The following is a 53,856-nucleotide window of genomic DNA, read 5'->3' on the forward strand; positions in this document are numbered from 1 at the left end:
CGTTGAAATCTTGCGTCTGGGAATGCAGTTCTTGCTCTTTGGAAGTGAGATGCTGCTCTTGCGTCTGCAGGTTTTGAGCTAGGGATTGAAGGTCTTGGCCTTGAGTCTGAAGCGCTTGCTCGAGATCGAGAAGTTCCTGCTCCCGTGCGTTGAGATCTTGCGTTTGGGAATGCAGTTCTTGCTCTTTGGAAGTGAGATGCCGCTCTTTCGTCTGCAGGTTTTGAGCTAGGGATTGAAGGTCTTGCCCTTGAGTCTGAAGCTCTTGTTCGAGATCGAGAAGCTCCTGCTCCCGTGAGTTGAGGTCTTGCGTCTGGGAATGCAGTTCTTGCTCTTTGGAAGTGAGATGCTGCTCTTTCGTTTGCAGGTTTTGAGCTAGGGATTGAAGTTCTTGGCCTTGAGTCTGAAGTTCTTGTTCGAGATCGAGAAGTTCCTGCTCCCGTGAGTTGAGGTCTTGCGTTTGAGAATGGAGCACTAGCTCTTTGGACTGGAGCTGTTGTTCTTTCGTTTGCAGGTTATGAGCTAGGGATTGAAGGTCTTGCCCTTGAGTCTGAAGCTCTTGCTCGAGATCGAGAAGTTCCTGCTCCCGTGAGTTGAGATCTTGCGTTTGGGAATGCAGTTCTTGCTCTTTGGATGAGAGATGCTGCTCTTTCGTCTGCAGGTTATGAGCTAGGGATTGAAGGTCTTGGCCTTGAGTCTGAAGCTCTTGCTCGAGATCGAGAAGTTCTTGTTCCCGTGCGTTGAGGTCTTGCGTTTGAGAATGCAACACGAGCTCTTTGGACTGGAGCTGTTGTTCTTTCGTCTCGAGGTTATGAGCTAGGGATTGAAGGTCTTGCCCTTGAGTTTGAAGCACTTGTTCGAGAACGTGAAGATCCTGTTCTCGTGCATGGAGGTCTTGTGCCTGAGAGTGCATTTCTAATCTTTGCGCTTGTAACGCTTGTTCAAGCCCGACAAGTTCCTGATGCCGTGCTTGAAGTGCCTGTGTCTGAGATTGCAGTTCCAGCTCCTTAGCCTCGAGCTTTTGGTCGGTAACAAGGAGCTCTTGCTCAAGTCCGACAAGTTCCTGCTGCCGTGCTTGAAGTTCTTGTATCTGAGAATGCAGCTCCAGCTCCTTAGCCTCGAGCCTTTGATTTGTAACAAGCAGATCTTGTTCTTTCGTCTGCAGTTTATCCGCTAGGGATTGAAGTTCTTGGCTTTGCCCCTGAAGCTCTTGCTTAAGACTGAGTAGTTCCTGCTCCCGTGCTTGAAGTTCTTGTGTCTGAGAATGCAGTTCCAGTCCCTTCGTCTGGAGCTCTTGATTAAGAGTGAGTTGCTCTTGTTCTTGCGTCTGCAAGTGATCCGCTTGAGAATGCAGTTCTAACCATTGCGTCTGAAGCTCTTGTTCATGATCGAGAAGTTTCTGCTCCCGTTTTTGTAGGTGTTGCGTCTGAGAATGCAGCTCTTGCCCCTTCGATAGGAGGTCTTGTTCGAGAGAGAGTAGATCCTGCTCTTTCGTCTGAAGGCTACTCGCTAGGGAATGCAGTTCCTGCCCTTGCCCCAGCAACTCTTGCTCAAGATCGTGAAGTTCCTGCTCCTGTGCCGTGAGACTATGCTCAAATGCGTGGAGGTTTTGCTCCCTCACCTGTAGTTCCTGCTTTCGTTGCTCCCAATTTGCGTTTGCTTCTGTAAACTGCTTTAGGTCAGAGAGTGTCTGCTCTTCCCGTGCCCGTGCGTCCTCCAACTGCTGATTCAATGACTCCAGTTTGGATAGTTGCTCGTGCTGTCTCATCTGCGCACTTTCAAACTCTTCATTTACATGATCCAAAGCTTGTTTCCATGTGAGCTGTTGCTGCTCCAGATGTTCTATCATGTCTAAATGCTGTTGGCGTTCATGCAGGATCTCCTCGATTTGACTCAGATGCTGCTGATCTTGCTCGTGTAACGTTTTTTGCCATTGTGCCTCTTTTTGTTCGTAACTTTGTACTCGCCGTTGGAGCAATTCTATGTGCTCGCGTAAGTGTGATTCCTGCGCTTGATGTTTGGACATGATTTCTTCAAGCCGTGGACCTTTTCGCTGCTCTCTGATCTCGGTTTGCAAGCTGTCGATCGAACTCTTTAGTTTTGCTTCTGTTTCCTGGTGGTCGGTTATGGCATTTTCCCGTTGTTTCAGGAGATGCTCGTAGTAGTCGAGCTTGCTTTTCATTTCTTGAAGCATGTCTTGTGAATCATTCAAGCGCTGCTTCCATTCTGCCCCTTTGCTGTCCAAATCGTGGAGGTTCTGGTTCAATTGTTCAAGCTGCTCTCTGTATGTTTCATTTTTTTGGGATGTTTCCTCTATCTGCTTCTGTAGGTACCACACTTCTTGCATGAGTTGGTTTGCTTTTTCTTCGTAGTAGTGTGCTTGTTTTTTTAGCAGGAGGAGCTTCTCATTTTCTCTCGACTTGTTCGCATTGGAGATTCTCCTTTTGTACACAGTGTTGTCCTCCTTTTTCCGTCTGGCTTTCCCATATAGACATATGTACGGGGTGGGAATTGGTGCCTGTATTGTAGTGACGGGTTTCTATATAGAAAAAACGGGAGAAGTGCTAGTCTTCTCCCGCCTGATTGGAAACGAATATTTATTTCTTACGGAGTGGTAATGACAATATCCCCAAACGTGATGCAATCGGCAACCAGTAATTGTTCGTCTGGAACGATTGTAATTGTGGCACTGAAGACGAGGACGCCAGAAGAGTCGGTGAGTGTCAGGATGATAACGTCTGGCAGGTTGAGTCCTGTTTCGGCGAGTGTCAGAGAGTAGGTCACCGTTTCTTGTGCGCCTGTTGCTGTGAATGTCCGTACACCAGTACCTGTTACGACCAGACCTGTCACAATTGGCAGGATAGGCAGTACGCTAATGCATGTCGGAGAACTGATAGTCGTTGGCGAGAAGCTGAAGCTTTGATCGCCAAGGACATCAGGCAGGAGAGCATCAAAGAAGTTAAAGGTAAACGAGCTGCTGGATGGATCGCAACTTGGGCAGATATCCGCGATGAGCTGGATCGTACCGACGGCAATGGCGAGCGGGATACCAATCGATACGGAGACGTTTGGTACCAACGCGTTGACGGACGCCTGGCAATCGCAGTTGCGTACTGGGAAGATTGGTGGGCATTGTGGTGGGAATGTGATCGGCGGGCAACGGAAAGATGGCGTTGGCGATGGAATTGGAATGTTGTTTGGACGTGGAGAGCAGAATTTCGCCAATACTTCTAGTTTGACTTCTGCTTCTACCTGGATTTCTACGCAGACAATGACGTCGAGTTGAACCATGCCACCGAGGAGAACAGTACCGGTTGGTGAGCACTCGAAAGCACTGATTCGGCACAAGATATTGTCCTCATCAAGCGGTTCAGGCAGGCAGAGTACGACTTCCTGATCGAATTGCACTGTCGTTGTGAATTCGCAGAGAGGTGTTCCGTCTGCGAAGACGCGAACGAGCACAGTGGCTCCGAACACGAAGCGAACGACACCGACCCGAACAGTGGTCCCATTGACTACAATGTTCTCGCGGCGAATACTGACGACTCTGCAAGTAGGACCAGGAGAAACTGGCTCAACGCAGGAGATCGTGATATCTTGCCCTGCACGAATAGCAGCGTCTACCAGAGCTTGACAATCGTCGGGAAGGGCAATCTTGTTTCGGTAGCTGTTCGCTAATACTACCCAGTCATACACCTTATTGACGCGAATGCACTCTTCCTGCAGGTTGTTCGATATAGGAGGAGTTGCTGTAGGCGTCGGTGTAGGGAGCTGGCGACCCATAATGGGCTTCACGTGATGTTTCACCGTAAGAATCCTTCCTTTCCTAGGGAGTTTGCTTTGCAGTTACATACTATGTGGGCAACCGGAGTTTGGCATGTTGAGCATGCGCCTATTTTTTAGGTCACTATCTTGTCAGAATGGAATTTGAAATTTTTGAAAGAACCAATTGTCGTCGAATTTTCTTTGGGCAGTGTATCGAACACGCTGAGCGGCAGCCCCGCAAGTCAGCACGTCATCCGCAATTTCACTCGCATTTGCGTAGAGTACAAGTTTTTTCGCTGCCTCAATCCGCTGCTCGTTAAAATGGCTGTACGCCATGCGAAGCATATTGTAATAAATGTGCTCATGTGCAATTGTGTAAGGGTGAACTTGCCTGAACAAATGCAAAATTTTTACGGATGGCTGGACCAGACACGTATATCCAAAGAGCCACATTTTGATGGAAAACTCGATATCTTCAAATCCCCATATGCGAAAACCACGGTCAAAACCCCCGACTTTCATAAAAGCCTCTCTGGTGACCAAGAAGCATCCCCCTGGCAATATCGCAACCGGTGACGGACCTGTTGGCTTTGGATACCAGCTGATCTCAAGCTTTTGATTCAGATTTTGCCCATAACCAATTTTATGTGGCTCCGTCATGGAGGCAATTCCCGGAGCAACTCCATCTGCTTTTTTTGTAAGGATGAGCTCCATCATGCGATCGATCCAAAAGTTTTCAAAAGACAGATGGGCATCGCAAAAAATGAAGTAGTTGCCGCGTGCGTGATTCACGCCCAAGTTTCGTGCAGCAGCAGCACCAATGCCTTCTGTTGTGATTAATTTTATTTTTTCATTTTGCCCGTGGCCTTGTAGAAAGTGACAACCGTTATCAGTTGAGGCATCATCGACTACGATCACTTCATATGGATACGTGGTTCTTGTATTCAAAAGGGAAGTGATGGTAGAACGCACATTGTCCCCCTCATTTTTTACAGGAATGATAATGGAGATTAGGGGCATTTGTGAGGTGGGCATATGACCACTCCTTTCTGTAGCATCGTATGCGCAAAGCGCTTCTTCGGAACAGTCATCGCCAAAAATGTTCACTTTGGACACTAGGCATTCATACAATATCGCGGACTGAAGGAAAGTGCGTGAGGAGAGATGGGAATGGATGTTGAGGTATATTACAGTGGTCAACGTGGCGGGACCATGCCGTACGCTGCTCTGCCAGCGTTTCGTTTATTTTGCAAGAAAAATGGCTTTCAATTGAAGTGGGATTCGACGAATAAAAGAGTTGACCTGGATTCGGGGTTGAAAGGAAAAGTTTGCGTTCTTTTTACAGGCATATCTTCTTCAGGAGGGACCGCCTACGAGTGGGAGGTATTGGGGAACGTTCAAAAATTTCTTTCTGATAGCGGGATGGAGGTTGTCTTAAGCCAAAACAATCCGTCTCTGGCGAAAAATACGGATGTCGCCATACGTTTCAGCTTGAAGGAAATGCGAGTCCTGGAAAAACCGAGACTGATTTTCTTTCAGTCGGAGGATGATAAGCGGCAAGATCTGGTCAAGTGTCTACGTACAGAAATGCAGCAGTCAGGAATCCCGTGTCACTATAAAGTAACCAAAAATCAAAAGCAACCATCGATCGTTCACATCCAGTTGCAGCTGCCGCTTTATACGGAAGTGAGCATGCGTAAGATCTATGCGGAAAAAATTGCGCTACACTTAGCGTCAGGGGTTTTGGAGTATTTCCAAAATGGATTACACATTCAACCAATGGCGTTTTTACCTCCCAATATTTTAAAGCTGTTTTATTCCACGATGCTCTTTACCTCTGATAAGGAAAGTCAGCAGGGAGCAGATGAAAAGCCATTGGCAGAGGAACCAATCACGATTCAGGAAAGTGAACAGCCGAGTGCTGAGGCCAGCGACTCAAATAGTGACTCAAATAGTGAAGTAAACAGCGAATCAAACAGCGAGTCAGACAGTGAACGGGAAGAACTGATGATCTTGGCAGAAGAAGAACTCCTGGAACAGGTAGTGACCATTCATCCGGTCGAAGAAGTGCCTGAACTGGTTGAATTGCGTACAACGGCAGAAGTGTATTTTGATTACACGTTGATTCACTCTGAATCAGTTGAGAAGCCGTACCTGTTGATTGGGACGCTTCAGGTGAAAAATACGGGGAACGTTGAACTGGACAATCCAATCGTTTGCCTGCGTGTCTCGCCTGTCGATTCGATCAAAATGGGAGGGCAGGTATTGCCACCGAAGCTCGTGGAGACGATGGCCGTGCAAGGTACATCGGGCTTAAAAGGATGGAGATACTTGGAAGACGATTGGTTTGCCCAAGCGATGGAGAGAGGGGAATACTGGATAGCGCCGATCCAACCTGTAACCATTGCGCCGGAATCGACGGAATCCTTCCAAAACTTTCAGATTTCATTTATGAAACAAGAAGCGGGGAAGGGAATCGTCGTTGAGGGTGTCGTGCTGTGCAACGATCAGACGGTACACTTTTCGGCAAATAACCGGATTGCTGTGTCTTTCTAATATGGAAGAAAAGCCACCATTTCAGTAGAAATGATGGCTTTTCCGTTCCGCGCCTCTATTTTTTCAAGAACATTTGCACGAATGTTTTCCCGTGCGGACCGCCATTCACGACAGCAATGGCTACGTAGTCGTATGTCGGACTCATGATATTGGCTTTGTGCCCGGAGGAATTCATGAACATTTGATGAGCGCTGCTTACAGAGTAGTTTTGCGCAATATTTTCAGCAGCAGCTATATAGCGAATACCAAAAGTGTCCATCATTTGAAACGGTGAGCCGTAAGTGGGAGAGGTGTGGCTAAAGTAGGCTTTGTTCACCATCTCTTGAGCTTTTACACGTGCAACGTTCACCAACTGCATGTCCACTTGATATGGTGCGAGACCACGGCTGGTGCGCTCTTGATTCACGAGTTGAACCATTTCTTTTTCCTCAGCCGTCAAACCAGCGGGAAGAGGAACTTGTGTGCCGGCACCAGGGTTTTGTGGTTGCTCAGGCTTGCTCGGTGTTACGGGAGTCGTTGGATTTGTTGGGACGGTCGGCTTCGTATCGGGTTTAGGCTGTACTGGATTGTTCTTGTATTGTGTTTTTATGGCTGTAAAGGTTTTGGCGTCAGCTTCACCGGTCAAAGTTTGCTTATTACGTGACTGGAATAGCATGACGGCAAAGCGCGTAGATTCATCGTAATAACCCGAAGCAGTTACTTTGTATCCGATTCCAGCGAGCATTGTTTGCAATTCCTTCACGCTTTCCCCACTAGCACCCAATTTCAGCGTAACGTAATTATTGGATTCTGTGGGTTCAGTAGGCTTGGACGGTGTGCTCGGCGTAATCGGCTTCTCTTGATTGCGTGCTTGGTACACGCTCTTCAGTTTATCGTAAGTGGTTTTGTTTACAATCCCGGTTTGCGCCAGCTTGTATTTTTTCTGAAATGCTTTGACGTTAGAAGCCGTGTAGCTGTTGTATGTCTTGTCCACTACCAGCTTGTAGTCGTAATGAAGTGCATCGAGCATCTTTTCCACTTCAAGCACGCGCGAGTTTTTCATCCCTTTTTTCAAAGAGGTAAAGCTTGTTTTCGCAAATGCAGGTTGTCCGATCATAGTAACGAGGACGGACAGGGAAAGGATCGTTGCCATTTTCTTTATGTTGCGATTCATCTCATCACGCCTTTCTATGATTTGTCGCACCACAATGGTACTAAATGTGGAACAAATGAGAAAAGCACAAAATATTGGAAAGAGGTGGAGGTGGAATGTTTGACCTCTCTTGGATCGACCTAATCATCCTCGTGCTGGCAAGCTTTCGTCTCACGCATTTGATTGTTTTTGATGAGATCACGTCTTTTCTGCGAACCCCATTTTATCAGGTGTTATATGTACCCGATGAGTCGGGGCAAATGGTTCGGGACTTTCAATTTAAAGGCGGGAGGGTGCGCCAATGGATAGGCAGATTGTTGAGCTGCCATTGGTGCGTGGGAATTTGGGTGGGCGCTTTGATCGTTGGGTTGTATATGTATGTGCCAGCCGCCTATCCGTTGTTGCTCCTGCTTGCCATAGCCGGAGCGGCGGCTGTCATTGAGACAAAGCTGTATTCGAGTTGAAAGGTTAGCTCCTCGAAAAAATTTTGTATACGATCACTTCGTCATACGAAAGAGGAATGATCTCTTCGGCCATGTATCCTCCTACGATTCTTTGCTGGACTTGAGGAGTGCTCGGTACACCGATACTGGAAGACGCGATGTCCACACGAACCGTCTTGGCATTCGGATCGAGTGGAATTTCGAGGGCAAAGGTGGGCTTATCAACGGTATAACTTTTTACATTTACGCCATTCACGAGCGCAGTCAAAACAATGGGCTTCGGCAATTTTACGGGGGAGCCAGGGACTTTGCCCTTTACTAACAACATTTGAGCCGGTGCAGAAGGATCTGATTCAACAATCGCGCGCAGGACAGGAGGCGCCCACAAGTCCATCCCCCGATTCATGCTTGTGATTCTGGTTGTATTGGATGGAAAGGACTTGTAGAGCCTCAACAGGTCGAGTACACCCATGCCTTTGTATTGTGGAACGTACGATATCCAATGGCTGGGTATGGACGAATAATTTTTTGCAAGAGATCGTAAGACTTCAGGTACGCCGACGGAATGCCATTGGGTAGCTGATTTGCACGCTGTGTGGATTCGAGCGTTTCCTAAATAGTGAGGCAGATAACCGATGGGGTAAAATTTGGCGATGCGCATCCACAGGTCATAATCCATGCAAAATTGCAATTTTTCATCTACGCCCCCCATGTGCCTGAAGACGTGGGCTCTGATGAAAGCGGATGGCTGGCAAATCACACAGCTCTGATACAACTTCTTGGAATCAGCCTGTTCTGACGGATAGGTGGTGGATACTTGACCGTACTCGTTCATCACATGGCAATTGCCGTGAAGCATTCCCCAGGCGGGGTTACTCGCAAAAGCGTGAACAGCCTTCATAATGGCGCCAGGTACATAGGTGTCGTCTGAATTCAGCCAGCCGATGATTTCCCCTCTTGCCAATGCCAAGCCTTTGTTAAGCGCATGAGACTGTCCGCGATCCGGTTCGGAAATAAAACGGAAGCGCGGATCTTTTTGTGCATATTCTTGCAAGATGGAGAGGGTATCGTCAGTCGAGCCTCCATCTACCACGATATGCTCAAGGTTTACATAGTCCTGAGTCAATATGCTATTTATGGTCTCACGAATAAACCGGCCTTGGTTGTAAGAGGGGGTAATGATACTCACTAATGGTTGCTGTGAGTGGGACACGAGATTCACTCCCATCTTTCCATCATAAAAAATGCATGCACTACCATCAGACTATGAAAGAATGGAAAATCGGGTACACAAGCATCGTTGATCTTGTGCACCCGATTTCAATTTACCCGGAGATTACAGGTAGTCCGGAACGATCCCTGGATTTCGGAAGATACGAAGCAATTCCGCGTGGCAGTTAGGGTCGATCTCTTTGCCAGAAATGGCTCTTGCCACGAGGCTGATGCGACCCGCATCGTAATTGTTGATTCTGCCGGAAGGGATGGTCCGAACCGATTCAGGAATGATTTCAAACAGTGTGCCTCGGAGCATCTCCTCGATGCAAAGGACGGACGGCAGCCACCAAGTGGTATCGTCCTTATAAATCCGGTTCATTTGTCCAGGAGCTCCGTTGTAGACCATGATCGATTGGGTTGTATCCAAAATACAGGCAGTTTCCAACAAGAGGTGCCCACCTGGTTTAATCACGCTCCGGCATTGTGACAATGTCCACATCGGATCGCGCAGATGATAGAGCAGACCAAGATGCTGGACGACATCAAATTGATTGTGCCGAATTTGATGTGGGAACGGCAGGGGTTCAATAAAATCGTCCATCAGCAATACTTGCAGCCCTTCCCATAATTTATATGGGCTGGTATTGTACAGCGGCAAAACTTTGCTTTGTAGGATGTTCTTGCAAAACTCAAAATTCAAATAGAGCGGCTGCATACAGTCCGTAGCCACGACAAGACTTGCCCCTCTTTGCTCCGCTTCAAACGCCCACATTCCGTCAAAACTAGCGAGATCAAGGACGCGTTTCCCCGAATATTGGATGTATTCTCTGGATTGTCTCGTCATATTCCATATACCTTCCAGAAGCGTAATCCCGGGTGTGACAATACCGGGTCGCAGCGCGATCTTATGGTACCATCGCCGTTTGCTGATCTCATCGAGAATTTCCTGATCTGTCCAAAATCTTCCCATCGACATGTCCCCCTTCATTGCAGAGTGCTTGCCCTATACGATATGTTCGGACCGTGCTGGGGGAAATGATATAAATGCATTAATTTCGTCCTATTCAGGTCTAAAGTTGCTTGCCAACATGCATGATTTTGGAAAAAAGGCATATGCCCGTTTCTCGTTGTCTGTCACGTACATAAAGTATGGGGAGAAAAAGGAGGCGGAAAAAGTATGGCCTTGCCTATCGTGATCATCCATCGCGGGGACGATGATTATCTCACATACAGCTTGCAGCAAGCAAAAAGAAGCAATCCCCATTCGCCCGTCTATCTGATAGGGAATGGGGGAAACAGAAGGTATGCTATGAACGGCATCATTCACGAGATAATAGACGATTACATGCCTGCCGCTATCGAAATGACGAGAGTCTATAAACATATTCATTTCATGCCCTATGAATACAACCTATTTTGTTTTCAAAGATGGTTTATTTTGTTGGCGTTTATGAAAAAGCATCAGATTCCAAAATGCTGTTATATCGATACGGATGTCATGCTGTTTACCGACGTAAACCATCCGCGCTTTGACAACTTTATGATGGAATTCGTATGGACCAATTTCTTAGATAGGCAGAAGCTAGAACAATTTTGCGAGTTCATGACGTCTCAGTTTGCCAATCCGATTACATTCGCGAAAGTCGTTCATTACACGATGCAGAGAAAGGAACATGTCAGATTCAATCAACCTTTAATTACAGATATGGTGCTGGCCTTGCTATTTCTTTCGCAATTTAAGGATTACCAAATGACGAACGGCTTGTTTCATGATGGCTTTTTTGACGGCAATATTCAGCAGTCTGCTTCGGTGGAGAACTTGTATGGCTTTAAGAAAATTTACTCGATAAATGGTGTCCTGTGCTGCAAGGATAAGGCAACGAGTCAATTTGTCCCGTTGTTTTCTCTTCATTTTCAAGGATACACGAAGCACCATATGAAGTTTTTTACGGCTCCCTATCTCCCCCAAGCAGGTTCTTACATTTTCGATTATATTTCCAATCGATGGATTCAGTTTTTATAGGCTTCTATCATCCCTCGTGTTATTTGACCATTTTCATTGGATCATAGAGCATCGACTGCGACAAACGCATAAGATGGTGCATACAACACGATAAACGGATAGAGGTGGCCTGGGTGAAACTGATATTACTATCGGGTGGTTCAGGGAAAAGGCTGTGGCCGCTCTCCAATGATGTCAGGTCCAAACAGTTCTTGAAGTTGATAGGCAATGCACATGCCCAACCAGAGGCGATGGTTCAACGAGTGTGGAGGCAGCTAGCCTTCCGCAATTGGTCGGAGCCTGTTTATATTTCAACAGGCCGTTCGCATGTTGACTTGCTTCAAAGCCAACTTGGAGAAGGCGTTCCTTTGATCGTGGAGCCGGAAAAAAGGGATACCTTCCCTGCCATTGCTTTAGCGGTGACCTATTTGTACTCTGCTTTGACAATGGACCCGGATGAAGTCATTGCCATCATGCCTGTCGATCCATTCGTTGAGGATCGCTTCATGGACAGGATCAAGGAGCTGGAGAACGTCATACTCAGATCAGGTGCGAATCTCGCATTAATCGGAGTGAAGCCTACGTACCCATCTACGAAATACGGTTACATTGTTCCAAAGCTGGAATCAGAGTCGGGTCAGGGTGAAAGGCCTCATGCCTATCAAAAAGTAAAAAGCTTCAAAGAAAAGCCGACTCTTGAGCAAGCGCAGGATTTAGTAGAAAAGAAGGCTCTATGGAATTGTGGAATTTTTGCTTTTCGATTGGGTTATCTGATTCGCGAATTGGAGCAAAAAGGATTGCCTACTGAATACAACCGCATGCTTGAGCAATATAGCCAAATGCCTGCCATCAGCTTTGACTATGAGATTGTAGAAAAGGCAGAGAAAGTAGTCGTTCTCCCGTATGACGGAGCCTGGAAGGACTTAGGGACGTGGAATACGCTCACAGAAGAAATGAGCGGGAATGCAATCGGTAAGGTTTTGATCGATGAGAGTTGCACGAATACACACGTTATCAACGAATTGGACATACCTATCGTGTCCATCGGTTTATCGGATATGATCGTGGCGGCCAGTCCTGATGGCATCCTCGTTTCTTCTAAGGAACAAAGCCATATGGTCAAAAATTTGGCTTTGAATTGGACAAAGCGCCCAATGTATGAAGAGCGGCGCTGGGGATGGTATCAGGTTATGCATTTACAGAAGAATGAAGACGACGTGGAAGTATTAACGAAAAGAATCCATGTATACGCCGGGAAAAATTTGAGCTATCAGTACCATCACCATCGTAGCGAAGTATGGATCATCGTAGAGGGCTGCGGCGAGTTCATTTTGGATGATCAGCTGAGCCAGGTTGGACCAGGTGACGTATTGCAAATCCCGGTAGGAGCCAAACATGCAATCAAAGCTACGACCGAGCTGGAATTCATCGAAGTACAGATGGGAAGTCAGCTGGTGGAAGAAGATATCGTTCGACTCGGAATGACGTGGTCAGCGATCCTGGAGCAGTTAGGGAAGCACGGTGATCACGATGATTGATCCAGCGTTTTGGCGAGACAAAAAAGTGTTGATCACAGGTCATACGGGGTTCAAAGGGTCATGGCTGTGCTTATGGCTGCATCATTTAGGGGCGAAGGTAACAGGGTATGCGCTGTCGCCGCCGACGAATCCGAGTATTTTTCAGTGTGCCCAAATCAGCTCATTGGTTGATTCGATCATTGATGATGTCAGATCGAAGGAAAGTGTTCAAAAAGCGATCAACCAAGCAAACCCAGATATCATCATTCACATGGCCGCTCAGCCGCTGGTGCGTCTATCGTATCAATATCCGGCGGAAACCTACGAAATCAATGTCATGGGTACGGTGAATGTACTCGAAGCGGCGAGAGTGGCTGTGCAGAACGGTATGAAAATCAAAGCAATCATCAATGTTACGACGGATAAGGTTTATGAAAACCGGGAGTGGGTGTGGGGATACCGTGAGCAAGATGTGTTGGGCGGCTATGACCCGTATTCCAACAGTAAAGCATGTTCGGAGCAAGTGACTGCCTCCTATCGCAATGCTTTCTTTCACCCCGATCGTGATCACCAGCATGGCGTAGCCATTGCTTCAGCGCGAGCAGGCAATGTAATCGGCGGCGGCGATTGGGCTCTTGATCGCTTGATACCGGATTGCCTGAGTGCCTTGATAAAGGGAGAAAAAATCACCATCCGAAATCCAAAAGCGATTCGGCCGTGGCAGCACGTCCTTGAGCCATTGAAGGGGTATTTAATGCTCGCAGAAAAAATGTGGGGAAATGGCAAGGATTACGCCCAGAGCTGGAATTTTGGTCCGAATGAGGAAGATGCCAAATCGGTAGAGTGGATCGTCCAGCAGTTGTGTGAGCGCTGGGGAGCTGGTGCCTGCTTTGAAGCAGAGCGAACAGATCCACAGTGGCACGAAGCCCAATATTTAAAGCTGGACTGTTCCAAAGCCAAAAGTGTAATAGGCTGGAAGCCCACCTGGTCACTCGAGCAGACCTTGGACAGTATCATTTTTTGGCATAAGGCTTATCAGCAAAAGCAAGACGTAAGGGAAATCTGTTTGGCCCAAATCGCAGCGTATACAGATAGGACCCAATGAAGAACAGAGGAAGGAGGGCAACCAATGAAAGTCGTCATCCTAGCAGGAGGGTATGGCACGCGCATTGGAGAAGAAACGCATCTTCGTCCGAAGCCGCTCATTGAGATCGGTGATTGGCCCATCATTTGTCATATCATGTCCATTTATTCCAAGTACGGTTTCCATGATTTCATCATCTGTCTCGGATACAAAGGCTACATGATCAAGGAGTACTTCGCGCACTACTTCCTTCACCATTCTGATGTGACGTTTGATTTTCGTAACGACAATCAGGTCACTTTTCACAACCATAATGCTGCGCCGTGGCGAGTCACATTGATTGATACGGGGAAAGACACAGGGACAGGTGGAAGGGTGAAGCGGATACAGAAGTATGTGGGAGAAGAAACATTCATGCTGACGTATGGAGATGGCTTATCCGACATTGATATTGAACAGTTGGTAAAATTTCATCGCACGCATAAAAAACTCGCAACGATCACTACGACTCAACCGCCAGGCCGATTCGGAGCATTGGATATTGTCAATGGGAACACCGTAAGAGGATTCCAAGAGAAGCCAAAGGGGGACGGCGGCTGGATCAATGCTGGTTTTTTTGTCATGGAGCCGGGCGTACTTGACTATATTGCGGGTGATGAGACGGTATTGGAAAAAGAGCCGCTGGAGAGCTTGGCCAAGGCGAATCAACTGATGGCTTTCAAGCATACCGGTTTTTGGCATCCAATGGATACGCTCAGAGATAAAAACTACTTGGAAGAACTGTGGAAATCCGGAAAAGCAGCATGGGCAACCAGCCGAATATGAAGGAGGAAGCAGGAGTGGGTGGATTAAACGAGAACAGTGAAGAGGTTTTTTCTCCAATCGGATACGGGGACATAACGATCGATTGTGGGGCAAATCACGGGCTCATTTCTCAAAAAATGGCGGATAAAGGCGCCCTCGTCTTTGCGTTTGAACCGAATCCATACGTATTTGAGGAATTGAAAAAAAGGGTGGGATCCTATCCCAATGTCATATGTATAAATAAAGCGGTTTGGCATAAAAACGACAAGCTACGCTTGCATTTGCATGATCTTTACCATACGGATCCGGCAGGGTCTGCTTATGCCTCTTCTCTTCTGACTAATCATCCAGTTACGAATCCCGAAAAGTATGTAGAGGTAGAGGTGATCGATTTGACACAGTTTATCCAAATGCTCAATCGTCCGATCAAATTGATCAAAATGGATATCGAGGGGGCAGAATTTGAACTGTTGGAAAAAATCGTGGAGCAAAATTTACACCTGCAAATAGAAAAAATCGTCGTAGAAAATCATGAATGGCTGATCGAAGACTTGAAAACGAAAGCCGATCACTTTCGGAGGGTCATGCAAGAAAAACGAATTCACAACATCGACTTGAACTGGGTATAAAGCAGGTGAAGGGGAGCGATCCCAAATGAAGATACTTGTGACCGGCGCGACAGGCTTTCTCGGAAGCCAGCTCGTAAAAGCGCTGCGATTGGACGGACATACCGTCATCATTTTGAAAAGGAGCACTTCCGATTGCTCGCGCATCCAGGACATATTACCTGATTTGATTACCTATGATACGGATTGCGGTCAATGGGAAGCTCCTTTTCTGGAGCAGGAGAGAATCGATGCGATCATCCATACGGCAACCTGTTATGGACGCAACAACGAGAGCAATGCCACGATGGTAGATGCCAATGTAACCTTTCCGCTGAAACTACTGGATGTGGCTATGCGCTTTGGCACCCCTGTTTTTCTGAATACAGATACGTTTTCCAGTGCGCCCGTCCGATTATCCAAGCATCTACAACCATACAATTTGACGAAGCGTCAGTTTCGAGAATGGGGAAAATGCCTAGCAGATACATCTTCCCTGCCATTCATAAACGTCAGGCTGGAGCATCTGTATGGTCCTTTTGACAATAGGAATAAATTTGTCTCGACTGTCATCAAAAGCTGTCTCGAAAATCAGACCGAACTAAGGCTAACAGAAGGAAAGCAAGCAAGGGACTTTATTTATGTGGATGATGTTGTTTCTGCCTTTCGTGTGCTGTTGGCGCATGCTGCCCGTCTACCCGCAGGCTTTACGGAATACCAGGTAGGGACAGGTACTGCTACTTCGATCCGCGAGTTTGTAGAACTGGTTCATCAGATAACCAAATCAAGCACGGTTCTGAAGTTCGGCTCGATTGCTTATACAGATATGGAAATCATGCATTCACAAGCGGATAATCGACCGCTTCAAGCATTAGGGTGGAATCATCATGTAAAGCTGGAGGATGGATTGAGAAAGGTAATGGCCGATTTCAACTAGCAGCGAAACAAAAAACATGGCGAGCCTGCAGCCATGTTTTTTCGTGTGCCCTTAATCGAGGAAGGTCTTGTTCGTGCAGAACAGATCAGCGTGGAAAGGTTTCATTTCGTCTAGTAAATGGTTGTAGTTCTTCACCTTCACCACCGTATTGTCCCGCTTAAACATATAGATATGGGAAAACAATTTCTCCAGCAGTGTGTATAGCACGAGTGGATGTCTCCCGAAGTTTTCCTTGATGCTCTCTGGGTTGAATTCAATGATCACATCCGGGTCCCACTGCTTAAGCGTTCGCATGGCACTTTCCAAGACGATGACCTCCGAGCCTTCCACGTCAATTTTAATGAGGTCGAGACGCGATATCATATTCTGCTCTACCCAGTCATCCAGCCTGACACATGATATGAATTGGGTGGATTTCTCCACGTCTTCTGGCTCATGCGGGATATAAGACCATCCGCCTCCACGCGGGTCGTCTTTAAAATGGATGTTCCCGTTCCGGTCTGCTATTCCGAGCTGGAGTGGCTCGACATTGGTGATGTGATTCTCGGACAGGTTTCGCAGGAGATAAGGATAATTGACATCGGAGGGTTCGAATGCGTACACCTTGCCTTGGGGCGCAAGATAGCTCAGAGCGAGTGAGATCGGACCGATGTTCGCACCGATGTCTAGGCAAACATGGTCAGGTTGTACGATTTTTTTCAGAGGAAGGATAACGTAGTCTTCATAGTATCCATTGTAATACTCCATAAAGTACAGGACGCTTTGATCAGAGCCGTCCCCATAGACGGTAAAGGTTTGATTGTCAAACGGTAGGTGAAAGTCAACTTTCTTCATCGAATTCGTTGCTCCTTCAAGTGGATTGTAGATCATGATGATGTCATTTCCTACGACGAATAAGAGGTCGGGACGAATAGAATGAACGAATTCTCGTAGTTCTTGGATAGTGGGATAATCGTTCAACAATGGATTGGGACCAATAAAGCAACGAGCATCATCAATCAAAATGACGTGATTTTGAACATAATGCTGCAGAATGGCAGCCAGCTCATGCAAGATGGGGGTGTCTAGGTCTCCTTTGGCTGCCTCAGTTGAGCGGGGGATGTAATGACCGTCCAGCCAAAACAGGCAAGGTGATGTAACAGAGTGCATCAGGTTGGTCAATACTACTCCGCTGTCACCGTGGAGGATATGGATGTGGCTGTCGCCTGAAAATCTCTCTTTTGCCGCTATAAACAAGGCTTCATCCAGCTCGATGGAAACGAGCAAATCAAAATGGTTTTTCATCGCTTGCAACATGTCGCCCTTAAATGTACCTGTCTCGATCAAGGTGCGTATGCCTATCGTTTTTGCTATATGTTTGATCTTCGACTTTTTCAAATCGGTTGTCGGTGCTTCCAATATCCAAAAATCCCAAGTCTCTTGTTCTGTTAATGGAAACGGGATTCGGCGCTCCTTCCTCCACGTCTCCCGAATTTGCTGCATGCGTGACATACAAAGATGACCTCCTTTCAATTGACATTAGCGTGCGACGGAAGAAAAGACAGCCAGCGTTTCGCGCGCGCATTTCTCCCACGAAAAGTGCTTGGCTTGATGGATGCCTTTGGCAACCAGCTCTGCTCTTGCGTCAGGTGACAAATAAAGATGGGCGATTTTCACCGCGATATCGTCGGAAATATTCGGATCGAAGGTGAGAGCAGCGTCACCTACCACTTCAGGAATGCTCCCTGCATTGGAGCAAACGATTGGAATGTTGGACTTCATGGCCTCTACTAGCGGTATGCCAAAGCCTTCGAAAAGGGAAGGGAAGCAAAGGAACTGGGCATTCCGATACAAGTAAGGCATCTCTTCCTGTGGTACGTAGTGGAGCCATTTGACTTGGTTCCACAGCTGGTTATTCGTGATGTAATTCATGACGTTCTGATGAGCCTCTTGAGCAAAACCAGTGAAAACCATGGGAATCCGTATATTGTGTTTATCTCGCAAAGTGACGAGTGCTTTGAATACATTCAGGTGATTTTTATGATGCCATGTATTCGCAGGGAAAAAGCCGTAGCCACTGGGCAGCGTATACTTTTGTATGACCTGTTGATTGAGTGCCTCATTATGCGGCAAGGAAAATTCCCGCGAAGCATCCAGGTGGATCGCATGTACTTTGTGCGGAGGAAGCTCGAATTTTTGGAGGATCGTTTGTTTGGAAAACTCCGAGAGAGTCAGTACGGCACTGCAACGCTGTGCAGACGATTGGTAGTTGTCTTTTCGCCAGCGCAAGGAATGAGCATCGAAAAACTCCGGGTAATACTCATGCTGGATATCAGGAATGTTGATAACAGAAGGGATTGTGACATCGGTTGGATTCAAGACAAGCAACGGACAAAACCACAAGTTCAACTGCAAGGAGTTAATCCAGAAATGAAGCATCGCGTGTGCATTTCCGTGGTCGGGGATCATGAATTTGCGCACATTCTTTTGCGCCTCAAAGGTATGGAAATTGTGTGACGATAAAAAAAGAAACCACTGATGGCCGTCCCCAGCATTCATCGAGTAGGCCAGCAAGTTCCTGACATACTGTTCCATCCCGCCGATTTTGCCAGGAATCACTGACATCAGATTGATTCCGACTCTCATGTAGGAATCCTCCCTTGTACGTGAGGATGTGCCATGTACCAAGCGATCGTTTTTTCCAAGCCAGCGAGTAAGGAAGTTTGTGCCACGAAACCGAACCGTTCTTTTGCTTTGGTCACATCCAGCAGGCGGCGCGGTTGTCCGTCAGGCTTGGTTTTATCCCACTCGATCTCTCCTTGGAAGCCGCTTAGCTGCCTGATGATTTCGGCTAAATTTTTTATGGAAATTTCGTGGCCGGAGCCGATATTGACCGGTTCCGATTGATCATAGCGCTGTGTAGCAGCAATAATCGCCTGTGCCGCATCTTCGACATAGATGAACTCTCTCGTCACGCTCCCTGATCCCCAGAGCACGATCTTCTTTTCACCATTTCGTATAGCGTCCACGCATTTTCGAATGATGGCAGGGATGACGTGAGAGGTTTCCAAATCGAAGTTGTCGCCTGGACCGTACAAATTGACAGGGAGCAAATAAATGGAATTGAACCCGTATTGCTCGCGATAAGCTTGCGATTGTACCAGCATCATTTTCTTGGCTAAGCCATAGGGAGCATTGGTTTCTTCAGGGTAACCATTCCATATATTTTCTTCCTGGAACGGTATAGGAGCATGCTTCGGATAGGAGCAAATGGTTCCGATGGCTACGAATTTTTCGACACCGAATAACCGGGATTGCTCTATAAGCTGGGTCCCCATGATCAAATTATCGTAAAAGTATTTTCCGGGATTTTTTTGATTCGCGCCGATTCCGCCGACGACGGCAGCCAAGTGAAGAATGATATCGGGACGGAAATCTTGCAACATCTTGTTCACATCATGTTCTTTGCGAAGATCGTATTCATGGCTTCTAGGGATGAAGATGTCCGTACAGTCCAATTTGCGCAATTGATGAACGACGTGGCTTCCTAGAAATCCTGATCCACCAGTAACCACAATCCGTTTTTTCGCCAGATTCAATTCGTGTCAACCTGCCTTTCTCGTCCGTATTCATGTTCGAGGCGATGGGACTCTGCGATTTACCCATTGTTCGATTTGGGCCTTGCCTTTGGTGAATTCCTGATAAAATTGGTACTCCTCATAGGAAAGCGGGAGGACTTCTTCTAGGTGGTAGCTGATAGATCGTTTGACTTTAGGATTGTTGGGGTGGCTCTGAAGGATCTGCTGGCTGCAAAAAATACTCACTTCACATCGCTGTCCCTCTGAGGTAATGGGAATCACGACTTGAAAACGCTCGTGGGTAACTTGGAATTTGTGTACGAGTTTCCCATTCCTCATGACATGGAAATGCAGGAGAGGGGCGGTATTATGGTTGCTTCCTTTGATAAGCAAAGCGTGCATCGGTCCATGGCTGGCTTCGATGGTCATTCGCAGGTTTTGGGGAGCCCATGCGTCTGAGTAGCGGTTGGATGCAATGATTTGGGGAGAGGGTCCGAACGCATGATACGCTTTGAGCTTGTGGAGAAACCAAAATGCTCCTTGATTGTAATGCTTCTGCGTATAGTGATAGAGCCATTCATTCGAGATGGTGCCATGATGCTTCACGCTTGTTTTCAAAATTTCGGAAAAGCCTGGCTCCAATTCATAAACGTACGTTTTACACGCGCTGTACAAGCGGGAATTGGCCAAAAACTCTGGTATCGTCCCAATCGGATAATGCAGGGAGATCCGGTTCCACAGATCGTAATCCATGCACCAGTCATGCTCCTCATTTACACCGCCAACTGCTTCAAAGGCATGCTTGCGCAAGAACGCAGCGGGTTGGCAAATGAGGTTGAAATTGAACAATTTTTTTCGGTCAAACTCTACCCAAATGTACGGATACTTTACTTTGTCATTTTCATCAATGTGGAGCCCTTTTCCGTAAACCACTCCCCATTCGGGATGCTGCTGCAAGGCTGCGACGGCCTTTCGAATCGCCCCGGGAAAATACGTATCATCTGAATTAAGCCAACCGATGATCTCTCCACGGGCCATTTGTAATCCTTTATTGATGGCATGGGATTGGCCGCGATCTGGTTCGGAAACGTAGCGGAAGCGGTCTTGCAGATGGCTATACTGCTGCAAGATGCCCACTGTACCGTCCGTTGAGGCGCCATCAACCACGATAAGCTCAATATGGGGATAGTCTTGCGTCAGTACGCTATCAATTGTTCGTTTGATGAATTTTGCTTGGTTGTATGAAGGGGTGATAACACTCACGAGAGGAAGGGATTGCATGGACATAGAGGTTCCTCCTGATTTTTTCTAAACATCCACTCGGCGTTTTCAAGAGCTGTTATGTTGGCGTAGCACAGAGCGCCAGTAATTCAATAAATCTTCCATCGTTTGCTGGAAAGAGATTTCGGGCTCCCACCCAGTCTTTTTTCGAAACAGCGAGGAATCGCCCAATACGATGTCTACATCGGAGGGTCTTAGTCGATCAGTGTCGACATGTATTTCCACCTGCACATCTGTCAGCGCCAGCAACGTCTTCAACATGTCCTCGATGGTATAGCGAGTACCAGCGGATATGTTATATACATCTCCTGGTTCGCCACGAGTAAGCGCCAACCAGTACGCCCTGACAATATCACGGACATCTGTGAAGTCTCGAATCGCACTGAGATTCCCGACGTTTACTTTTGGTTCTTGCAGGCCTAGCTCAATCTGGGCTATTTGTTTGGCAAAATTGGAGGTGACATAGCTTTCGCCTCTTCTGGGCCCTGTATGATGGAACGTACGGGTACGGATGATCGCCAGACCGTAACTGTGATGATATTGATACCCGAGATAATCCTGGGCAATTTTACTGACTGCGTATGGATTGAGGGGACGGAGGGGATTGGTCTCCTTGATAGGGATTTCCTCCGGATAGACCAAACCATATTCCTCACTGGAGCAAGCGATTTGAATCTTGCACGGAACAGCATGGTTGCGTACCGCCTCGAACAAATTTAACTGTGGGACAATATTGTTCACCATCGTATCTGCAGGAGACGACACCGAGGTGGGGACGAAGCTTTGGGCAGCTAGGTGAAAAAGGAGATCAGGCTTTATTCTCTGGATGAGTTCATTTACAGATTGGGGATCTTTTAATTCACAGTTTTCCATATGCACGCGGTCCATCAGGTGCCCCAGTTGCTCTTTTTTGGTAAGGGACCGGAATGTGCCGTAAACATCCACATCCCCCCGCGACAGTAGATATTCAGCCAAGTGACTGCCGGCAAATCCCGTTACTCCGGTAATCAATGCCTTCATGAGTCGAATCCCCCCTGTCCATGATGCTCATAGCGAAGGATGAACAGCTTAACATATTATGAATATGGAAAAACGTGAAAAATGGCACGGCGCACAGCTCGTTTCCAAAGGGAATTTTATTGGGATTAGGGTTCGGCTCGCACCCATTTGCAGGTCGGATAGTCGAAATACATGTAATCATCTGTATTCGGGATGTCTTGTGAGCGAAAATAGGGGATATATTCTTTTGCATGTCCTTGAAAATGCAAGGAATGAGCTGGGAGGTAGTTATTCGTCTCTGTTATTTTGCAAAAGAGCATGCCGTCCTTTTGATAGATCTGTTTCTTCGTTTCCAAGCTGTTTGCTTGCGGACAGGATGGGGCAAACGGACAATTGAGATTATGATCGAAAAAGCCGTTTGCAACCAAGCCGTACGTAGCGCCACGGCGAAGTGCGTAATTGTGAAAAAGAGTAAACAATACCATATCTGAAATAGGAACATCACCGATTTCTTTTGCAAATTGAAGCAAGTTCTCATAGTGAAGAGGATCGCGGAAAAATTTGGTGGTGTATTCGCAGAATTGATCGAGTTTATCCAAGTCGCACACTGTTGTCCAGGTAAACTCGAATGTGAAATCGTGGAAATCATTTTCGTTTTGCTTGCTGATGTCGGTGTAGAGCATCACGTCAGAGTCCAGGTAGCAGCAACGATCGATACCCTGACTCCTCATAAAATCGCGTAGAATAAACCAGCGTTGGAAGCAGAACAGATTGTATTCGTAGGAGGTGGGGGAGGAGTGCTTGTAAACAAAAGAGTAAGCTTGGGCGCTTTTGAAATACTTACTCAACAGGTAGTGCTCTATATTATCGGTACTAAGTTGCTTGGTTTCTGGCTTTCCAATAAGAATGACACGAGAGGAAGGATTGCTGTATTTCGCCTGTTGCACGCATAATCCTACATGCTCTTCAGCCGTTCTGTGAATAAACACGATGGGCAAACTCAAGATACACATCTCCTCTGTCTTACAAAATGTCTGATAGGCTCCTATTGGTAAACTTTCTCCTAATATATGTCCCGAGGAGGGCCTTGAAACGGCAGGCGCCTCTTACGTGGAACATTTTGTATGAGAGACGTGCAAATAGCCTGTTTTGCAGCCTGTTCATTGAATGACCAATCGTATCCGCAAAAAGATAAATAAGATACGTAAAGAGGGATGTTGTGAATGGAGGCATGGCAAGAATGGATGTGTTAAACCAATATGAAAAACGAGTGTATTCCCAAAATGGAGAAGACGGCATCATTGAAGAAATATTTTCGCGAATCGGAGCTACGAATCGCTATTGTGTAGAATTCGGAGTTGGAGATGGCTCGGAATGCATGATAAAAAAACTCGTCACGCAGCATGGATGGAGCGGATTGGCGATGGAAGGCGATCTGAACAGTTGCAATAAAATGTCTGCTGATTATGCTGCCTATCCCCAGGTCATCATCAAGAATGAGTTGATCACGAAAGAAAATATTTCTCGGTTATTCGAAGAAAATGGTGTTCCAAAGGAATTTGATCTGCTCTCCATCGACATTGACGGCAATGATTACTGGGTATGGCAAGCTCTTTCTATTTACACACCGCGGCTTGTTGTTATTGAGTACAATGCTGCTTTTCCACCCCCACAAAAAATGGTGATTGCCTATCAGCCTGATTTTAAATGGGGTGGCACTACCTACTATGGTGCCAGCTTGAGTTCCTTGGCCATTTTGGGAACCAGGTTGGGGTATGCCTTGGTGGGGACAGATTCAAAGGGCGTCAACGCTTTTTTTGTAAGACGGGACTTGCTTCTCCAATCAGGTTTTCCTGAACGAACACCAGAACAAGCTTATCATCCTCCTCGGTACGGAACAGTCGCGGGCGGACATCCTCATCAATCCGGTCCGTACTTGGAAATCTAGTCGTTACTAGAATTCGAGCATCTGCAAGACAGCTTGTTTCAAGGTGAAAAGCCTTTCTTGGCTATCCTGCTTACTCGTTCCTTTCACCCCTAAATAAATTTTGATTTTGGGCTCCGTACCTGAGGGTCTGACACAAAACCACGAATGATCGTGGAAAAAGTATTTGATCGTATCTGAGGCAGGCAAGGTGAGCGGTGTGGATGTACGTGTTTGGCAATCTGTGCGGATTCCGCTGGCATAATCTTCGATGGCTATGACGGGGTGGGAGGCGATTTGGGAAGGTGGCTGACTGCGCAGGGAAGACATCGTTGCCGATATTTTTTGCATGCCATCTCCTCCTTTGCATGTGAAAGAAATCAGCTCTTCCGCATAATAACCGTAACGGATGAATAAGTCATTCAGTGTATGATCGAGGCTTCTGTGCTGTGATTTGTAATACGCGCACATGTCAGCAAGCAACAAAGCAGTTTGTACGGCATCCTTATCCCGGACAAAATCGCCGATTAAGTATCCGTAGCTTTCTTCGTAACCAAATTGGAAGACGTACGCGCCACTATTTTCGTAGGCTTCGATTTTTTCGCCAATATATTTGAAGCCTGTCAAAGTATCTTCTGTCGATACACCGAAGTCTGTCGCAATGGCTCTGCCCATTTCAGAGGTGACGATTGTTTTCAATACAATGCCGTTAGAGGGGAGCTCCCCCTTTTTTTGTTTGGTTTCCAGCAGGTAATGAAGAAGCAAGGCTCCCAGCTGATTCCCTGTCAGGACGCTGTAGTCTTCTGCCTGGTTTTTGACGAGCACACCGAGGCGATCTCCATCAGGGTCCGTCCCCATGATCACGTCGGCATCCACCTGATTGGCGTATGAAATCGCTAATCGAAAGGATTCAGGCTCTTCGGGATTAGGCGAGGTTACAGTCGAAAAGTTAGGATCGGGGACAGCTTGCTCTTTAACGACACTCACTTGTTTATACCCGAACAATTTCAATCCACGTGTGATCGAGTCATGCGTCGTTCCGTGCAGGGGAGTAAAGACGATCTTCACTTGCTCCCGGATCGCAGGAGATAAGTCTGGGTGGACGCGCAATTGCTTTACTTTTTCCAAATACGCATGCAAGAGAGAATCGTCAATGTAGTGGAGAAGTCCATTTTTGTACAGCTCTTGTTCATCGGCTGGGGTGATTTCGAGTTCATTTCCGGCTGCAACGATATGTTCCATCAGTCGTTCGGCTGTCGCGAGCGTAATTTGCCCCCCGTCTGCGCCATAAATTTTGTAGCCGTTATATTCGGGAGGATTGTGGCTTGCTGTAATGACAATGCCAGCACACGCGCAAAAGTGGCGGACAGCAAAGGAAAGCAGAGGGGTAGGAGTCAGTTGATTGAATATACATGTAGTAATCCCATACTGACCGAGAACTTTGGCGGTTTCTGTGGCAAACAATTGTGAGTGTTTCCGTGAGTCATAGGCAATGACGACTTTTTTGACGGACAGATCCGGGTATGTTTCGAGCAAATAAAGAGCTAGCCCTGCGCTCGCTTTGCGAATCGTGTATAAGTTGATGCGGTTTATTCCGGGCTCCATGACCCCGCGCATGCCTCCGGTTCCAAATGCAATCGGGGCAGAGAAGCAATCCGCAAGCTGCTTTTCATCAGTGTGCATGGCGGTTAACTGCTGACGAAGCTCTGGATCGAGGGATTCACACTCGTTCCAGCGTGTATAGTGTGCGTGCCAGTTTGCATTCATGTAGAGTTCACTCCCGTGTGTAGAGTACGACATCATTTACTAGGGTATTAACGAAATGGTGAGGGAGTGAGTGGATGTGATTAAGACTGGAGGATGTGAGTCTAACATGAAGGTGGATTGGCTGATAGTCGGAGCTGGATTTACGGGTGCTACACTCGCAGAGCGGATTGCCAACGGGCTTGATCAAAAAGTGTTGGTGGTAGAGGGGCGCAATCATATCGGAGGAAATGCCTATGATTGCTATGATGAGCAGGGGATACTGATTCACAAATACGGTTCGCACACCTTTCATACGAATTCCAAGCTGGTCTGGGACTATTTGTCGCGTTTTACGCAGTGGCGACCGTACTTCCATGAGGTGCGTGCCTATGTCGATGGCATAAAAATACCATTGCCTTTCAATCTGAATGCATTGTCTGCTTTGTTTTCCCCGCAATATGCGCAGAAACTGGAGAGCTTACTGATCCGTCAATATGGATTCGGGGCGAAGATTCCGATTCTGAAGCTACGGGATAGTGCTCATGAAGAGCTAGGTTTTTTGGCTGATTACATTTATCAAAAAGTATTTCATCGGTATACGATTAAGCAATGGGATTTGAAGCCGGAGGAGCTGGATCAGTCTGTTTCCGCAAGGGTTCCTGTGTATGTCAGCAGGGACAATCGGTATTTTCAGGACACGTATCAAGGAATTCCGTTGCATGGCTTTACGACAATGTTTCAACGCATGCTCGACCATCCGAATATAAAGGTGCTTCTCAATACGGACTATCAAGAAATTGCGGATGAAATCAGGTATAAACGTATGATTTACACAGGCCCGATCGATTCCTTTTTTGGCTATAAGCATGGACAGTTGCCTTATCGAAGCCTGCGCTTTCATTTTGAGACGCATCAAAAGGAGTGGTACCAAGAAGTGGGGACTGTCAATTACCCCAATGAGTATGATTTCACCAGAATCCTCGAACAAAAGCACCTCACAGGTCAAGTCGTTCCTCACACAACCATATCCTTCGTCTATCCACAGCCGTATTCACCTGGCGAAAACGAGCCTTATTATCCAATTCCTCGCAAGGAAAACAGCCAACGGTACAGCCTCTATAAACAAGAGGCGGAGCAAATACGCGATCAGGTGCTTTTTGCCGGGAGACTCGCGGACTATCAATACTACAACATGGATCAAGCAGTGGCGCGGGCATTGACCTTGTTTAAGCAGATTGTCACAGAATAGTTAGGAAGGCTTTTCTTTCGGAATGAGCTCGTTCACATAGATCCATCCCTCGGGTGTGTACACAAAGGCAGGCTCGTACTCGTCACCCCACAGTTTCAAGATTTTCGTAAGGATGTACTTTCTTGCTTTTGTCCATTGCGGCCAGTTTTTTGTGTGGGAATTGTTGCTCTCGTGAATCAAATAATGATAGAGGTTCGCATCGACCCAGTGAACATCACCTGTTCCGATCAATTTTAATAACATGTACTTGTCATGAGAAAACCTTCCCTGCATTGGATCATCACATTCAAATCCACCGACATCACGAACCGCCTGTGTCCGATAAAAACGAGGCCAAACCATCGGAGCTTCCAAGTAATCATACTTATCTTCATAGATCGGAGGCCGCATGATTTCGGACAGTTCTCGCGTGTCACCCATTTCCTTCCAAAAAACGGTGTTGGAGAACACGACGTTCGTGGTTTCTGGCTGGCGTTCCATTTCATCCAACAAAATTTCTAAGGTCTTTTCGTCGAACCAGTCATCCGAATCAAGTGAGACAAAGTAGGGCGTGTTAATTCGTTCAAGAGCAGCCGCCATTGTTTTGCCGATCCCTGAATTTTCAGGGAGTAGCACGTAGTGAATGCGGGGATCATCGAGGTACTTTTCTACGATTGTCTGTGTGTGGTCAGTAGAGGCATCGTCTACAATGAGGAGCTTCCATTCCTTGTGCGTTTGGTTCAACACACTTTCGATGGCTGTCGGAAGATACTTTTCCCGATTATAGGTTGGAATCACGACAGTAATGAGCGACATGGCGGTCGAACCCCCTCTTTTGATCATTTTAAAATATCTGTCACCTGCCTACCTCCTTATTGATCATTGACAACGGTTTGCTTTCATTAGTTTATTACGGACTTTTATTCTTGACCCTCACCCTGACAACTGAACGTATGAACATGGTCCGGCATAAGCTTAAGAGATGCTCAAGGGTACTTACCGGAATGATATTACGGCACAGCCTGAAGAAGGGGAGTAGTAGCGGATGAAAACAGCTTTCCTTACAGGAATCACAGGTCAGGACGGCGCTTACCTGGCAAAATTTTTGCTTGAGAAGGGGTACCATGTGGTAGGACTGGTACCACGCCGTAGCACGGTGGACAGGTGGCGGCTGGAGTATTTGAACATCGCAGATCACGTAGAGTACAAGGATGGCGATCTATTGGATGTGTCGTCGTTGACGCGTGCACTGAAGGCATGTAAACCAGCGGAAGTGTATCATTTAGGAGCGCAGAGCTTTGTCGGTTCGTCGTGGGAGCAGCCTATTTTGACCGCGCAAGTAACTGGAATGGGTGTCCTGCATGTACTGGAGGCGATTCGGGAAACGGACCCCGCAATCAAAATGTATCAGGCTTCATCAAGTGAGCTGTACGGATTAATCCAGGAGCCACAGCAATCGGAGCAAACGCCTTTTTACCCAAGAAGCCCATATGCAGTCTCCAAGCTGTTTGGCTACTGGATGACCAAAAACTATCGGGAAAGCTTTCAGATGTTTAGCACAAACGGCATTTTATTCAATCATGAATCACCTTTGCGGGGGCTGGAATTTGTAACGAGGAAAGTGACACATGCTGTAGCGAGAATTGCCGCGAACAAGCAAAAGGAACTGCGGATGGGGAATATTCAGGCGAAGCGGGATTGGGGCTTTGCCGGAGATTTCGTGGAAGCGATGTGGCTGATGCTCCAGCAGGATAAACCGGATGACTATGTCATTGCGACAGGCAAAACTTCGACGGTGGAAGAGATGTGCAAAATCGCCTTCGATTATGTTGGGTTGAACTACCTGGATTACGTCGTGATCGACCCGGAATTGTATCGGCCAGCAGAAGTGGACATTTTGTTGGGCAATCCGGAAAAAGCGAAAAGAGAGCTCGATTGGACACCGAAAACAAAGCTGGAAGAGTTGATTCACATGATGGTCGAAGCGGATATGCAGCGGGTGGCAAAAGCATAGGGCATCAAAAGGTCTATGACCAAGTGACGAGGCGTCCTGCCTATGGGACGTCTTTTTCTATTCTCTCGCCTATGTCGCATCTACAGTCAACACATATATATAGGAATGGGCAATGATGTGTGTATAACCATGCTTGGAAAGGAATGGTGGGCAATGCCTACACAGAACGTTGGTTTTACTGGCGCCATTCAAACCTTTGTCGTTCCTCCAACGGTTACCTCGTTGACGATCCGGGCGGTAGGTGCCCGAGGCGGTGACGGACTCACAACTGGAGGGCGGGGGGCGTATATTCAGGGCGACTTTCCTGTGACACCAGGTGAGGTATTGTCTATCCTCGTAGGCGGAGCAGGTGGTGGCGATGACTTAACGGCAGGTGGTGGAGGCGGCGGATCATTTGTTTGGCGCACGACGAGTCCCGTTACTGCCGCCAACATTCTGATTGCAGCAGGTGGTGGAGGTGGCGGTACCCAAGGCTCCACAGGCCGCAATGCGAATGAGTCCAGTATATCAGGTCAAGCTGGTAATGAGGCATTAGGTGGCGCAGGGGGAGTGAATGGCCTCGGAGGTGGAGGGGGCAGCGGATTACTAGGGGGTGGAGGTGCTGGAGGAGCTGGTATCGTTGGAAACGGTGCCAACGGCTCCACAGGTGCTGTTGGAGGAACGGCTATTAATGCTGGGGGTGCCGGGGGAGGTACTGGGGGTTTTGGCGGCGGCGGGGCAGGGAGCGCAGGTGGCGGCGGCGGTGGAGGATACAGCGGCGGTGGGGGTGGAGGTGGTACAAACCTTGTGGAATCATTCGGAGGAGGTGGAGGCGGAGGTTCCTTTAATGCCGGACTCAATCAGAAAAACGTTTCCGGTGTGGGAACAGGCGATGGTATCGTAGTCATCACGTTTGCGGCTGTTACACTCAATTTTACGGGCGAGCTTCAGACTTTCGTCGTCCCTCCTTGTGTTACTTCTATGACGATACAGGCAGTAGGGGCGAGAGGCGGAGGTTCACTTGATTTTGGCAGAGGAGCGTTCATCCAGGGGGATTTTTCTGTCACGCCGGGTGAAGTATTGACCGTTTTGGTTGGTGGAATGGGAAATAGTCAGAGTGGCGGTGGCGGTACATTTGTATGGCGGACTATAAACCCGGTGACAGCCGCCAATCTGCTCGTAGCAGCGGGTGGCGGAGGCGGGGAAGCCAATTTACTGCCTGGAAGGGATGCAGCTTTAACCACAAGCGGAACGGCAGGAGCGCCTGGTGGAGCTGGAGGGATCAATGGGTTAGGTGGTGGTGCGGGAGCGCCAGACGATGGAGGAGGCGGTGGAGCAGGCATTGTTGGAAATGGTTCTTCCTCCCCAGGTGGAGGCGGAGGTGGAACCGCGATCAATGCCGGTGGCGCGGGTGGAGCTCCTGATGGTGGAGGCGGAACTGGCGGTTTTGGAGGAGGCGGCGGAGGCGGAGCTAGTGGCGGTGGAGGTGGTGGAGGCTTTAGTGGTGGCGGAGGCGGAAACGGATTAGATCCCTTGTTTCCTCTAGTCGCTGGGCTCGGTGGCGGAGGTGGCTCATTCAACGGGGGGAGCAATCAGCTTAACTTGACGAGGATTGGGCTTGGCAATGGTCAGGTCATCATCAGTTTTCCTTTCGTCGAACCCCCGACCATCACATGTCCCCCTGATATCAGCACCGGTACGGATCCAGGTGTGGATTTCGGCATGGTAACGTACACGGTAACAGCGACAAGTCCTAGCTGCGGTATCGTCTCGATTTCCTGCAGTCCGTCCGGCGTCGTTCACAATTTCCCGTCTTTACCTGTAGCGGAAGTGGTTGAGACCATGGCGTTTCCGCAGGGAATGACAGTGGTGACGTGCACGGCAACGGATGCGGCTGGAAATACGAGCTCCTGTTCGTTTACTGTTACAGTTACGAACGTATTTCCAACTGCCACGCCTCCGATCCCGAACAATTTGGAGGCTAGATGCATCATGGTTCAAGAGGTATACGACTGGGTAGTCTCTACGAATCGGGAACGGAGCAAGGTATCCATCCCAGATGAATTCCTTCCGTTGGTTGATGAAGCCATACAATCTGGTCAGGACATCTCTATTCAATGCATAGAGCCTGTCGTCCCTCCGCCATTTCCGCTCTTTCAACGCTCACACACGGAATGTGTCTCCGATTTTTCTTGCAGGATCGTCAACGTTCGAAGAGTGCAGATGACAATCAATCAAACGACTTTTCTGGCAGGTATGGTACAGTTTGTTTTTCAGGCAACTGTCCTACTCCGCGTCTTTGCGAACGGTGTCTTTTTGTTCGAATTCCCGGTTGTCGTTTCGTTCGACGATGAAGTGATTCTATGCTTGCCTGAGCCTTTGGACGAAAACAATATCACCTGTCGGATCACAGGTATTGAGTGCACGCCGAATGCACACTTTCTACTTGGCGGAAGGGTCGAATTGGAAGTGATCATCTGCAAGGAGATTCAGGTACATGCGGAAGTCAAAATGGAGGTGCTGGGGAAATTTTGTTCCCCGCGTCCAAATAACATCCCTGCTCCTACTCCTACGCCCTTTTTTCGTTGCCCTTCTTTCGTATTTCCTCGGCAATGCCAATCGATTTTCCCGAGTCAGGATTAGGGGGGACAAAGTAGGATCACAACACGAGCCAAGGGGACGTTTCATAGGGGACGTCTCTTTTTTCGTAGCGTGCAAAGCTTTCTGCTAAACGCGGTGGCTCATAGGCTTATGGCAGTGTTCTGGTCGTACTCCGTTTTGAAATAAAAACGGAAATGTCACCCTGTTACTTTTTAAGGTGAACCTATTCCTGATAACGAGTTAGCCTGTTCTTTTTCCATTCTAGGGAAAGGGTTGCTCTTTTTCTCTAGAAAATAGCTAAACTCCACCTGTTGCGTATTTGTTTCAGTTATTGGCACACTATTTGCATAGTTAGAAAAGTGCAAACATTCAAACTTCCGCACGCAAAGGAGACTTGCTATGAACGTCGTTGCCAACGTATACCGGGGAGAACAGGTAGAGAGCTCACATCTCGGACATATCGCAGTCGTTGATTCGCAGGGGACATTGCTCTATTCGTACGGTGATCCCCATCGCCTTACATATGCACGCTCCAGTATGAAGCCGTTGCAGACGATTCCAGTAATCGAGACGGGGACGGCAGATCGGTATGGTTTTGAGCCGGCTGATCTTTCGCTCTGTTGTGCTTCTCATAGTGGAGAGCCACGCCATCGCGCACGTGCGCTCTCTATGCTTACGCGAGCAGGTCAGCCAGAAGCGACATTGCAATGCGGGACACATGTGCCACGTCATGAGGAGAGCTACAAACAGCTGATTCGAGAGGGCAAGCCGCTTACACCTGTATTCTCGAATTGCTCCGGTAAGCACTCCGGCATGATTGCCACCGCGACACATATGGGGGAGGACGTGACTACCTATCATTTGCCTACGCATCCAGTGCAACAGCGGATTCTTGATGTAGTCGAAGACATAACAGGCTACCCCAAAGACAAAATCAACCTCGGGACAGATGGATGTGGGGTTCCCGTCCATCAATTGCCGCTCGCCCATTACGCGTGGGCATTCGCCAAGCTGGCAAGACCAGAGGTGATCGAAAATACCGAGCGACGAAAAGCCGTTCAGCGAATTACGGATGCCATGACCGCTCATCCGGAAATGGTCGGAGGCGAGAATCGATATTGCACAGACCTCATGACAGCCTTTGGTGGTCGTATCGTAGGGAAGGCAGGCGCCGAGTCCGTGTACTGCCTGGGCGATAGAGAAACAGGATGGGGCATTGCCATCAAAATTGAGGATGGAGGACCACGGGCGATCAATCCGGTCGTCAATGAAGTGCTTCGTCAACTGGGAATCGGCATGGACGGTCCTTTGGAAACGCTCGCGGAATATACAAACCCGCCCATTACAAACATGAGTGGTAACGTTGTTGGACGGATCGAGACATCCTTTAGTCTCACCAAGACAGATTTTTCTTTACGTGTATAAATGGCATTCCCAGCAGTGCCGTTTATTCATAAAGCAACAAAGGCTAATTGTTGTTCAAAAAGAAAAGGGGGTCACATGCAATGAACATGCGAAAAGGATGGAAGCTGCTTAGTACCGCTGCACTTGTCACTGTTCTTGCCATTACCGGTTGTAGTCAGTCTGCAACGCCACCAGCAGGGGGAGGTACAGCAGGTCAAGCGTCCACAGATACAGGTGGACAAGCCAATGTCGCTGGAAAACTCAAGCTCAATCTGAAGACGGAACCACCTTCGCTCGATCCACCAAAAGGCTTTGACAGTACTTCAAACGAAGTGTTGAATGCCACAATGGAAGGCTTGGTTCGACTGGACAAGGATCACAAGCCGCAAGCAGCCATGGCCGAGAAATGGGCAGTGAGTGAGGATGGGAAAACGTATACCTTTACACTGCGCGATAGCAAATGGTCGAATGGTGAACCAGTGACAGCGCAGGATTTCGAGTTTGCGTTTAAACGCATTGTCGATCCGAACAATGCATTCCCGTCTGCTTTCCTCGCCTATTACATCGATGGAGCAGAAGCGTTCAACAAAGGAACAGGAAATGCAGACGGCGTACAGGTAAAAGCCGTAGACGAGAAGACGTTTGAGGTGAAGCTGAAGGCGCCAACAGGTTACTTCCTCCATATTCTGACGCAGCCGACCTTCTTCCCGGTGAATAAAAAAGTCGTGGAGAGCAATCCAAAATGGGCGGAAGGCGCTGCAAGCATCGTGACGAATGGACCGTTTAAAATGGAAGATTGGGTTCATGACCAATCAGTGAAGCTGGTGAAAAACGACGGCTACTGGGACCGTGATTCGATCAAATATGCGGGAATCGAGTTTGTTATGGTCAACGATGAAAATACGCAATTCCAAATGTACAAAACAGGTCAGCTCGACATGATCCAGACCGTTCCCAATGATATGAAGAAACAGTTGATCGATTCTGGGGAAGCAAAGGTAGAAACGGAAGCATCCATCTACTACTACCGCATGAACACCACAATGCCTCCATTCACTAACGCCAACATTCGGAAAGCATTTGCGCTGGCCATCGATCGCAAGACCTTGATCGACAATGTCGTGCAAGGGAAACAGACACCTGCCATGGCTCACGTACCATTAGGCTTCCCAGAGCCAGACGGAGCGGATTTCCGCACAAAGGGCGGGGATTTCTTCAAGGATAACGATGTAGAGCAAGCAAAAGCACTGCTGAAAAAAGGGATGGAGGAAGAAGGGTGGACGACCCTCCCGCCTGTCACCATGACGTATAACACCAGTGATGCGCACAAGGCCATCGCGCAAGTTTTGCAGGAAATGTACAAGAAAAATCTCGGGGTAGATGTGAAGCTGGAAAACAAAGAGTGGAAAGTATTCCTGGCTGAACAGCGTGCCCGCAGTCTTCAATTCTCCCGCTCGACGATCCCTGCTGACTACGGAGACCCGGTCAATTACCTAGAGCTGTTCGTGACTGACCATCCTGGAAACCGTGTCAACTACAGCAACAAAGAGTATGACGCACTGGTAGAGAAGATTCGCAACACTGCCGACGAAACAGAGCGCTTCAAGCTCATGCATGACGCGGAGAAAATTTTCATGGATGATATGCCACTCGTACCTATCTATTTCGGGACAAAAGTATTTATGGAGCAGCCAAACATAAAAGGCATCGTTCGCCATCCAGTTGGTACGATTGACTACAAATGGGTAGAAATCGGCAATAAGTAATAAGTAAAATAAGCGAAGACAAGAGCGAATATTCGAAACGTTCTTGTCTTCACTTTACATCTTGGAGCGGCTGATATGGACAAAAAATCGATCATATTTATTGCAAGAATGGATGAGTTTCTACAGTCCGTCGTTAGTCAGTATCATGAATTGGGGATCGGCGATGATATCCATGTCGAGGCGATGCGAGTCGACCAGCTTCCGTTACGCCCGATCACGCCTGGTGCTCTCGTCATTGTATCCACCAAAAGCATTGTCCCACTTGTACAAACGTATGTGCCAAAAGAATCCAGCATCATCATTGCCAAGCGAATGCTGCCATACCATAATTTGCGCGGCATGCTGGAAATTCCGAAAGGCGTGAAAGTGCTTCTCGTCAGTGACACCAAAGAGACTGCTGAAGAAAATGTGGAATTGCTGCGTGCCTCTGGGATGGATTTTGAACTGTATCCCTACTATCCAGGTGCTGACTATCCACCTGACATCGAGATTGCTGTAACGCCAGGAGAGGCAGAGCATGTCCCCCCGCATATTCGCAAAGTTGTCGATATCGGGTATCGGATCATCGATTTATCTACGTGGCTTGCCATCTACTCTCATTTTAAAAACGGCAATTTTCAAAAGGTGACCGCACGCGCCATGCAATCGTTGGTCGATATCACCAAAGAGCTGAACAACGAAATTCAGCATGCGCATCTGTTGAGTAAATATTTGGAGGCCATCGTCAATCGGATCGAGGACGCGGTGATTGCCATGGATGAAAAAGAAAACATCCGTTTTGTCAATCAAAAAGCAATCGATACGTTGCAGTTGGAAGGGAATGAAGTCGTCGGTGAGCGGGCGTCCAATTGCTTGCCTGCGAATTTTTATCAGTTGATCCGGCAGTGTGAAGAGAACAAAGATGTTTTGGTAGATTGGGCGAACAAAACCTACTTTTTCCGCAAAATGCACATCGTCATGGAAGGAAGCTTTCTCGGGAGTCTGCTTTTGTTTCGTCAGGCTGCAGAAATTGAAAAGCTGGAGCACGATTATCGCATGCGCCTTTACAACAAAGGATTGGTAGCCAAGTACCAATTTGATGATTTCTATGGGGAGAGCGTGCCTGTACAAAAAGTGATTCAGATTGCCCGCAAAATCGCAAGAAGCAACTCCACCGTGCTGTTGTTGGGAGAGACAGGGACAGGGAAGGAATTGCTCGCCCAGGCTATCCACAACGCTTCGCCACGCAGAAGAGAGCCGTTTGTCGGGGTCAACTTCGCTGCCATATCGGAATCTCTTTTGGAAAGCGAGCTGTTCGGCTATGAAGAAGGGGCTTTTACCGGAGCGCGCAAAGGTGGACATATCGGCTGGTTTGAATTGGCCCACAAAGGGACCATTTTTCTTGATGAGATCGGAGATGCCAGCACGGCTATTCAAAACCGACTGCTGCGTGTATTGCAAGAACGCCAGATTATGCGCGTAGGCGGCAGCAAGATCATCCCGACAGATATTCGCGTCATCGCAGCAACGAATCAAGATTTGCAGCGGATGATTGCGGAAGGAGCCTTCCGTGCTGATTTGTATTATCGTCTGAATATCTTGCCGATTTATTTGCCACCGCTGCGAAACAGACGGGAGGATATCCCGTGGTTGGCCCATCAATTTATGAAGAAATATTCCTATGATTTGCGCCGCCCACCGTTTACGTTAACCAATGAAGCCATGCGGGCGCTTCATGAGTACGATTGGCCTGGAAATATTCGCGAGCTCGAAAATGTGATTGAGTATTTAGCACACGTCGTCGAGGATGAAGCGTATCCGTATCATTTGCCGTTTCTGCGGGAAATACCGGAAGCGCCGTTGCCTGTAGATGGTCTAAACAACGAATGTGAAATCATCGTCACTGAATATAAAAAACGAGGATTTCTGGATGAAATCACGGCTATTTTGCAGGAGCTGGGGCAAGGAAGCGGTGGACGCTATACGCTACTTGCGCAGTTACAAGAAAGAGGCCACTCGGTTACCTTGCAACAGCTGCGCTATCGCCTGAAGCTTTTGCAGCAGGATGAGCTGATTCAAGTGGGAAAAGGAAGACAAGGGAGTCAGATTTCCTCAAAAGGTGAATCGTTTCTTGCCTATCTACATCGGATGAAAGCAGGGGAACGCATATGAGTGATTACTGGCGGCAGCAAGCGCTTCTGCAAAGAGAGCAGTACCTGGATGATTTGAAATCCTTTCTTTCCATTAACAGCATTGAAGATATGACGACGGCAAAAGAAGGAAAGCCATTTGGCGAAGGTGTTGCCGCAGCGCTTGAAGCAATGCTCGCTCGCGGTGAGCTGGATGGCTTCCAGATCAAAAACCTGGATGGTTACGCAGGGACAATCGAGTTCGGCGACGGGGAAGAAGAGATCGGTGTGCTCGTTCATATCGATGTGGTCACTGTGGGAGAAGGTTGGACGACCCCGCCTTTTGAACCGAGCATTCGAGATGGTCGCATCTATGCGCGTGGAGCGATTGATGACAAAGGCCCAGCGATGGCTGCGTACTACGCGTTGAAGCTGGTCAAGGATTCAGGTTTGCCACTGACAAAACGTGTGCGAATGATCATCGGAACAGATGAAGAGAGCGGCTGGCTGTGCATGAAGCATTTTGCCGAGTATGATCGCATCCCGCCGATTGGCTTTTCACCAGATTCCTCCTTCCCGATGACACATGCCGAGAAGGGACAGATCAACCCGACATTGACGATTCCAGTGATCGAACCAATCGAACGAAATGGAGCATGGCAGTTAGCGTCATTTGTCTCCGGTGATCAAGGCAACAGTGTTCCCGAAAAAGCAATCGCTCTTGTACGACTGGACTCTCAGGCACGGCAGGAGGTCGTCCTTTCTCGATTGGCGGAAGAATGGGAAATGTTTCTGAATGAAAACCACACAACTGGTCGTATGGAACTGGTAGGGCTGGGACAATTGCAATTCACGCTCGCAGGAAAGCCGGCTCATGGGATGGCGCCATTCCAGGGCGTTAATGCGGGAACCTTGTTGGCTACTTTTTTGCGCTCGTACCCGTTTGGTGGCTCCTGCTTGTCCTTTCTTACGATGTTGTCTGACGTCCTGCATGAAGATTATTTTGCTCACCATCTACATATAGCTTGCGAGGATGAAGTGTCAGGCAAGCTGACGGTCAACGCGGGAATTTTGCGTTACGATTCCAGCGAAGGGGGGACCGTTCGGCTCAATATCCGTTATCCAGCGACTGTTTCCTGTGAGGAATACGTTGAGAAATTGAAGCAAAGGACGGCAGAACTGAATTGGGCGATTGCAGATTTGCGGACATCCAAGTCGCATTATGTACCAAAAGATCATCCTGTGATCCAAACCTTGTCGCGGGTGTACGAGGAGCACACGGGAGAGCCAGCGACCCTTCTTTCCTCAGGAGGAGCAACTTATGCCAAAATCATGCGGTATGGTGTTGCTTTCGGCCCGCTCTTTCCAGGCAAGGAATCCATGGCCCATCTGACTGATGAATATGCCGAGATTGACGACCTGCTGCGTGCCATGGCGATTTACGCGCATGCCATTTACGAGCTGGCTAAGTAAACGAGGAGGACTTCCATGTCAAACTATCTCGTAAAACGTATTTTGATGATGTTCGTCACCCTGTGGATTATCGTGACGCTGACGTTTGCCTTGATGCATGCCATTCCGGGGAACCCGTTTGCCTCCGAGTCGGATCAGCTGCCAGAGCAAATTCTCAATAATTTACGTGCCAAATACAATTTGGACGAGCCGTTGCCTGTTCAATATGTCTTATATCTGAAAAATCTGTTAATGCTCGACCTGGGCCCATCCATCAAATCAGACTCTCGTGGAGTCAATGACATGATTTCCGATGGCTTTGGTGCATCTGCGTGGTTGGGTGCGCAAGCGATCGGGATTGCACTCCTTTTCGGAATTTCGTTGGGCATCATCGCAGCACTCAATCGCAACAAATGGCTGGACTACGTTGCCATGGCGCTTGCTGTGTTGGGGGTAGCGATCCCGAGCTTCATTATGGCACCGCTTCTGATCAATTTTTTCGCGATCAAACTGCCGCTCTTTCCCGTTGCGACATGGGGGACCTGGCTGCATACAATACTGCCTTCACTGGCGCTCGCCTTTGGTCCAGTTGCGGTCATTACCCGCTACATGCGTGCCAGCATGATTGAAGTCATGAACCAGAACTACATTCGAACAGCAGAAGCAAAGGGTATTCCCATGTTTATCATCGTCGTCAGACATGGAATTCGCAATGCGATTCTGCCTGTTGTCACCTTTCTCGGACCTTTGATTGCCAGTTTGATAACGGGGACCTTTGTCGTGGAGAAAATCTTTGCGATTCCCGGCATTGGCAAGTATTTCGTAGACGGTATTTTCAACCGTGACTATCCGGTCATTTTGGGTACGACTATTTTTTACAGTGCGATTCTGATTTTTACCATTTTCCTGATTGATATCGCATACACCCTGATTGATCCGCGGATCAAGCTGACCAACAAGGAGAGATAAACTGTGGCGATGGAGCACAAAGTGGACCCGTTATTTCGCCCGTTGGCGAAAAATACGCAGGCGAATGTCATTGCACGACCGAGTCTCAGCAATGGGCAGCAGGTCATTCGGAAGCTGCTGAAAAACAAGCTGGCTATGCTCGGTCTGTTCATTATTCTCGCTTTGGTTGGCATGGCGATTATTGGACCGAATCTCGTGCCGTATAGTTATTCCGACCAGAGCTTGCTGACCAAAAATCAGGAAATCTCCGCGGAGCATTGGTTCGGTACGGATGAGCTAGGACGTGACATGTTTGCCCGTACGTGGTACGGGGCGAGGATTTCTTTGACGATTGGCATTGTCGCAGCATTGATCGACCTGGTCATCGGAGTGACAGTCGGGGGAATTGCAGGTTATATGGCAGGGCGAGGCAAACGAGGGGATCGCATCGATACGATCGCTATGCGTATTATCGAGATTTTGTATGGGTTGCCGTATTTACTGGTCGTCATTTTGCTCATGGTCGTGATGGAGCCGGGAATGCTGACGATTATTATTGCTCTGTCTGCTACTGGTTGGGTCGGCATGGCGCGGTTGGTGCGCGGACAAATCCTGCAATTGAAAAATCAAGAGTTCATTCTGGCTGCCCAAGTACTGGGAGCGAGGTTTTCACGAATTTTGCTAAAGCATCTGATTCCCAACACATTTGGCGTCATTATCGTAAATTTGACCTTTACGATTCCATCGGCGATTTTTGCGGAATCTTTTCTCAGCTTTCTTGGACTCGGTGTACAAGCTCCCGTCGCCAGTTGGGGGACGATGACAAACGATGGCTTGGGCGTTATTTTAACGGGTGATTGGTGGCGACTTTTTTTCCCGGCATTGATGATCTCGCTGACGATGTTCGCCTTCAACGTATTCGGTGACGGTTTGCAGGATGCACTTGATCCACGTCTACGCGATTAGAGACGACAGGGGGAATGAGGATGAATCAGCATTTGCTGACAATCGATAACTTACGGGTGAATTTCAAGACATATGGTGGTGAGGTTCAAGCCGTGCGGGGAGTGTCCTTTTACGTGGACAAAGGGGAGACGGTTGCCATCGTAGGCGAGAGTGGATGTGGCAAGAGCGTTACGGCTCAAGCGATCATGGGATTAATTCCGAATCCACCTGGAAAAATCGTCGGGGGAAAGGTTGTATTTGAAGGAGCCCAAATCAGTCACCTGCCCAAAAAAGAGCTGCTGGGTATTCGCGGAACGCAGATCGGCATGGTGTTTCAAGACCCGATGACAGCGCTCAATCCGACGATGAAGGTAGGGACACAAATCGTAGAGGGGTTCGTTCGCAGCCACCAAGTATCGCGAGAGGAAGCGCGAAAGCGAGCGATAGAGATGCTTTCACTCGTAGGAATTCCCGATCCGGAAAAGCGAATCGATCAGTACCCGCACCAATTCAGCGGAGGGATGCGTCAGCGTGTGGTCATTGCGATTGCTCTTGCTTGCCAACCCAAGCTGGTGATTGCTGATGAGCCGACGACAGCACTGGATGTGACGATTCAGGCGCAAATTTTGGATTTGCTCAAGCGACTGCAAGAGGAACAGGAGTTGTCGGTTGTGATTATTACCCATGATTTGGGAGTCGTAGCCGAGATCGCTCATCGCATGGTTGTCATGTATGCAGGAATGGTGGTAGAGACTGGGACGGTTGAGGACGTTTTTGCAAATCCTCGTCACCCGTATACATGGGGACTGATGCGCTCCCTCCCTCGTCTGGATGAAGGTGAAAAGCAACGGCTGATTCCCATCGAAGGCAGCCCTCCAGATTTGTTCAATCCGCCCGTCGGCTGTCCGTTTGCTGCCCGCTGTGATTTTGCGATGGAGATATGCGAACAGCAGATGCCCGTGACGAGCGAATTCGGGCGTGGACATCAGGCAGTTTGCTGGCTCCACGATCCACGGGCACCGCGAATAGAGGAGCTGGTGGCAGCAGGGAGGCAGGGAATATGACAGAAGCTTTGCTTGATGTTCGCGATTTGAAGAAGTATTTTTCGCTTGGAACGGGATTTGATTTGAAAGCAGTCGATGGTGTTTCGTTTACGATCAACAAAGGGGAGACGTTCGGTCTGGTCGGCGAAAGTGGCTGCGGGAAGTCTACGCTAGGCCGGACCATTATTCGCCTATATGATCATACAGATGGGGAAGTGCTGTTCAAAGGGAAGAATGTTCATCAGCTTCGCGGAAAAGAAGCGGGGCAGTTCAATCGGGATGCCCAGATGATTTTTCAGGACCCGCAAGCCAGTCTGAACCCGCGTATGACCGTGGAGGATATCATTGCAGAGGGCTTGGACATTCATCATTTGAGTCGCGGGATGAGACGAGAGCGTGTGGCGGAACTGCTCCATCTAGTGGGTTTGCATAAGGATCATGCGCAGCGCTTTCCGCATGAATTCAGTGGGGGACAGCGCCAACGGATCGGAATCGCGCGGGCGTTGGCAGTGGAACCGGAATTTATCATTGCTGATGAGCCGATCTCCGCACTCGACGTCTCGATTCAAGCGCAAGTCGTCAATTTATTAGAGGATTTGCAGCATGATCGCGGATTGACCTATTTGTTCATCGCACATGACCTGTCCATGGTCAAACATATTTCCAACCGGATTGGCGTCATGTATTTGGGAAAAATGGTTGAGCTTGCATCGAGCTATGAGCTGTACACTCGTCCGTTGCACCCCTATACGCAGGCGTTGCTTTCTTCTGTGCCAGTGCCTGACCCAACGGTGAAGCGGGAGCGTATCGTTTTGCAGGGAGATTTGCCGAGTCCAGCCAACAAGCCGAGTGGTTGTGGTTTTCGTACGCGCTGCCCACTCGTACAACCTCGCTGTGCGGAAGAAGTGCCGAAGTGGCAGGAGGCGCAGCCCGGGCATTGGCTGGCTTGTCATTTGATAGAGTCGTAAGAGAGGAAGAAGGGCTGTTCCCGATCGGTGGGACAGCCCTTTCTCGTGAGATTATAAATAGTAGAAACAGGTAAGAATGATCGAGAAGACAATCAGTCCAGTGCCCGACGTGAGAAAAAACGAGGTTCCGACTCGCACGAATGACTCTTTCTTTTCCTCGAAAGCAGGGTCGTTTGCCTGAACGATGTCACTGTCCATCATGCGCGGCTTGCGAAAGAACATCCCTTTCAGCTGTTTGAATCCCCGTAGAAATATAGTGAAAAATCCAGAGCGTGTAACGACGGCAATACTCCCAACGATCAATAGGAAAAGACCGATTAAAAAGCTCTGGTTAATCAATGGAACCAACGTACCTGCTTGAATGGTAATTCCTAAAATCACACTGCTGATCACCGAGAGAGCGAGTAGTAGAATGAGCCATTTTGTCAACGAAGAAGCACGTCCTTTTTATAGTGTGGGTACAATGCGCTCTGCTTCCCGCAAAAAAGCTCGAACGGCAGGTGGGGCTTCACGAAGCGAGCGTACAGCCAAGCCAATTTGCCGAGAGAGAGGCGGTGTGATTTCTATGACAGCGACATCGGGTAGTTGCGCTGGTAGAGTCAGTGACGGAACGACTGTCACCCCAACACCGCTTTCTACCATTGCGAGTATCGTTGTATTATCCGCGATTTCATAGGAAACATTTGGCGTAAGTCCAGTCTTGGCAAACTCCGCGCCTATCAACAAGTGACAACCAGCCATGGGCATGAGAAACGATTCGCGGGCTAATTGCTCCAAGGTAAGAGAGGGCTCTTTTGCCAGAGGATGATGGGCTGGCACGACAGCATGCAGGGCGTCTGTCGTCAGTAGAATTCCCTCTAGCTCGTCATCGGGCCACACATGAAACCCGACATCGACAACCCCAGAGCGAACCCATTCTTTTATTTCTTGATAGCTTCCTTCATATAGCTTAGTTTGCATATGCGGATAGTGACTCTGCATTGCTTTTAGCAATTTTGGCAGGAGCTGAGCGGTTACGCTGGGAAAAGAAGCAATCCGGAGCGTCGCCTCCAAATGCTCGCTTGATTCGGCAGCTATCTGTTTAATCAACGAGACGTTTTCCAATATGGTCCGAGCAGAGGCGACGATTTTTTCGCCAGCTGCGGTCAGCTTAACACCGCCACGATTTCGGATGAACAAGGAAATACCAAGCTCTTTCTCCAGTGCGCCGATGGTATGACTCACTCCTGACTGGCTCAATCCGATTTGTTCTCCAGCTCGCGTGAAATTACCAGCGTTCGTGACAGCCACAAGGACTTCCATTTGAAACAAAGTCATGGAGCTCCTCCTTTCATGAAGTTTTTATCATGGTTGGTATGCGAAAGCTTCATTTTACAGCGCGGTTGCATCACTTTAAGATGAAAAGTAAGAGAAGCATTCGTTTAACAAAAGGAGAGAAATAACCATGAATCATGTGAGCGTATACCATGTGGACGCCTTTACGAGAGAGCCATTTGCAGGCAATCCCGCAGGCGTCATCCCGGAAGCAGGTACTTTGACTTTACAACAAATGCAGAAAATTGCCAATGAGTTGAATCTTCCTGAGTCTGCCTTTTTGATGCCGTCTGACCATCCAGAAGCAGATTTTCGTATTCGCTACTTTTCTCCTTCGGTTGAGATCGATTTCTGCGGCCATGCGACAGTGGGTTCTGCTTGGCTATTGGCAACAGAGCGCGGATGGTTGGAAAAGGGTAGCCGTATTGTGTTTGAGACCAACGTCGGGTTGATACCTGTTCAATTGGTGATGGAAGATGGTCAGTTACAGCGAGTGGAAATGACCCAAATCAAGCCTTCTGTGAAGGAGTTTGATTTCGACAGAGAAGAGGTAGCGAGGCTGGTAGGCATAACACCCGCTGATCTGGACGATCGCTATCCGATGAAGCTCGCTTCCACTGGCAATATGCATCTACTCGTTCCAGTCCGCACCCGACAGGCGATTGATGCAGCGCAGCCATTGATCTCAACGCTCGCAGAAATGAACAGGGACCACGGCATCACAACAACCCATTTGTTTACGTGGGATGCTCCTGAAGGCTATGACTTGTATACGAGGGATTTTGCGCCTGCGATCGGGATTGCAGAAGATCCAGTGACAGGTGCTGCAAACGGCGCGTTGGCTGGCTATCTGGCATTGGAAGAGTTGCTGCTGTCAGCTGGACAAGTGCACCAGCTTGTGATTGGGCAAGGGCATGCGATCGGACGGCCTGGGACGTTGTATGTTACGGTTGACAGGTTGGGGGAGTCGCCAGTCATTCGCGTAGCAGGTGAGGCGAATGTGACGATTGCGGGGCAGATGAGAGGATAATATGTGGTTGGGAAAGACGTTCTTCCAGAAGGACGTCTTTTTGTTTAGTTGATAAGAGTTTATAAAAACTTTCTATTAACATAAGTGTAACGAATGCTTTTTCAAAAAGTTTGATGATGCTCAAAAGGGTACTGAGCTAGAAGCAAGTTGTAAGGATAATTAAGTCATTTTACTAGATATTAGCTAGTTTGAACTTTTTAGTAAGTTCCTATTGATCCCATATGAGGAATTATCTATAATTCTAAAAGCATTGTTTAGGTAAAATTTACATTTTTATCTGTACTTACTTTTATGGAGGAGATGGAAAGAGACTGGAGGTGTTTTTTTAAAAAATAAGGATTAGTACCTAAGTTCATTACAATAAGACAAGGAGCTATAGGAATGAACCAGAGATTCATCCGCTCAATCAGTAGTGTAAATGTATTCCTACTGCTTGCTTTACTGTTTTTACAACTTGTACCTGAGCATGGTATGGCAAGTGCAAATAGCAAAACGTATTTAATTGGATTTAAAGAAAACAAGAGAGCGAAAGTAAAAGCAATTCAGAGGTCATCTGTTCAACAACTTAGTTCAAAAGTTATGGTTGCAAAGTTAACTGAGAGTGAAATGGAAGCAATGTCTCAGGACGAGAATGTAGCCTACATTGAAGAAGATAGTGAAGTAGAGTTAGCGGAAACAAGCGTGTTAGAAAACCAGAAGATTCCGTGGGGGATTGCGCACATAGGAGCACCTCAAGCTCACGAGAAGAATTACTTTGGTCAAAATATCAAAATTGGAGTTTTGGATACGGGTATATCCAATCATGAAGACATCGAAGTGAGTGGAGGCATTTCCTTTGTAGAGGGAAATGAAGATTTTTCTGACGATCACGGACATGGAACTTCAGTGGCCGGAGTTATAGCTGGTAAAAATAATGACTTCGGTATTGTAGGCGTTGCGCCAGAAGCTGAAATTTATTCCATTAAGATACTTGATGAAAAAGGTCATGGTAAGTATTCCAGTATGATCCAGGGTATTGAGTGGGCGATTCAGAACGAGATGAATATCATTTCGATTAGTGCTGGTGGTTCTATAGATAGTCGTGCTTTACATGACCAGATAATAAGAGCGAACAATCATGGAATATTAGTCATTGCGGCAGCTGGAAATAAAGGAATGGGTGGACAGACCCAGCTATATCCTGCTCAGTATGATGAGGCACTGTCCATTGGTTCAATTGATCAGGATAATCAGCGTGCTAGTTCTTCAAGTGTTGGTAGAGGATTGGACCTAATGGCTCCTGGTGTTAATATCCTAAGTACATCGCTTAATGGAGAATATGAACAACGTTCAGGCACTTCTTTAGCAACTCCTCATGTAGCTGGTGCAGCCGCTGTCATTTGGTCAAAAATGGGGAATGCCACCAATCAAGATGTACGTGATCTTTTAGTCGATACGGCAACAGATCTAGGGGAGTCGCGGTTTTATGGAAAAGGTCTTGTAAATCTGGGAAAAGCTTTGAGAGTAGGGAATACAGAGAGCCCTCAGATTGCATCACTCGAATCCTCTACAAAAGAATTGCGTCTGCCAAAGGGCGGAAATTCTCAACTGAAGATTACAGCGAATATGACAGATGGCAGCAGCAGAGATGTCAGCAAGGAAGTTACTTATAAGAGTAAAGATGAAAATATCGCGAAGGTAGCGCCTTCAGGTTTAGTAACGGCAAGTGGAATTGGAGATACACAACTGACCGTTGAGTTAAGTGAAAAAAGCATTGATATTCCCATTTCTGTAACTGAAAGCGCTCCATTAATCCCAAGAGGTGCTCTAGATAGCCCCGAAAACGGCGAGTTAATCAGCGGCACATATACACTTAAGGGATGGTATCTTGATCCAACAGGAGTATCCACAATCAGTATCCTGATTGATGGGGTGAAAGTTGGAGAGGCTTCCTATGGAGATGTAAGACCAGACATAGAAGCCCAATATCCAGCCTATCAGAATGGTAATGCAGGGTTTCATTATCAATTGGATACTCGAGCTTTAATTGTTGGTACGCACACCGTCTCGGTTAAAGTTCAAAATACTGATGGACAACAAACTGTTATAGAAGAAACGACAGTTTATGTTGGAGATATGGAACCCGTAAGTGGACTTCATGCAGATGTGACCAGTTTAGACCTGACAGTTGAAGCCTCACATCAGCTAGTTGTATCTACTGTTTTAGAAGATAAAACGGTAAAAGATGTTACGAGTCTTGCAAAATACACTTCTTCGGATGAAAGCATCGTTACAGTAGACTCTACAGGCGTTGTAAAAGGAATAGGGTATGGTAATACGGTTGTTACCATTCGTTACGAAGGGCAATCTATTACGATTCCGGTCACGATTAAAAAGGAAGAACCACTGACACCGCGTTGGGAAGTAGAAACGCCAGTGAGTAATTCCACGATATCAGGGGTTGCACTCATAAGAGGATGGTACCTAGAACCATCAGGTGTATCAAAGATAGAAGTGCATTTAAATGGAGAAGCGTTAGGGGAAGCTACTTATGGGCTTACCCGTCCTGATATCGAAGCTTCATATCCTAAATATCAGAATGCTACTGCCGGATTTGAGTACGCTCTTGATACAACGCAGTTGAATGAAGGACTGCATACGATTAAAATAACTGCCTTCAATCTGGAAGGTACTCAGCATGTTCTGGCAGAACGAGAAATTTTAATTGGTCGTGCAGAACCAGCTACAAGTCTAGTAGCAAATATAAGCAAAATAGATTTGGTACAAGGCAATACACTGCAATTATCTATTTCTGCTGTATTACTGAATCAACAAATGAGAGATGTGACCAGAGAGGTTCAATACAGTGCTGAAAATCCTGCAATCATCAGCATTTCAGATACCGGCATCGTAACGGGTATTGAAGTTGGTCAATCAAATGTAATCGTGAAATACCAGGATCAAACACTTAAGATACCAGTATTGGTCAAAGCTGCAGCAGGTCTGACTCAAGGAGGAATTGACAGTCCTGCAGACAATGCAGTGATCAGTGGTGTTTATCCCGTAACAGGCTGGTTTATAGACTCGACTGGTGTTGAACGTATTGAAGTATTAGTCGATGGAGTCGTTATTGGTGAAGCAACGTATGGGGTTCCTCGACCAGAGATAGAAATTACGGATGTCTCTATGACTGACGGAAACGTTGGATTTTCCTATAGTCTCGATACAAGTAATCTGCAGGAAGGTTCTCATACCATTTCTGTTAGAGGAACGGGTAAGGCCGGAAATCAAACCATGCTGGGGCACAGAACGATTCAAGTAGTCAAATTGCTTCCAGTAATAGATTTACAGGCAGACGTCACAGAGTTAAAAGTTCCTCAAGGGAAAACTCATCAATTCACAATTAAGGCGGTACTGGAAGATAAGAGTACGCATGATGTAACAAAGTTGACCCTATATAACATTGAAAATGCATCGATAGCTAAGGTAAGTACAGGTGGTCTGGTTACTGCTTTAGCACAAGGTAGTACAAGTATCACTGTTAAATATGGGGAGCAAAGTATCAAAATCCCTGTAGTCGTTTCAGAAGCAGAAGCACTTAAGACCATGGGTGAGATAGAAGCGCCTGTAAACGGTGCGGTTGTTAGTGGTAGCTATAAGATAGCAGGATGGTTCTTGAATCCTTCTATAATCACAGAGTATCTAGTTCTCATTGATGGGATGGAAAGTGGGAAAGCAGAACTGGGTATTGCACGTCCTGATATCGCACTGCTACATCCGGATTATAAAAACACGCATGCAGGTTTCAGTTATTCAGTTGACTTATCGGAACTTCAGCCAGGTAATCATACGGTTTCTGTTATTGCGAAGGATAGTGAAGGCAAACAATATCCATTAGCAGAAAAAAACTTCGTAATCGGAAATACCGTTCCAGCGGTCAGTTTGCAAAGTGTAGGGCCAACTATTAACTTAGCAAAAGACTCTGTTCAGAAACTACAAATTACTGCAAGTTTTGAAGGTCAACAAACCACGAGAGACATTACAGGAGAAGCAGTATATACAGTAGAAAACCCGGAGGTTGTTTATATTAGCCCATTGGGTAATGTAACAGGGCTGAAGGTGGGAATGACAAAAATAATTGTCAACTATGGTAGCCAGACAATTACCATCCCTGTTGTAGTGACGGAAACAGAATCAGGTTCTCTGACAGCCAAAGGGCAAATAGATATCCCATTGGAAAATACTGAGATTGGCGGGACTACAACTATACAAGGATGGCTGCTTAATCCAAATGGTGTCTCAAAAATCGAAGTCTTCGTGGACGGGCAATTACAGGGAACGGCAGTTTATGGAGGACCTCGACCAGATATCTTGGCAATGTATCCACTCTATAAGAATGCAAATGCTGGCTTTCAATATTTATTAGATACGTCTTTGTTTCCGGAAGGCAATCACAAAATAACGGTTCAAGTAACTGATAAAAGCGGTTCGAAAATTCTCGTGCTCGAAAGAAACGTAACCATTGGTCCTGTTACTGGAATCACACCGAATCATACTAATGTCACATTGGCAAAAGATAAGACGGTATCATTCACTGTTATTGCATCCTATCGGGATAAGAGTACAAAGGACGTAACAGGAGATGTAACCTACACAATCGATAATCCAGCTATTGCCAAAATAGATGACGCAGGATTAATAACAGGGCTTTCATCAGGGAGTACTGTCCTTACTGTTTCTTATGCCGGCATAGTTAAGCAGTACCCCATACAGGTAAATGGTAACGTTTTGATTACAGGGGGCGCTATTGACAGTCCGCAAAATAATGAGCTGATTAGTAAGGATTACAACATTACAGGATGGTTCGTTTCTTCTAGTGGTGTTGAGAAAGTAGAAGTTTTGATGGATGGAGAAAAGCTGGGCGAGGCGAAATATGGCCTTGAACGACCAGATATTCTGCGTCAGTACCCAGAGTCACCTCATCTGAAGCCAGGTTTATCCTATCTATTGGAAGTTGACCAGATGCAATTGGGGCAACATCAATTGAATGTCCTAGTCACTGAAAAAGACGGAAAACAAACGAATATGGAGAAGACAATCACTGTTGTTGAACCCATACATGATACTTATGCTTTATGGTTACAGTTTTCTGATCAACAAGGAAAGAACAACTGGTCCTATGAAGAGGTAAGTGAAGGTCGCTTTACTGACTTGAGTTGGGATAAAGACGCAGAAGAGTGGAAGAGTGAACGTAGCGGAACGGCAATCGGAAATACCTGGATAAAAGTCGGGAGCTCTGATCCTGCCCTTAAATGGAAGGCGCCACGCTCAGGAAAAATTCAAGTTAGCGGCTGGATTTCCAAGATTCAAGTCGACGAGGGAGACGGAGTCAACGTTAGATTAATGAAAGATGATCTTCAAATCTGGCCATCCTCAGGGTGGCAATCGATTGATTTTAACGATGACATTGGTGTGGAAATCCAAGAGGAGCTTGTTGTTGAAGAAGGCGACGTACTGATTTTTCAAGTGAATCAGAAAGAAACCAGTGTAGGAGATCTTCTTAAATGGACACCTGAAATTACCTATATGACAAATGAGGTGAACGATAATTCTGCTCCACAAGTTTATCTGACCTCTCCTGTTATTGGTAAGGCTGTTTCAACCGTTGATTCTGAGGATGTCATCGTCATATCCGGTTTGGCGAATGATCCGAATATGGGGGATCAAGTTCATATTTGGTATCAGCTAGATGAGGAAGATCCCCATGAACTAACTCGTTTTACGGCAACCGAGAACTCGAATGAATTTTTGTACAATCTGCCCATCAGCAATTTGAAAGCGGATCATCTATACTCCCTGCGTGTCTGGGCAGTGGATCAGAAATCCAGTAAGTCTCTCGTTGAAAAAGTCGACTTTAATTTGGATATGAGAGCTCAAGCTGAGAGGGAAGATATACTTGTTACCGCCCATTGGAAATCTCCTAAAGATAGAGAAGAATTTCAAAAAGGAAGCCGGGTTACAATAAATTGGGATTACTCTAGCTATAGAGGGTTCTCAAGTAGAATTGCCTCGCAAGAATTAACGATTTATATTAGCGAGCGAGGGTATGTCACTTCAATCGTAGATGAAAAGTTAACGGGAACTGCACGCTCTTATGTATTCGATACAAGTTTTATACAGAAAAACGCACTTATTGATGTGCGTGTGAGAGCGATAATGGAGGATGATCTTCCTCCCTATGTCTTTGGTGGTACCGCTAAACTGGAGTTCAATGTACTAACTACCAATCAAGCACCAGTTGTAGATATTTCAGAGCTAAAGATGATGGACAGTGGTCGTCAAGGATTAATCAATTATTCGTTTAAAGAGAATGATGTTACAGACAAAATCGTATCGACCAAATTAAGAGTAGGCCTGACACCAGGTGGGAACGAGCTTGGGGAGAAAGAAGAGGCAATTTCCGAAGCTTCCCAAGACAGGTATGCGAGTAATCGATACTTTTTCCCAATCACAAAAGATATGTTGTATCAGACCGTTTATTGGACTGTGCAAGCACAGGATAATCGTGGGGCATGGACAACACCAGTTAATTACTCTGTTCGATTGGTAGATGCTCTGCCAAAGATTGTAATCCATACCCCAGGGGCAAAAAGAGTCATTGATATTGATGAGACTTTTACACTGGAAGGAACCTATACCCGTCTTGACTCAGGAGATATCATCTCTGGAAGAGTTAATCGAAATAAAGGTCCTAAACAATTTGTTGCCAGTGGAAATTCTGGACAGTGGTCACTTAGCTGGACGGGAAGAGAACTCGGACAGGGTACCTATTCGAATATTGAAGTATCAAGTCAAAGTGGTTTTGTAGCAGTTTACCCCGGAAGCTTAACTGTTGAAAAGAAACCAGATGCGCCGAGCATTATTAGTGTGGAAGCAGATACCAATTCTATTAAAGTATTTTGGAGTCCTGTCATAGGAGCAACTGACTACGGAGTACAAGTAGATGGTGGTGGGATTAAGCGGGTAGGTAATGTTACTGATTATACGATCACGGGCCTACAACCGGCACGAGCTTATACCATTAGGCTTTGGGCATACAATTCATCCGGTATCGGCAGTTATAGCAGTTCTATTACGGTTGAAACGAAACCAGCAGAAAGTAATTTTAATCTGTTGGTCGAGTATAACCCGGTAAGAATGCATTTTCCTGCTAACCAGGCTAAATACTTTAAAATCACAGCTAGAACGAACGGAGTGTATGAGTTCACATTAAACAATGACTCAGGTTTACCTGCAGATGCAATAATATCTGTTTATAAAGGGGCAGGCTTGCAGGCGCATGAGGAAGTCTCTTCAGGGAGTAATGGAAGAGTGAACCCAGTATTTGTTGCAGGGAAAACCTATTATTTGAAGATTGTAGGGAATAGTACCTTTTACGGCACACTTCTGGCAACGCCAGGAGGCGATTCCTTTGCCTTTAATAAGCCAAACGATATCACGATTCAAGGTAAACAACTTGTAGATATTAACATGAATGCCCCAGTTTCAGGTAGGTATCGCATGGTCACACAATTGAAAAATCCAAGCGATAAATATCCTGTCTTAACGGTATATTCTTACGGAAAGCAAGTGGCCCCAAAGGAGATGCCAAGTACATCTGAAGTCATTTATGATTTGGTTCCTGGACCCTATGTGATTAGATTGGTCAACACAGAAAGTTATCCAGTCAACGTAATTTTTACTGTCTTTGCTCCAGCGCCTGGGGGCACTGTTTACGAGTATGTGTACGATCAAAATAATCGTATTAAGGCGATAAAAGAAAATGGCGTCGAAAGCGTTATTTTTTCGCATGATGAGAATGGAAATATCACAAGTAGCACAAAACAAACAGCTTCACCGCCACCCAAGGCTTCTGCCTTAAGTCTTGATCTGGAGAAAGTGGATGTATCACCCGGTAATTCCAAAACGATTAAGGTCATGGCAACATTGGATAATGGGAATCAGGTGGATGTAAGCTCGCAGGCTGTGTATGTCGTGGAGGATCCTTCGGTTGCATACATCAGCAAGGGGATTGTGTTTGCAGTTAACGGTGGGACGACGCGAGCCAGGTTGTTTTACGGAGGGCAGTCGAAGACGTTAACCATTACGGTTGATGCACCGGCCGTTCACTTGACAGCGATCAGTCTTACACCAGTGCAATCCACCATTACAGAAGGTCAGATTCAACGCTTGTACGCATCCGCTTATTTCTCAGACGGAAGCACCAGAGACATTAGTAGCGATGCTAGCTATGACACCTCGAATTCATCTGTTGCTCAGGTAAGCAGCCAGGGTGTCGTAACAGGTATTACAGCAGGAGCAGCAACTATTTCCGTTTCTTATGATGGTAAACATGCATCTAGCCAGGTAAATGTTCAAGGGGCTACCATCCAAGAAATTAAAGTAATTCCAATGCAAGTATCGCTGATTCCAGGTGGTACTCAACAGCTTCATGTAACGGCGACCTACTCTAGCGGGGTAGAGGAAAATATTACAAATAGAGTAATGTATTCAATCATTAATGCCAATATTGCAACACTGAATCCTGGTGGACTGGTTACAGCACTTTCGCCAGGAGATACACAAATCACTGTAAGCTACGGTGGGCGAAGTACTAACATTCCTATTACGGTTTCAGGAAATGCCATCAGTCTCGTGTCTTTGACTGTTACGCCAGCGACAGTGAGCATTGGCAAAGGAGCCAATCAACAGCTGGAAGTGAAAGCGACCTACAGTGATAACAGCCATACAATTGTAACGAATCAGGCGACTTATCAGAGTTCGCAACCTGCTATCGCTAGTGTTGGGCCAAGTGGCTCCGTTACTGGAGTGATGGTCGGATCATCTACTGTAACAGTATCTTTTGGTGGCAAAACAGTTACAATTCCTGTTCAGGTCACAGAGACTGCGCAGAGTCTAGAAGTTACACCAGTCAGTCTGAACATGTTAGTTGGGAAGACACAGCAGTTAAAAGTATCAGCGACCTATAAGGATGGCAAAAACATTGATGTTACAAAACAAGCAATCTACTTGCCAGGAGATGCTGCAGTGGTAACCGTTGATTCAAACGGGGTGGTTACGGCTGTTAAGGCAGGTAGTACAAACATCACCGTTTTCTTTGGGGGAGCGAGTGTGGCTGTGCCTGTTTTTGTTACTGCTGAGAACGTAATTCAAAGCATAAAAGTTATACCAGAAAAGATAAAAATGCTAGAGAATGGAACGAAACAGTTACTTGTAAAAGCAGTTTTTATGGACGGTACAGAAGTGGATGTAACGAATAAAGCTTCGTATACATTGGAAGATCAAGCGATTGCTTCTGTTACTTCTGATGGACTGTTAATGGGATTAAAAGTGGGAAGTACCTCTATCCAAATTAGTCATTCAGGAAAAACCATGAATACCATGTTGCATGTAGTAAGCGTTGAAAATAAGATAGCACTCTTGTCCGCAGGTGGAGCCCACACGTTGATGGTG

38 protein-coding genes are annotated in these 53,856 nt (G+C 47.1%); 22 read left to right on the forward strand and 16 right to left on the reverse strand.

Annotated elements, in window-relative coordinates:
• From HPY27_RS28580 to HPY27_RS28590, 3 genes are all read right to left on the reverse strand, one after another.
• Positions 1-2,449: coiled-coil domain-containing protein (locus HPY27_RS28580; protein WP_483296520.1), on the reverse strand; the 2,449-nt coding region annotated here is incomplete at its 3' end.
• Positions 2,450-2,601: 152 nt separating this feature from the next.
• Positions 2,602-3,804 carry a BMQ_0737 family morphogenetic spore coat protein gene (locus HPY27_RS28585; protein ID WP_017247443.1) on the reverse strand — a complete coding sequence of 401 codons (1,203 nt, stop codon included), beginning with the start codon at positions 3,802-3,804 and terminating at the stop codon, positions 2,602-2,604.
• 108 nt (positions 3,805-3,912) lie between these two features.
• Positions 3,913-4,797 (reverse strand): glycosyltransferase family 2 protein, encoded by an 885-nt coding sequence (locus HPY27_RS28590; RefSeq protein ID WP_017247444.1) that lies wholly within the window; start codon positions 4,795-4,797, stop codon positions 3,913-3,915.
• A 135-nt stretch (positions 4,798-4,932) separates the two neighbouring features.
• Between HPY27_RS28590 and HPY27_RS28595 the strand changes: the two genes are divergently transcribed.
• A complete protein-coding gene (locus HPY27_RS28595) occupies positions 4,933-6,318 on the forward strand; it encodes a hypothetical protein (RefSeq protein WP_017247445.1) in 1,386 nt (461 codons plus the stop codon).
• Positions 6,319-6,373: 55 nt separating this feature from the next.
• On the opposite strand, the gene HPY27_RS28600 is transcribed toward HPY27_RS28595, so the two are convergent.
• Complete coding sequence (locus HPY27_RS28600) at positions 6,374-7,471, reverse strand: peptidoglycan-binding protein (RefSeq protein ID WP_174226499.1); 1,098 nt, start codon at positions 7,469-7,471, stop codon at positions 6,374-6,376.
• A 95-nt stretch (positions 7,472-7,566) separates the two neighbouring features.
• On the opposite strand from HPY27_RS28600, the gene HPY27_RS28605 reads away from it, so the two are divergent.
• Entirely contained in the window at positions 7,567-7,914 is a 348-nt protein-coding gene (locus HPY27_RS28605) for a DUF1360 domain-containing protein (RefSeq protein WP_017247447.1), read from the forward strand.
• A 4-nt stretch (positions 7,915-7,918) separates the two neighbouring features.
• On the opposite strand, the gene HPY27_RS28610 is transcribed toward HPY27_RS28605, so the two are convergent.
• A complete protein-coding gene (locus tag HPY27_RS28610) occupies positions 7,919-9,106 on the reverse strand; it encodes a glycosyltransferase family 2 protein (protein WP_174226500.1) in 1,188 nt (395 codons plus the stop codon).
• 123 nt (positions 9,107-9,229) lie between these two features.
• Positions 9,230-10,078 (reverse strand): DUF1698 domain-containing protein, encoded by an 849-nt coding sequence (locus HPY27_RS28615; protein WP_106836735.1) that lies wholly within the window; start codon positions 10,076-10,078, stop codon positions 9,230-9,232.
• Positions 10,079-10,285: 207 nt separating this feature from the next.
• Between HPY27_RS28615 and HPY27_RS28620 the strand changes: the two genes are divergently transcribed.
• From HPY27_RS28620 to HPY27_RS28645, 6 genes are all read left to right on the forward strand, one after another.
• The gene (locus tag HPY27_RS28620; RefSeq protein ID WP_017247450.1) at positions 10,286-11,131 is read left to right on the forward strand and encodes a hypothetical protein; all 846 of its coding nucleotides are present in this window, start codon (positions 10,286-10,288) and stop codon (positions 11,129-11,131) included.
• Between the two features lie 113 nt (positions 11,132-11,244).
• Positions 11,245-12,648 (forward strand): sugar phosphate nucleotidyltransferase, encoded by a 1,404-nt coding sequence (locus tag HPY27_RS28625; protein WP_174226501.1) that lies wholly within the window; start codon positions 11,245-11,247, stop codon positions 12,646-12,648.
• Positions 12,641-13,732 carry a CDP-glucose 4,6-dehydratase gene (gene rfbG, locus HPY27_RS28630; protein ID WP_174226513.1) on the forward strand — a complete coding sequence of 364 codons (1,092 nt, stop codon included), beginning with the start codon at positions 12,641-12,643 and terminating at the stop codon, positions 13,730-13,732. The genes HPY27_RS28625 and rfbG overlap by 8 nt, the downstream gene beginning before the upstream one ends.
• A 24-nt stretch (positions 13,733-13,756) precedes the next feature.
• The gene (gene rfbF, locus HPY27_RS28635; protein ID WP_017247453.1) at positions 13,757-14,536 is read left to right on the forward strand and encodes a glucose-1-phosphate cytidylyltransferase; all 780 of its coding nucleotides are present in this window, start codon (positions 13,757-13,759) and stop codon (positions 14,534-14,536) included.
• A 14-nt stretch (positions 14,537-14,550) separates the two neighbouring features.
• Positions 14,551-15,144, forward strand: a complete 594-nt coding sequence (locus tag HPY27_RS28640) for an FkbM family methyltransferase (RefSeq protein ID WP_174226502.1) — start codon at positions 14,551-14,553, stop codon at positions 15,142-15,144.
• Positions 15,145-15,169: 25 nt separating this feature from the next.
• The gene (locus HPY27_RS28645) at positions 15,170-16,057 is read left to right on the forward strand and encodes an NAD-dependent epimerase/dehydratase family protein (protein ID WP_174226503.1); all 888 of its coding nucleotides are present in this window, start codon (positions 15,170-15,172) and stop codon (positions 16,055-16,057) included.
• 51 nt (positions 16,058-16,108) lie between these two features.
• On the opposite strand, the gene HPY27_RS28650 is transcribed toward HPY27_RS28645, so the two are convergent.
• From HPY27_RS28650 to HPY27_RS28675, 6 genes are all read right to left on the reverse strand, one after another.
• A complete protein-coding gene (locus HPY27_RS28650) occupies positions 16,109-17,548 on the reverse strand; it encodes an FkbM family methyltransferase (protein WP_174226504.1) in 1,440 nt (479 codons plus the stop codon).
• A 27-nt stretch (positions 17,549-17,575) separates the two neighbouring features.
• Positions 17,576-18,682 carry a glycosyltransferase family 4 protein gene (locus HPY27_RS28655; RefSeq protein ID WP_017247457.1) on the reverse strand — a complete coding sequence of 369 codons (1,107 nt, stop codon included), beginning with the start codon at positions 18,680-18,682 and terminating at the stop codon, positions 17,576-17,578.
• The gene (locus tag HPY27_RS28660) at positions 18,679-19,635 is read right to left on the reverse strand and encodes a GDP-L-fucose synthase family protein (RefSeq protein ID WP_173622423.1); all 957 of its coding nucleotides are present in this window, start codon (positions 19,633-19,635) and stop codon (positions 18,679-18,681) included. The genes HPY27_RS28655 and HPY27_RS28660 overlap by 4 nt, the downstream gene beginning before the upstream one ends.
• 30 nt (positions 19,636-19,665) lie before the next feature.
• A complete protein-coding gene (locus HPY27_RS28665) occupies positions 19,666-20,901 on the reverse strand; it encodes a glycosyltransferase family 2 protein (RefSeq protein ID WP_017247459.1) in 1,236 nt (411 codons plus the stop codon).
• Between the two features lie 42 nt (positions 20,902-20,943).
• Positions 20,944-21,915 carry a GDP-mannose 4,6-dehydratase gene (locus tag HPY27_RS28670; protein ID WP_017247460.1) on the reverse strand — a complete coding sequence of 324 codons (972 nt, stop codon included), beginning with the start codon at positions 21,913-21,915 and terminating at the stop codon, positions 20,944-20,946.
• Positions 21,916-22,040: 125 nt separating this feature from the next.
• Positions 22,041-22,907, reverse strand: a complete 867-nt coding sequence (locus tag HPY27_RS28675; RefSeq protein WP_254613022.1) for a hypothetical protein — start codon at positions 22,905-22,907, stop codon at positions 22,041-22,043.
• Positions 22,908-23,134: 227 nt separating this feature from the next.
• Here HPY27_RS28675 and HPY27_RS28680 point away from each other — a divergent pair, with 227 nt between their 5' ends.
• Complete coding sequence (locus HPY27_RS28680) at positions 23,135-23,842, forward strand: FkbM family methyltransferase (protein WP_017247462.1); 708 nt, start codon at positions 23,135-23,137, stop codon at positions 23,840-23,842.
• A gap of 6 nt (positions 23,843-23,848) precedes the next feature.
• Here HPY27_RS28680 and HPY27_RS28685 read toward each other — a convergent pair whose 3' ends face one another.
• Positions 23,849-25,585, reverse strand: a complete 1,737-nt coding sequence (locus tag HPY27_RS28685; protein ID WP_174226506.1) for a phospho-sugar mutase — start codon at positions 25,583-25,585, stop codon at positions 23,849-23,851.
• A 76-nt stretch (positions 25,586-25,661) separates the two neighbouring features.
• On the opposite strand from HPY27_RS28685, the gene glf reads away from it, so the two are divergent.
• Entirely contained in the window at positions 25,662-26,813 is a 1,152-nt protein-coding gene (gene glf, locus HPY27_RS28690; RefSeq protein ID WP_371814381.1) for a UDP-galactopyranose mutase, read from the forward strand.
• Here glf and HPY27_RS28695 read toward each other — a convergent pair whose 3' ends face one another.
• A complete protein-coding gene (locus HPY27_RS28695; RefSeq protein ID WP_174226507.1) occupies positions 26,814-27,608 on the reverse strand; it encodes a glycosyltransferase family 2 protein in 795 nt (264 codons plus the stop codon). It lies immediately after the preceding gene.
• Between the two features lie 229 nt (positions 27,609-27,837).
• On the opposite strand from HPY27_RS28695, the gene gmd reads away from it, so the two are divergent.
• The 10 genes from gmd to HPY27_RS28745 all read left to right on the forward strand — a co-directional run bounded on the left by gmd (position 27,838) and on the right by HPY27_RS28745 (position 42,020).
• On the forward strand, positions 27,838-28,806 hold the full coding sequence (gene gmd, locus HPY27_RS28700) for a GDP-mannose 4,6-dehydratase (RefSeq protein ID WP_017247466.1): 969 nt from the start codon (positions 27,838-27,840) through the stop codon (positions 28,804-28,806).
• A 153-nt stretch (positions 28,807-28,959) separates the two neighbouring features.
• Positions 28,960-31,428, forward strand: a complete 2,469-nt coding sequence (locus tag HPY27_RS30470; RefSeq protein ID WP_174226508.1) for a BMQ_0737 family morphogenetic spore coat protein — start codon at positions 28,960-28,962, stop codon at positions 31,426-31,428.
• Between the two features lie 357 nt (positions 31,429-31,785).
• On the forward strand, positions 31,786-32,811 hold the full coding sequence (locus tag HPY27_RS28710) for an asparaginase (RefSeq protein ID WP_174226509.1): 1,026 nt from the start codon (positions 31,786-31,788) through the stop codon (positions 32,809-32,811).
• 80 nt (positions 32,812-32,891) lie between these two features.
• The gene (locus HPY27_RS28715; protein ID WP_017247471.1) at positions 32,892-34,556 is read left to right on the forward strand and encodes a peptide ABC transporter substrate-binding protein; all 1,665 of its coding nucleotides are present in this window, start codon (positions 32,892-32,894) and stop codon (positions 34,554-34,556) included.
• A 75-nt stretch (positions 34,557-34,631) separates the two neighbouring features.
• On the forward strand, positions 34,632-36,707 hold the full coding sequence (locus HPY27_RS28720; RefSeq protein ID WP_017247472.1) for a sigma-54 interaction domain-containing protein: 2,076 nt from the start codon (positions 34,632-34,634) through the stop codon (positions 36,705-36,707).
• Positions 36,704-38,137, forward strand: coding sequence for a dipeptidase PepV (pepV, locus tag HPY27_RS28725; protein ID WP_174226510.1), 1,434 nt, complete (start codon positions 36,704-36,706; stop codon positions 38,135-38,137). Before HPY27_RS28720 ends, pepV begins: the two co-directional genes overlap by 4 nt.
• A gap of 15 nt (positions 38,138-38,152) precedes the next feature.
• Complete coding sequence (locus HPY27_RS28730; RefSeq protein ID WP_069850659.1) at positions 38,153-39,085, forward strand: ABC transporter permease; 933 nt, start codon at positions 38,153-38,155, stop codon at positions 39,083-39,085.
• 9 nt (positions 39,086-39,094) lie between these two features.
• Positions 39,095-40,030 (forward strand): ABC transporter permease, encoded by a 936-nt coding sequence (locus tag HPY27_RS28735; RefSeq protein ID WP_174226515.1) that lies wholly within the window; start codon positions 39,095-39,097, stop codon positions 40,028-40,030.
• Positions 40,031-40,050: 20 nt separating this feature from the next.
• Positions 40,051-41,073: an ABC transporter ATP-binding protein gene (locus HPY27_RS28740; protein ID WP_026042967.1), complete on the forward strand. Its 1,023-nt coding sequence runs from the start codon at positions 40,051-40,053 to the stop codon at positions 41,071-41,073.
• Positions 41,070-42,020 (forward strand): ABC transporter ATP-binding protein, encoded by a 951-nt coding sequence (locus HPY27_RS28745; protein ID WP_026042968.1) that lies wholly within the window; start codon positions 41,070-41,072, stop codon positions 42,018-42,020. Before HPY27_RS28740 ends, HPY27_RS28745 begins: the two co-directional genes overlap by 4 nt.
• A gap of 51 nt (positions 42,021-42,071) precedes the next feature.
• Here the strand turns inward: HPY27_RS28745 and HPY27_RS28750 are convergent, their stop codons facing one another.
• Both HPY27_RS28750 and HPY27_RS28755 read right to left on the reverse strand, forming a co-directional pair.
• On the reverse strand, positions 42,072-42,449 hold the full coding sequence (locus tag HPY27_RS28750) for a DUF3899 domain-containing protein (RefSeq protein WP_017247476.1): 378 nt from the start codon (positions 42,447-42,449) through the stop codon (positions 42,072-42,074).
• A gap of 18 nt (positions 42,450-42,467) precedes the next feature.
• Positions 42,468-43,337 carry a LysR family transcriptional regulator gene (locus tag HPY27_RS28755; RefSeq protein WP_173622429.1) on the reverse strand — a complete coding sequence of 290 codons (870 nt, stop codon included), beginning with the start codon at positions 43,335-43,337 and terminating at the stop codon, positions 42,468-42,470.
• Between the two features lie 127 nt (positions 43,338-43,464).
• Here HPY27_RS28755 and HPY27_RS28760 point away from each other — a divergent pair, with 127 nt between their 5' ends.
• Positions 43,465-44,364: a PhzF family phenazine biosynthesis protein gene (locus tag HPY27_RS28760; RefSeq protein ID WP_174226511.1), complete on the forward strand. Its 900-nt coding sequence runs from the start codon at positions 43,465-43,467 to the stop codon at positions 44,362-44,364.
• Positions 44,365-44,745: 381 nt separating this feature from the next.
• Positions 44,746-53,856, forward strand: a 9,111-nt coding sequence (locus HPY27_RS28765) for an Ig-like domain-containing protein (RefSeq protein WP_174226512.1), incomplete at its 3' end; no start/stop codon positions are given.

The organism is Brevibacillus sp. HB1.1 (genome assembly GCF_013332445.1).
GTDB lineage: Bacteria > Bacillota > Bacilli > Brevibacillales > Brevibacillaceae > Brevibacillus > Brevibacillus porteri.

Bases quoted from the DNA above. Each gene is read 5' to 3' on its own strand.
- HPY27_RS28590 (WP_017247444.1), bottom strand. From the start codon at position 4,797: ATGCCCACCTCACAAATGCCCCTAATCTCCATTATCATTCCTGTAAAA.
- HPY27_RS28595 (WP_017247445.1), top strand. From the start codon at position 4,933: ATGGATGTTGAGGTATATTACAGTGGTCAACGTGGCGGGACCATGCCG.
- HPY27_RS28600 (WP_174226499.1), bottom strand. From the start codon at position 7,471: ATGAATCGCAACATAAAGAAAATGGCAACGATCCTTTCCCTGTCCGTC.
- HPY27_RS28605 (WP_017247447.1), top strand. From the start codon at position 7,567: ATGTTTGACCTCTCTTGGATCGACCTAATCATCCTCGTGCTGGCAAGC.
- HPY27_RS28615 (WP_106836735.1), bottom strand. From the start codon at position 10,078: ATGGGAAGATTTTGGACAGATCAGGAAATTCTCGATGAGATCAGCAAA.
- HPY27_RS28620 (WP_017247450.1), top strand. From the start codon at position 10,286: ATGGCCTTGCCTATCGTGATCATCCATCGCGGGGACGATGATTATCTC.
- rfbG (WP_174226513.1), top strand. From the start codon at position 12,641: ATGATTGATCCAGCGTTTTGGCGAGACAAAAAAGTGTTGATCACAGGT.
- rfbF (WP_017247453.1), top strand. From the start codon at position 13,757: ATGAAAGTCGTCATCCTAGCAGGAGGGTATGGCACGCGCATTGGAGAA.
- HPY27_RS28645 (WP_174226503.1), top strand. From the start codon at position 15,170: ATGAAGATACTTGTGACCGGCGCGACAGGCTTTCTCGGAAGCCAGCTC.
- HPY27_RS28650 (WP_174226504.1), bottom strand. From the start codon at position 17,548: ATGTCACGCATGCAGCAAATTCGGGAGACGTGGAGGAAGGAGCGCCGA.
- HPY27_RS28655 (WP_017247457.1), bottom strand. From the start codon at position 18,682: ATGAGAGTCGGAATCAATCTGATGTCAGTGATTCCTGGCAAAATCGGC.
- HPY27_RS28665 (WP_017247459.1), bottom strand. From the start codon at position 20,901: ATGTCCATGCAATCCCTTCCTCTCGTGAGTGTTATCACCCCTTCATAC.
- HPY27_RS28670 (WP_017247460.1), bottom strand. From the start codon at position 21,915: ATGAAGGCATTGATTACCGGAGTAACGGGATTTGCCGGCAGTCACTTG.
- HPY27_RS28675 (WP_254613022.1), bottom strand. From the start codon at position 22,907: ATGTGTATCTTGAGTTTGCCCATCGTGTTTATTCACAGAACGGCTGAA.
- HPY27_RS28680 (WP_017247462.1), top strand. From the start codon at position 23,135: ATGGATGTGTTAAACCAATATGAAAAACGAGTGTATTCCCAAAATGGA.
- HPY27_RS28685 (WP_174226506.1), bottom strand. From the start codon at position 25,585: ATGAATGCAAACTGGCACGCACACTATACACGCTGGAACGAGTGTGAA.
- HPY27_RS28695 (WP_174226507.1), bottom strand. From the start codon at position 27,608: ATGTCGCTCATTACTGTCGTGATTCCAACCTATAATCGGGAAAAGTAT.
- gmd (WP_017247466.1), top strand. From the start codon at position 27,838: ATGAAAACAGCTTTCCTTACAGGAATCACAGGTCAGGACGGCGCTTAC.
- HPY27_RS30470 (WP_174226508.1), top strand. From the start codon at position 28,960: ATGCCTACACAGAACGTTGGTTTTACTGGCGCCATTCAAACCTTTGTC.
- HPY27_RS28710 (WP_174226509.1), top strand. From the start codon at position 31,786: ATGAACGTCGTTGCCAACGTATACCGGGGAGAACAGGTAGAGAGCTCA.
- HPY27_RS28715 (WP_017247471.1), top strand. From the start codon at position 32,892: ATGAACATGCGAAAAGGATGGAAGCTGCTTAGTACCGCTGCACTTGTC.
- HPY27_RS28720 (WP_017247472.1), top strand. From the start codon at position 34,632: ATGGACAAAAAATCGATCATATTTATTGCAAGAATGGATGAGTTTCTA.
- pepV (WP_174226510.1), top strand. From the start codon at position 36,704: ATGAGTGATTACTGGCGGCAGCAAGCGCTTCTGCAAAGAGAGCAGTAC.
- HPY27_RS28730 (WP_069850659.1), top strand. From the start codon at position 38,153: ATGTCAAACTATCTCGTAAAACGTATTTTGATGATGTTCGTCACCCTG.
- HPY27_RS28735 (WP_174226515.1), top strand. From the start codon at position 39,095: ATGGAGCACAAAGTGGACCCGTTATTTCGCCCGTTGGCGAAAAATACG.
- HPY27_RS28740 (WP_026042967.1), top strand. From the start codon at position 40,051: ATGAATCAGCATTTGCTGACAATCGATAACTTACGGGTGAATTTCAAG.
- HPY27_RS28745 (WP_026042968.1), top strand. From the start codon at position 41,070: ATGACAGAAGCTTTGCTTGATGTTCGCGATTTGAAGAAGTATTTTTCG.
- HPY27_RS28755 (WP_173622429.1), bottom strand. From the start codon at position 43,337: ATGACTTTGTTTCAAATGGAAGTCCTTGTGGCTGTCACGAACGCTGGT.
- HPY27_RS28760 (WP_174226511.1), top strand. From the start codon at position 43,465: ATGAATCATGTGAGCGTATACCATGTGGACGCCTTTACGAGAGAGCCA.